Source organism: Streptococcus hillyeri, from assembly GCF_041081565.1.
Taxonomy (GTDB): domain Bacteria; phylum Bacillota; class Bacilli; order Lactobacillales; family Streptococcaceae; genus Streptococcus; species Streptococcus hillyeri.
The window spans coordinates 346029-399672 of the sequence record NZ_CP163513.1; the positions used below are offsets into that span (position 1 = coordinate 346029).

Consider the following 53644-nt stretch of genomic DNA (forward strand, 5'->3'; position numbering starts at 1 on the left):
TGCAGTCTGGTGTTATTCCTTATTTTGAACAGCTGGATTTTGCAGGACATGATGAGTACGCTATTTTAAACAATGGTTGTTCGGTTCATCATACCTCTGACTGGAGTTTACATTCTTATGAGGAGCTGTCACGTGAGGACGTTGCTCTTTTGGCAAAAGCTAGCGTAGATTATCCAGGGGTTCATTTGACCTTTGCAGATAAGACTGATTATACGGTTTTAGATACTGAGGTGCCAGAGATCGTCGCCTACGATGCAGGGCTTGTTTTTACCAAAGCAAAACCAGTCAATGATGTTACAGTCTTTGGTAATGCACCAATTTTTCAAGCAATGTACCTAGCTGATAAGGAAGTGTTAGATGTTTTCCAAGAAGAGCAAGAAGCCCTGTTATCAGAAAAATTTAGTACGGTTCGCAGCCAATCCTACATCTATGAAGCTATGCCAACAGGTGTCACAAAGGCAAGTGCTTTAGCTAAACTCTCAGCAGAGCTAGGCATTTCTCCAGATGAGGTGATGGCAATAGGAGACGCTGAGAACGATTTAGAAATGCTAGAATTTGCAGGTGTCAGCGTTGCTATGGGAAATGCGAGTGAGACGGTTAAGGCAGTCGCAAAGTATGAAACTGCTACTTGTGATGACGCAGGAGTGGCAAGAGCTATTGAAACTTATGCTCTCGTGTAGTTAGGGCTGGTAAAAATAGCAATAATATGCTATAATGAAGATACTTTGATAATTAAAACAAATCTCTTGGAGGAGAACAATGACTTGGAAAATTGTAGCCGATTCAGGCTGTGACTTTAGAGAAATCGAAAATCTAGCGGCAAGTGCTAAATTTGTCTCTGTCCCGCTAACGATTCAAATTGGATCTGAGGTCTATGTAGATGATAGTGGGCTTGACATTGATCGTATGATGACTAATATGTACGCTTCATCTGCGGCAGCAAGTTCTGCCTGTCCAAGCCCAGATGCCTATGCAAGAGCTTTTGAAGGCGCACAAAATATTTTGGTCTTTACCATCACTGGTGGTCTCTCAGGAAGCTATAACAGTGCTCGTGTGGCTAAAGAGATGTTTCTTGAAAATCACCCTAATATCAACATTCATATTGTTGATAGTCTGTCAGCAGGGGGAGAGCTTGATCTTTTAGTGAGCCATGCGAATGAGCTTATTGCCAAAGAGCTGAGTTTCGAAGAAGTTGTTTCGGAAATGACAGCCTATCAAGCCAAAACAAAGCTGATTTTTGCCCTTGCCAAAGTTGATAATTTGGTTAAAAATGGGCGTTTGAGCAAATTACTTGGAAAAGTGGTAGGCTTGCTTAATATTCGTATGGTTGGTGAAGCCAGTGAAGAAGGCAAACTAGAGCTTCTTCAAAAACCTCGCGGACAGAAAAAAGCGGTGGTTGCTTTAGTTGATGAAATGCTAAAAGCAGGTTACCAAGGTGGCAAGGCTATTATTGCGCATCGCAATAATGATAAAATTTGCCAACAAATTCGTGAAGCTATCCATGCCAAGTTTCCAGGTGCAGATATCCAAGCTGTTCCAACATCTGGACTCTGTTCATTCTATGCCGAAGAAGGTGGCATTTTGATGGGATATGAAATTGCTTAATGATTATCGGATAGATAAGAATTTTTAAGATTGTTATAAACTAAGAAGCGTAAGGACAGAGTTTAAAAGCTGGCGTTACGCTTTTTTATTGTGTAGGTAAATGATATAGTCACTGGACTATATACAAAAAAGTACCACACTGTGGCACTTTTTCTTATTGTTGAGGGACAGCTAGTGTCGTTTGTTCAACGTAGGTAGCTTGAATAGTTGCAGATACCGTATCAAGTCGTTTTTGGAGCTCAGCTTTTTTATCAGCAGAAGTCAGTAGGTTAATCGCAGCCTGTGCAACATCGACATTATAAAGGATTTGGTAGCCTTCAGCATTTGCGACGGCTGTTTCAGCTGCTGCTTGGTTGGCCAATTCTGTGCTTACCGCATCAAGACGTTTTTGAAGACCATCTTTCTTAGCTTGATCCGCAACAGTTGCGACTTGATCTTGAAGAGCTACTAAAGCTTCATTGCTTGGCGCTTTTTCTAAATCTGAGAGAGCTGCCTCTAATTCCATTAAATGCTTCTCTTCAGGTGATAGGTCTTTTTCAGCTGTTGCTTCTTGGGCAACTTTTGAAGCAGTATTAGCTGTTTGGGCGCTTGATTGATAAGTACCAAAGTTTTGACCAAATACTAGATAGAGGGCAGCCAATGCTGATAGGACGATGACACTGAGAAAAAGGTAAAAATACTCGCTTTTTGATGATTTCATAGAACTTCCTTTAAAAATTACAAAATAATACAGTATATATTATATAGGAAATGTCATAAATTTCAACAGATTTGACGAAAAAGTTGAGGAAAAAATAGATTTTATAAAAAATGCCAAATTTCAAGTTCAAGTTAGGCAGTCTGTAAAAACTCTATAGGAGATTTATAATTGAATAGTTTCTTTGGATAGTTGTTAATCCAGTTTTCAATAAATGCGACTTGTTGTTGAGTCGCATTTTTGCTTCCCTTAGGCAACCAACGCCGGATGAGTCTATTATGATTCTCATTAGTCCCACGCTCCCAAGAAGAATACGGGTGGGCATAGTAGATATGAGCAGGGTCAAAAACTTCTGCTAAACGACTGAACTCAGCCCCGTTATCAGCTGTGATAGAGTTCATTTGATAATCCTTGAGGATTGCTTTCAGAGCTTGATTGACTGAAGACGCGGACTTATCGGGAATGAGTCGAATGATTTGATAACGACTCTTTCTATCGGTTAGTGTCAACAGACACTCGTTTTTTGCCCGTGTTTGAATAACCGTATCAATTTCAAAATCACCGATATTCTCACGCTTATTAATGCTTTCTGGTCGTTCCTCAATAGACTTTCCAGCTGGCTTAAAATTGGGACTAGCATGCTTTTTCTTAGCTTTCTCTTGTCGAGGATAAAGCATATCAGCCTTGGTCAATCCTAAGTGTCCATGATGAATCCAGTAGTAAATGGTGGAGATGGGAACAGGTATCCCTTTTGACTTTACCATCATCTCGGGAGAATATTTCTGTTCGATGTAGTGAGTTATCTTTTCTTTGAGTCCCTTGGTTAGGGAGAGCTGTTTAACAGAACGTTTACGATTGTTTTGATAGGCTTTTTGAGCGAAATCAGCTGAGTAGATCACTTCAAATTTTCCTTTACGCACTTGTTGTCTAACCTGACCACGTTTGACTTCGTTGTGAATGGTTTGAGGAGCTTTAGCTAATCTCCTAGCGATTTCACGATTTGAGAGCCCTTCTTGAAGCCAACGTTCAATCATTCTACGTTCAGTTAGTGTCAAATGTTTACTTTTTGGTGTATAATAGTTTTGCATCTCAGAATCTTTCTAATTGTTGTTGTGGTGATTACAATTATATCTCTCTGAGATGTTTTTTGATACCCTTAGGTGGCTAACTTCATTTTAGAACTTTCCATTTTATAAAAAATAAGGAGCAGAGAGAGCAGGTTTAGGGAAAATAGGGTTAGTCAAAGAGGTGTAGTGGCGTTCTTATAGTGAGTACATGAGGGGGGAAGTAGGAAAAGACAAGTAGCTGGCTTTCACCTTTATCGAAAATGGTCATTAACTAATCGAAAGATACCTCTGTTGAATTAGCTAATTGAACAATGTTATTTATTAGAAATGTAATGACTCAATTGGATGAGATAATGAAGAAAAACCTAGGGAGACAGAATTGAAATGACTGTTTTTCTAGGTTTTTTGTGTGAATCAATATTAGAGTTGTGCTTTTGTTTTAATAATTATTTCAAGTAACGTATAATAGAGAAAAAGAATACACTGGAGATGATGTGATGACGAAAGAAGGCATGCGCTTAGTAGCAATGATAGAAGAAAAAAATGGTAAATATGATGTTATTAACTTTTTACCTGATGTACAACTTGAGCATATTCATGATAAGAATTTTAAAGTTATTGAAAAAGAAGACTATGTAAAAGTACTGTATTCACAAGGAATTGAGGATGTGACAGTTATTGTTGGTGAAAATGGTGTTGGTAAGACGAGATTGATGAGAAGTCTTTCAAAGCCTCAATTTTATGAGAGTGGCAAAAAAATATATTTGATTTTTAAACAGAATACTAATTGGATACATCTTAGACTGGTACCTGAAGGGGAAAGAATAAGCTCGAAAGGCTATCAGGTATTCAATCTATTTAATTCGGAAGGAGAAGAACTTGAATTTGACTCCCCATTTGCGAATAGTAACCATTCCAAGGTTGATACCATACTTATCTCTAATAGTTTAGAATTAAATTATGATGATAATGGAATATCTGATAAAGTATTCGGCCAAGATAAAAGTACAATTAGTTTGATTAATGAAAGAGGGATAGATTATCAAAGTTTTATAAGACAAGATGCAACAAATCAAATACTTTTTTTAATTCGGACAAATGAAAAAGGAGAAAGCTTTAAAAGTCGGTTGAGCGATATGGTTGATTTTTCAACCAAGAGTATTCGTCTTGGAATTGATAAAGGAAGAGTTGATCGTGATAGAAATTATAGAGAGTCAATAGAAGATAATTTAGCTTATAGGTGGGGTGTTTATAATTACGGATACAATGTATTGGAGTCTGCTGATGAATTCATTGATGAGAGAATTAATGAATCCCTTTTAAAAGAAATTGGAATTGATGATAAAGAGATTGAAAAAATTAAAGAACAATTTTGTAATTATTACAAAATAAATATAGAAGCTATCAAAGATGCAATTGGGGAGCGAGTTAGTAAATATCTTGATGACGAGAATAATAGTTTTTCATATCTTGATTTATTACAATACAAGGATGATTTAGAAGAATTACAATCTACAATAATCAATGCCTATAGACAATGCTTTATCAGCATTTTAGCTTTATCTGATAAACGTAAAAATTCAAATCAGAGAGATGTACAAGAGTTATGTCAAGTATTAAAAGCAAATCCAAAGATTCCTTTTTCTATAAATAAAATAGTAAGTGGGATTGATAATAGTAAAAACAGTAATCTTAGAGGGAATCCTGAAAGTTATGCAGAGATATTATCAAAGTTTTATGCCTATAGTATAATGGAAGATAGTGAGTTGTTTGAAAACTTAAAAAACAATTTAGATTTAGATGATAAGTATATGAAAGATTTTCAAGTTTGGTTAGAAATCTTTGATGATGTTTTTAATTTCAGTGGAGAACAAGAAAATGCACTGTTTAATATAGAAACAGAGAATTTTAAAGAATTTATTTCTAATCTGATTGCAGATGAAAATACTATTCTTTATCATAGAGAGTTATTGATGAATTTTATTAAATTTTTAAATTCACCTATACCGGAGGGAAATTATCATTTTCGATTATTGAAACAACTAAGGGAATATTGGTCTCTAGACTGGAAAGGCTTGAGTTCTGGGGAATACTCTTTATTAAACCAATTTGGAAGATTAAATTCTGTTGAAAAAGAGGGAACTAAAGGTAGTCTTGTAATACTATTCGACGAAGTTGATCTTGGTCTCCATCCCGAATGGCAACGACGTTGGCTTAACATTGCGCTTCCCATTATTAGTGAGATATTTAAGGATAAGCGTGTGCAAATTATTATGACAACACATTCGCCAATTATGCTATCTGATATCTATTCTGAGAATGTCATCATGCTTAAAAAGGACCAGGAAACTGGCGATCGGATTGTTCAATATGGCTATGAGGAGAAAAAATTAACATTTGGTCAAAATATTCATGATTTATTTACTGATTCTTTCTTCTTAGAGAGTACTAAAGGAGAGTATTCCACTAAGGTTATGAATGCTTTAATTCAATCTTTGTATCGGTTATCTAATTGGGACGATAAAGATAACTATATAAGAGAGCGTTTTATTAAATTGTGGAAAAAAGAATTCAAAACAGAATTTGATAAGAACGATAAAGGTCAGAATGCAAGTAAAAAGAGAGAATTTGAGCAAGAATTTCAAAATAAATTAAGAGATGGAGCATTTTTGGAGAAATCAGAACAGAGAGATAAATTTGAAGATGAACGTCAGATAAATATCAAAAATGAACTACGAGACTTCTTAGAGAAAAATTATATATCTACTTCTGAAAGAGATATAGACGATTCCTGTGCAGCAATTTATTATAAAAAGATAATAGATAATATTGGTGAGGAACTTATTAGAAAAAAACTGCTGGCATTATTTGATTCTTTGTCTATATTTAAACCCAAAGAAGAAGTAGGTACCAAACTGATAAAAGAATTTTCTGCTTTATCAGAAGAAGATAAACACCGTGCTCTAAAATTATTAGCGGATGAGAAAATAGGGAATGATAAATGATTTATATAGATACGAGTAGTTATCATCAGGTTAACAACCAAGATAAATCTGTTGAAATGATATACTTTGATGCCATTCAAAAGCTGTACAATAGTGCTACAAAATTTAGATTAGGAAACAAAAGTAAATTATTGAAACAATTTTTTAATGACTGTTGTGATAAGGAACTTCTTGGCGAGCTTGGACTGATACATGAGAAGACTATTTTAAAAAATTTAATCCTGATGTCACCTGAGAAAATTGAAAAATTGGTTGCAGAGATAGATGTTAGCAAATTTCGTGATGATTTTAATAAATTGAGAAAAAAGAAACCTAATAAAGAGGATATAGAATTAGTGCCGGAGAAAGTCAAGGCAGCGTATTTGTTAAAAGAACAATATCAAAAATCTAGTGGAATCATGAGTCAGAAAGTTGATTCGATAAGAGGCGGCGGACAAATGAATATGTTCCTTGTTGAAATCTTAGCTATTACAGTTTGCCCCTACTGTAACCGAAATTTTATCAACAATAGAGGTGATAAATTCTCAGCACAAATGGATCATTTTTATAGTAAAGATGACTACCCATTTTTGGCTGTTAGTCTTTACAACTTGATTCCAACGTGCGGTGCCTGTAATCATATCAAATCAACTCAAAATTTTCATATCCATCCTTTTTTAAAACCCAAGCAAGAAGATAGTTTTACTTTTGGGTATCAGTACACTTCTTTGGGAGATATGGAGATTAAGATAGCAACTAGTGATAGAAGAAAAAATGATTTTGAGGCTATTCGACTAGAGGAAGCTTACCAAATTCATCATATAGATGTTCGTAACATGTTGAAAAGAGAGGAAAGGTATTCGAAGGGTTATCGCAAAGAGTTGCAAGAACTATTCAAAAGTGAGGTGGGAGGCTCAAGTAGTATTTTTAATGAATCCTTTAATCTTGAATTAACTAATGACGAAATCGACCGTATGATTTATGGTGATGCTATCTTTGAAGAGGATATTAAAAACATTCCTCTTGGGAAATTCCGAAAGGATATCTACAAAGAGATAAAATCTCTGCGTGGATATTAGACAACCTCTTCATTTTCTGCTATAATATTTTCCAAGAAAGAATGTTATTCTGACTGTTTCTTTAGCGAGTTCGGGGTGGTGGAAGCCGAATAGGGATGCAGAGTAATTGGCGCTTTCGCTTGACGTGTCAAGTTAACAACGAAATAAATGAAGTAATAAATTAGGGTGGAACCGCGTTTTCAACGCCCCTATGTCAGATGGCATGGGAGTGGGGAGCGTGGTTCTTTTTCATTGCTAGCGCCAGCCATTTTACAAAAATAAAAAGGAGTAATTCATGTCAACTAAAAAATTAACTTTCCAAGAAATTATCTTGACCTTGCAACAATACTGGAATGATCAAGGCTGTATGTTGATGCAGGCTTACGATAATGAAAAAGGTGCGGGAACTATGTCGCCTTACACTTTCCTGCGTGCGATTGGTCCTGAGCCTTGGAATGCGGCTTATGTAGAGCCAAGTCGTCGTCCTGCGGATGGGCGTTATGGGGAAAACCCAAACCGTTTGTACCAACACCACCAATTCCAAGTGGTCATGAAGCCATCACCGTCAAACATTCAAGAACTTTACCTTGAGTCGTTGGAAAAATTGGGGATTAACCCGTTAGAACACGATATTCGTTTCGTTGAAGATAACTGGGAAAACCCATCAACTGGTTCAGCTGGTCTTGGTTGGGAAGTGTGGCTTGATGGAATGGAAATCACTCAGTTCACTTACTTCCAACAAGTCGGTGGCTTGGCAACAAGTCCTGTAACTGCTGAGGTAACTTACGGTCTGGAACGTTTGGCGTCATATATCCAAGAAGTGGATTCGGTTTATGACATCGAGTGGGCACCAGGGGTTAAATACGGTGAAATCTTCTTGCAACCAGAGTTTGAGCATTCAAAATACAGCTTTGAAATTTCAAACCAAGACATGCTTCTTGAAAACTTTGAGAAATTTGAAAAAGAAGCAGCGCGTGCTTTGGAAGAAGGCTTGGTGCACCCAGCCTATGACTATGTGCTTAAATGTTCACATACCTTTAACTTGCTTGATGCGCGTGGTGCCGTTTCTGTAACAGAACGTGCTGGCTACATCGCCCGCATCCGTAACCTTGCTCGTGTTGTCGCTAAAACCTTTGTCGCAGAACGTAAAAAACTCGGCTTCCCACTTTTGGATGAAGAAACACGCGTTAAATTGTTAGCGGAAGACGCAGAGTAGTTCAAATTAGACATTTAAAAAGCGAAAAATAGCGCGACCGTAGGTCGCTCAAAGCTGAACACTAGCCGCAGTGATGAAAAAATTGTCACCAGCTATGGTGACAATTGGGGGAAGGTTGAGAGACTGAGGCTCTCAACTTAGCCATGGAACTCCGTAGGAGGTCGCTGGCGTCCCCATCACATAAGGCTAGTGTTAAAAAGAAAGGGAATTATGGTTAAAAATTTATTAATTGAACTTGGCTTGGAAGAACTTCCAGCCTACGTTGTAACCCCAAGTGAAAAACAACTTGGTGAAAAAATGGCAGCCTTTTTAACGGATAATCGTTTGGCGTTTGAGGGTATTCAAACCTTCTCAACGCCACGCCGTTTGGCAGTTCGAGTAACAGGTTTGGCAGATGCTCAAACAGACTTGACAGAGGACTTTAAAGGTCCTGCTAAGAAAATTGCTTTGGATAGCGATGGTAACTTTACCAAGGCAGCAGAAGGTTTTGTTCGTGGTAAAGGATTGACAACTGCCGATATTCGCTTTGAAGAAATTAAAGGCGAAGAGTACGTTTATGTGACGAAAAATGAAGCTGGTAAACCGGCTAAGGAAGTCCTTGCAGGGGTGCCTGAGGTGCTTGCTAGCTTGACGTTCCCAGTCAGCATGCATTGGGCTAAGAACAGTTTTGAGTACATTCGTCCTGTTCACACCTTGACAGTTCTCTTGGATGATGAGGCGCTGGAGCTTGACTTCTTGGATATCCATTCTGGACGCGTCAGCCGTGGTCACCGTTTCTTGGGGCAAGAAACTGAGATTGCCTCAGCAGATTCTTACGAAGCTGATTTGCGCAGCCAATTTGTCATCGCAGACGCTAAAGAGCGTGAAAACATGATTGTGGAGCAAATTAAGGCGATTGAAACAGAACAAAATGTTCAGGTGGAGATTGACGAAGGCTTGTTGAATGAGGTCTTGAACCTTGTCGAGTACCCAACTGCCTTCATGGGTAGCTTTGATGAAAAATACCTTGATGTTCCAGAGGAAGTTTTGGTCACTTCAATGAAAAACCACCAACGTTATTTTGTGGTGCGTGATCAGGCTGGTAAACTCATGCCAAACTTCATTTCGGTGCGTAATGGTAACGCTGAGCACATTGAAAATGTGGTTAAAGGAAATGAAAAAGTGCTTGTGGCACGTTTGGAAGATGGGGAATTCTTCTGGCGTGAAGACCAAAAATTGCAGATTGCTGACCTTGTGGCAAAATTAGCAAACGTGACCTTCCATGAGAAGATTGGTTCTCTTGCTGAGCACATGAACCGTGCTCAAGTCATTGCCGCGTCACTTGCCAAACAAGCTGGTCTGTCAGCAGAAGAAACAGCTGCGGTTGACCGTGCGAGCCAAATCTACAAGTTTGACCTCTTGACAGGCATGGTTGGTGAGTTTGACGAGCTTCAAGGGATTATGGGTGAGAAATACGCCCTTCTTGCGGGTGAGGACAAGGCTGTTGCGGCAGCGATTCGTGAGCACTACTTGCCAAATTCAGCCGAGGGTGAGCTTCCTGAGACAAAGGTTGGTGCGGTGCTTGCCTTGGCTGATAAGCTAGATACCCTCTTATCATTCTTCTCAGTAGGACTCATTCCGAGTGGATCTAACGACCCTTACGCCCTTCGCCGTGCGACTCAAGGGATTGTCCGTATCTTGGATGCCTTTGGTTGGACTATTCCAATGGATGAGCTGGTTGACAGCCTTTACGCCCTATCATTTGATAGCTTGACCTATGACAACAAGGCTGAGGTTATCAGCTTTATCAAGGCGCGTGTGGACAAGATGATGGGCAAAACGCCAAAAGACATCAAGGAAGCTGTTCTTGCAGGCTCTACCTTCGTTGTACCAGAGATGTTGGCAGCGGCAGAAGCCCTTGTGGCGGCTAGTCAAACGGATGGCTACAAAGCAGCAGTTGAGTCACTCTCTCGTGTCTTTAATTTGGCGGAAAAAGCTGACGCTACGGTAGCCGTTGACAGCAGCCTATTTGAAAATGACTCTGAAAAAGCATTAGCAGAAGCTATCTCTAGCTTGACATTGACAGGTAGTGTTTCTGAAAAATTAGTGAAACTCTTTGCGCTTAGCCCAGTTATTGATGCTTTCTTTGATAATACAATGGTTATGGCAGACGATGAAGCAGTGAAAGCAAACCGTTTGGCACTTCTTGCTAGCCTAGCCTCAAAAGCCAACACTGTAGCTACCTTTAACCAGTTGAATACGAAGTAAGCTTAAATGGAACTTTTCTATGACATAAGAAATATGATGACTTTTTATGTCCTAATACCGTTACAGGTTTTTGGGTTGATTATCGCTCTCTTTTTCATCTTTCGCTGGGTTCGTACAACCTATAAGCGAAAGAAAGGACAAGCTAGACCAGCGGTGAGGCGCAAAACATTAAAGCAGAATTGTACACACGAAACAATCGGCTATTTTTCGAGGGTTTTGCCTTTTAAAAAGTCTCGTGTCAATATTTATTCTTATTCAGTAGATGGTAAGTACTATGAAATTTATGACGTTATTATCTACCGTATGGGGAAGGTCTATAAACTAGGTCCAATCCCTATTGGATACGAAATGAAATCTAAGTTACCAGACCTTGAAAGGGTCCGAATACGTTATAATCCTCTGAATCCTCAAGAGGCTTATTTACCAGATAATGAAGGAAAATGGACACTATCATAAGCTATAAAGAAAGGAGTAGGTATGGAACAAGCAAAAATTGACCGTATCAATGAGCTAGCGCGTAAGAAAAAATCAGTTGGTTTAACCGCTGAGGAAAAAGTTGAGCAAGCTAAATTGCGTGAAGAATACATCGAAGGTTACCGTCGTGCGGTTCGTCACCATATTGCAGGTATTAAAGTCGTCGATGAAGATGGGAATGACGTGACACCAGAAAAATTACGTCAACTCCAACGTGAGAAAGGTCTTCACGGACGCTCACTAGATGACCCAAATTCGTAATGTAATAGTAAAAAATCCCTTGCCTTGGCAGGGATTTTTCATTACTGTGATAAGTAATCAATTCGTTCTTTGTTAGCTCCTAGGGCGCGTTCGTATTTTCCAGTATCGTTGGCTTGGAAATAGTTAGCGCCTAGTAGTTTATCTGGTAAGTATTGCTGTTTCACCCATTTTTCGGGATAGGCATGTGGGTAGAGGTAATCAACGGCATTTCCTAATTCTTTACTGCCAGAATAATGCCCATCACGGAGATGTCTTGGAATTGGTAGACTACCAGATTTTCTTAAATCAGCTAGAGCAGCGTCCATAGCAGCATAGGCTGAGTTGGACTTAGGTGAGAGGGCTAAGTCTATGACAACATTGGCAATCAGGATGCGAGCTTCAGGGAAGCCGATTTTCTGAGCTGCTTCTAAAGCGGTTACGGTGTGGATTTGTGCCTCAGGGTTGGCAAGTCCAATATCTTCATAGGCAATCACAGTTAATCGTCTGGCAAGACTTGGTAAATCCCCAGCTTCAACGAGCCGTGCTGCATAGTGTAGCGCAGCATTGACATCAGAACCACGGATAGATTTTTGAAGAGCAGAGAGGACATCGTAGTGTCCATCTCCGTCTTTGTCCATGGTGATATAACTTCGTTGCAAGCTATTCTCGACCGTTTCGAGAGTAATGTGCCGACAGCCAGTATTATCTTCTTGCGTAGACATCACAGCTAAATCAAGTGAATTATAGGCTGAACGAAGGTCACCATTTGTAGCGGTAGCTATAAAATCTAGGGCGTCTTCATCGAGTTTAACGTCAAAGGAAAAGCCACGGTCTTTGTCTGAAATAGCCTGTTTAATAGCTTCTTTAATATCACCGTTGGATAAAGGTTCTAGCTCAAAAATTTGGACACGTGAACGAATGGCAGGAGTGACGGAGAAAAAGGGATTTTCTGTCGTTGCCCCAATCATAATGATATTGCCATTTTCTAACAGCGGTAATAGGAAATCTTGCTTAGTCTTATCAAGCCTGTGAATCTCATCAAGCAGGAGAACGAGACCGCCAGAGAATTTAGCTTCCTCAGCAATCTCTTGGAGACGCTTTTTACTATCTACCGTAGCGTTAAAGGTGCGGAAAGCCCACTTGGTTGTTCCAGCGATGGCACTAGCAATCGAGGTTTTGCCAATACCAGGAGGTCCGTAGAGGATCATGGAAGATAGCATATTGGCATCAACCATACGGCGAATAATCTTGCCTTCCCCAACGAGGTGTTTCTGGCCGATGACTTCTGAAATATTTCTTGGTCGCATCCGTAATGCTAAATTATCAGGCATAATCCTCCTCCAAATTCATTCTATGGTTAAATCGTGTGTTAAAAGCGTAGTTGCTAGCTAAGGGCTTTTGTTTATGGTCAGAGTAGCTTAATCTAGAAACTCAAAGGTTTAGTTACAGAAAGAGTTCTTCTAATGTCTTAGCAACCCCATCTTCGTTATTAGTCCAAGCGATTTGCTCATCAGCAAAATCAAGAAGGAGCGGATTGGCATTTTTCATCGCATAACCTGTGCTGGCAAAAGCAAGCATTTCAGTATCGTTGTGCTCGTCACCAAAAGCGATGAGTTTACTTTTATCGATATTTAAAGCGTTCAGCAGGTATTTGAGAGCGTAAGCTTTGTTGACCCCTTTAGGAGAACATTCCAAGATATTGAGCGGTCCACCCCACGAATCCACTTCCATTTCTTCTGAAAAATGCTGGCGCAACTCACTTGCGAGTGCGTATTTATCCTCAACTCTAGTCTGGAACAAGATAGCATTAGGATTTTTAGTGATTTTCTCAGTCACTAATTTCATCTTGTCTGTGATTTTAGACACTCCAAACAATTGAGGTTCAATGGTCTCTGGAAAATCGGTTGTGATATAAAATTTCTTACGGTATTCGCTGGCGATGAAATCTGCTTGAATCTGCTCAGCTTTTCCCAAAAGTTCTAAAAGATAACGACGATCAATCGTCACGCTATGCTCGTAAGCCCACTTGCTCTCAGGAATGTGCGTGAGAGAACCGTTGAAATTAATCATCGGTGTGTGAAGTCCCAACTGCTGATAATATGGAAAAGCAGTGCGATAAGGGCGGCCTGTAGAGATAATTACCTGATGGCCTTTCTTCTGAACTTTTTGCAAGGTGTTAACAGTATAATCAGAGATGGTGTGATCGCTTCTCAACAGCGTTCCATCCAAATCAATAGCAATAATTTTTTTAGTCATGGGACTTATTATAGCAAAAAAAGACTAAAAAATCAGAGAAAGTTCATTGCCTTTCCCTGATTTTTTCTTAGTTTTTACGACGAATTTTGTTCCAGATGAGCTGGATGAGTGTCGGAAGTTTAACGACATTTTCGTTGCCGATATGCTGACGAGCGATTTTTAAGATGGCTCCTGAGTCTTTGGAAGCAAACAAGAATTTACCGCTATCGGTATATACTTCAAAGTGACGACTGATTTTTTTGCCAGTCACATTGGCTCCGATTTTTTGCATGTTTTTCCAAGGGATTTGGATGTATTGTTCAACATTGACATCAGGATAAAATTCCAAGGCAGCATCGCCGACTAGAAATTTCCCAACCTTGCTACCAATACCGAAGTAAGACACGCCAGTTGTTTGGAAGTTGATTGTTTTATTTAAAGATTGTGCCATGAAGTCTCCTATTTTTCTGAAATATGACTAGCGATAAGATCAAGTTGACCAGAGAACGTCCATTCTGTGATGGTGTTTGGAAGGATAAAGTGGTCTCCTTTTTTGAGGGAAAAGCTTGCGCCACTACAGTTGATGTCACCTTCTCCCTCTAAAACACTAACAAGAAGGTAAGGAGCTGTCTGCTGCATGTCAGCTTTGCCATTGACCAGCCAATGATAGACGGTGAAAAAGTCATTAGAAACCAGTAAGGTTGATGTCAAATCCCCCGTTTTTAAGGTAGCTGGATGGCTATTTTGAGGTTGACCAATGTAGGTCACATCGACAGATTGTTGCAGGTGAAGTTCTCGCGTCTGCCCCTTATCATCTTTGCGGTCAAAATCGTAAACCCTGTAAGTTGTGTCGCTAGACTGCTGTGTTTCAAGGATCATAATTCCTTTGCCGATAGCGTGAATGGTACCGCTAGGAACGTAGAAAAAGTCACCAGCTTTAACAGGAATACGTGTTAAAAGACTGTCCCAGTCACTCTTTTCAATCATGTCTTGAAGTTCTTCTGATGATTTTGCGTTATGCCCATATATAATTTCAGCCCCTTCATCAGCAGCGATGACATACCAGCATTCTGTTTTTCCGAGTTCTCCCTCATGTTTCAAAGCATAGCTATCATCGGGATGAACTTGGACGCTGAGCCAGTCATTGGCATCAAGAATCTTAGTCAAAAGTGGAAAAACATCGTCACTCGGATTGCCAAAGAGTTGAGGTTGTTCGCGGTAGAGTTTATCCAGCGGTTGTCCAGCAAACTCTCCATTAGCAACGGTAGAAACACCATTTGGATGGGCAGAAATAGCCCAATATTCTCCAGTTGTTTCGGAAGGAATAGTGTAGCCAAAAACATCGCGCAACTTTGTCCCGCCCCAAATTTTAGGGTGCATTTGTGAGGTTAAAAATAGAGGTTCGTTCATTTTGGTCTCCTTTACGAATACTCTTAAAAGCATCCAGTAGATCGATTTGAAGATACTTTTGAGCTAATGGTTACAAGGTTTTCCTAGTGTCCATCACGTGCTTCAGTGCTGAGTGGTGGAGTAGATTAGGATATCACTAAGCTCATTATAACATGTTCGAGGTGTATAAGATAGTGACGGATTAAAGGAAAAGTATACCATTTTTAAGAAAAGACAACGAGGCTAGGATTTTCCTGCCTCGTTGCGTATAGAGAGTTTCTAAATGAAATGGTACGTTCTTACATGATACCTAGTACGCGAGCAACAATACCAAGAGCGAAGAGACCAATAATCATAGTGATTGGGCTAACTTTTTTCTTAAGCAAGTGCATGCAGGCAAATGTTAAGAGAAGTCCCATAAGACCTGGGATAAGTGAATTCAACTGACCTTGAAGACTTTGTGGTTGCATTTGGTCAAGACTCATACCGCTGAGGGCATCTCCAAGAATTCCCTTCAATTGAGCACCGTTAATAGCACCTTCTGGGAAGGCAACGTAAGCACCTTCTGACAATTGTTTAGCAGGAAGGTCAACGGTGAAGTTGATTGATACCCAACGTTGTACCAAAACAGCAAGGATGAACATACCAAGGATTGAAGCTCCTTTAGTGATGTCTTGAAGGATACCACCAGACATGTCTTTAGTGATTTCTTTACCTGATTTGTAACCAAATTCTTGAGTGTACCATAGGAAGGCCATACGGATGATGTTCCAACCAAGGAAGAAGATAAGTGGACCAACAATGTTACCAGTTGATTGTGCAAGAGAGGCACCAAGGGCACCAAGGATTGGACGTACTGTAAACCAGAAAACTGGGTCACCGATACCAGCAAGAGGTCCCATCATACCGATTTTAACCCCTTGGATAGCAGTGTTGTCAATTTCAGCACCGTTAGCTTTTTCTTCTTCAAGGGCAAGAGTTACACCCATGATAGGAGCAGCCACGTAAGGGTGAGTGTTAAAGAATTCCAAGTGACGTGTTAGTGCGGCAGCTTGATCTTCTTTACTTGTGTATAATTTTTTAATTGCTGGAATGAGTGCATATGCCCAACCAAGGTTTTGCATACGTTCGTAGTTCCAAGAACCTTGAAGGAATTGTGAACGCCACCAAACTTTACGACGGTCAGCTTTTGTTAATTGAATTTGTTCAGTCATTATAATGCCCCTTTCTAGTAGTCTTCTAAGATATCGCCGATTGGGTCACCAGAACCGGTAGAACCACCACCGTTTCCACCTTGTTTAGAAAGGTTAAGGTAGATAAGGGCGATCGCAACACCCATTGTACCAAGTGCAATAAGTGTCAATTGTGTTACAGCTGCAAATACAAAACCAAGGGCGAAGAATGGCCATACTTCACGAGTAGCCATCATGTTGATAACCATAGCGTAACCTACGGCAACAACCATACCACCACCAACAGCCATACCGCCTTTAAGCCATTCAGGCATCATGTTGAGGATATCTTGAACGGTTTCAGCAGGCATTGCAAGAAGAAGGGCAGCAGGAACAGCGATACGAAGACCTTGAAGAACAAGTGCAAATAAGTGAGCGCGTTCAACGCCAGCAATGTTACCTTCTTTAGCTGCGTTATCTGCAACGTGAACAAGACCAACAGAGATTGTACGAACAATCATTGTAAGGAAAAGTCCAGCAACAGCAAGTGGGATAGCAGCAGCGGTTGCTACGTTGATACCAACGTTTGTGAAGTCTCCACCTTTGATGAAGATGATTGCAGCAGCAACAGATGCAAGAGCAGCGTCAGGTGCGACAGCAGCACCGATATTAGCCCAACCGAGGGCAAGCATTTGAAGGGCACCACCAAGCATGATACCAGCTTCGAGATTTCCAGTTACAAGACCGATAAGGGTACATGCAACGATTGGTTGGTGGAATTGGAATTGGTCAAGGATACCTTCAAGACCAGCTAAGAAGGCAACAAAGACCACGAGAACAGCGGAAATTAAAGTAATATCCATTTTCGTATAGTCCTTTCTGGAATGTTAAATCACTAATAATTATTGAACGTTTGCTTTGTTGATCAAGTCAAACAAATCTTTTTTAGAATCGTTTGGCACTTTACGAACGTCAAATTGGACACCGAGGTCACGGAGTTTTTCAAAGGTAGCAACATCATCTTTATCCATAGAAAGAACGTTGTTAACCATTGTTTTACCAGTTGAGTGAGCCATTGAACCAACATTAAGCTCTTTAATCTCAACACCACCTTCGATAGCTTCAAGTGCTTCTTGAGGTGTCTCGAAAAGGATAAGAGCCTGTGTGTCACCAAAGCGTGTATCTTTAGAAACTTCAATCAATTTTTTGATTGGTACAACATTAGCTTTGACACCGTTTGGTGCAGCTTGTTTAATCAAGCTCTTACGAAGTTCGTCTTGTGCTACAGTGTCAGACGCAACGATGATACGGTTTGCTTTAGAAGCAGGTGTCCATCCAGTAGCGACTTGACCGTGCAAGAGACGAGTGTCGATACGAGCAAGGTTGATTTTAAGTTTACCGTCACCGATAACAGTTCCTGGTGGGATAGCTCCTTGTGGTGCTGCTTTTTCAACTGGAGCAGCAGCTGTTTCCTCAACAGGATTGAGTTCTTCAGGAAGTGCTTTGATACCATCCTTAGATTCTTTAATGATGTTTGCTGCTACTTGCTCAACACCAGCGTTAGCATCCATCATACGCTCAGTGTAGGCTTGGATCAGCATTGGCAAGTTAAGACCAGTGATGATAGCGAATTTGCGGTCTGGATTTTCTCCAGCAACACGACTCGCTTGGTTGAATGGTGAACCACTCCAAAGGTCTGCAAGTACAAGCACTTCATCTTCAGCGTCGAATTGAGCGATGGCGTTGTTAAATTTAGCGTAGAGGTCATCTGGACCTTCACTTGGCATAAACGTTACAACTTGAACTTTTTCTTGTTCACCAAAGATCATCGAACCTGACTGATGAATCCCTGCGGCAAATTCGCCGTGGCTTGCGATAACGATTCCGATACCCATTCTTGAGTTCCTCCTTAAGTTTATTTTTTGTTCTTTTTGTAAAATTACTGCCAAAACCTCTTGACAAACGCTTACAATTTTGAACAGATTCAAGAACCTCTATTATTTTAAAACGTTTACAGAAAAAAAGCAAGACTTTTTATGAAAATATTTTAAAAAACTCAAAACCAAAACGAATAGGCAACCAAAACGAATAAACACTTTACGCTCAAGTGTTGTTTTAATAGAGTGTTTTCAAAGTTTTGTTTCATTTTAACAATCATATTGGCTGTTTATGTCGAATAATCGGAACTAAAATAATAATCCCTCTATGGGAATGGAGAGTTGATTTTGCTTAGTAAAAAAAGTTGTATAGTTATTGAGTTAAAAAGTTATAAAAAATTGTTTTAAATCCTAAATATAACTTTAAAATATGATATAATAAATTTGAACTTCTCAGGATAGGATTGGCGCATGCATAAGGTTATATTTGGGCATATTATTGCTGTTTTTTTAGTTATTAGTATTTTAGTGTTTCAGCCGAGTGTTGAGGGGCTATTGTTTAATGCAGTAACTTCCTTTATTACTTTAGAATTAGGACTTTTAGGGATTAATTCAAAAAACGGTATGGTACGTTTGTTTACCGCAGGTGCTTGGTTTTATTTTTATCCAGTGACTTTTTATCAGCTGTTTAGCATTGCTTCGGTGTCGTGGAGTGGTGAGCAAATTTGGACAGCGGGAGATTTACCAAGCTTTTTAACCTACCTAGCGAGCCTTCTTTTTGCTCTAGGGGCAGCAACAGTTAGTTTGAAATCTCTGATGAAAGTTCTTAAGTTAGGGGTCTACACTGAGCTTGCTATTATGGTTATTGCTACGGTGTATTCAGGATTTGCCATTCATTTTATGAGAACAGCTAATATCGGATGGATGGACTTTATTGTTAGCCCTCTGAACTTTGTTCAAGTGGCTGTGGCTAATGCAGCGACAATTGATTTGACCTTTTTGTTAGGTTTTGCAGCCATTCAAATGATTTTGGCGCTTTTACTTGGTGATTAATAGTGAAATAGGGAGAGGTTGGAAAGAGTTCCAGCCTTTTCATTTTGTAGTTGATAATAAGTAGTTTGACGAAGTTTTTGATTGTTATAGTGTTTTATCTTTAAAATAGTAAACTCGTTTAAGATAAATTGTCTCAGTCACAATGAATTCCCCTTCAATATATGTTTTTTAATAATATCTTATTGTTGGTATTTTCTGCAATCATTACGAGCGACGAAGTCGCCACAACTAGCACTTTCCGCAGTGGTGATAACACTAAAACTAATTAGTTTTAGTGTGAAGGGGTTGGCAAGACCTAGGCTTGCCAAGAAGGAATGGAACTCTGTAGGAGGTCGCTTCCGCCCCACACCACATTAGGAGAAGTGCTAACAAAAATACTAAATAAAAACTAATTGACTTTAAAATAGTCTTGTGGAAAGTTTTGTTCGGAGCTTTGAAATTTGGGTAGGAAGCGGTACCATTTTTTCTAAAAATTTGGTTTCTGTTCACACTCTTTTTAAATTTTGAAGCTAAAAGAGTTGAATTGTGAACAAAAATTTGTTAAACTATCTTAGTCGTTCGTAATTTACGGATAATTTATTGATATTAAGGAGAAATTTTCCAAATGGAAAAATTTTTTAAATTAAAAGAGAACGGAACAGCCGTTTCTACAGAAATTATGGCAGGTTTGACAACCTTTTTTGCCATGAGTTATATTCTATTTGTTAACCCATCTATCTTAGGTGCAGCAGGAATGCCAACGCAGGCGGTATTCTTGGCAACGATCATTGCTACGGTTATTTCGACGTTAATCATGGGGCTTTTTGCTAATGTGCCTTACGCTTTGGCGCCAGGTATGGGTCTTAACGCTTTCTTCACTTATACCGTAGTCTTTGGTTTAGGTTTTACGTGGCAAGAAGCGTTAGCGATGGTTTTCATCTGTGGTTTGTTTAACATCTTTATCACAGTGACTAAGGTTCGTAAGAGCATTATCAAAGCCATTCCGGTAAGTCTTCAGCACGCTATTGGTGGTGGTATTGGGGTTTTTGTTGCCTATCTTGGTTTTAAAAATGCTAATATCATTGATTTTTCTCTTTCAGGTAGCGATATTGTGACAATCAATGGAGTGGCTCCAGCGGCAGCTGATTTGTCAAATGGGGTTAATTCTATCACTGCCGGCGGTGGTGTGGTTCCTGCCATTTCAACCTTTACAGACCCATCTGTTATTTTGGCGGTTATCGGACTTCTTTTAACTGCTGTGCTTGTGATCAAAAATGTTCGTGGTGCGATCCTTATTGGAATTATTGTGACAACTCTTTTAGGTATTCCAATGGGAGTTGTGGATGTGTCTACTGTTAACTTTTCAAACAACATCGGTTCTGCCTTTGGTGAATTGGGAACAACTTTCCTTGCCGCTTTTGATGGTATGAGTTCTCTCTTTAGTGATAGTTCACGTTTGCCTTTGGTATTAATGACTATTTTTGCCTTCTCGCTTTCTGATACATTTGACACGCTTGGGACATTTATCGGTACTGGTCGTAAAACAGGTATCTTTTCAGCTGAAGACGAAGCTGCGCTTGAAAATTCAGCAGGATTCTCATCTAAAATGGACCGTGCGCTCTTTGCGGATGCTATTGGTACTTCAATCGGCGCTCTCTTTGGTACTTCAAATACCACAACTTATGTTGAATCTGCAGCGGGGATTGCTGAGGGTGGACGTACTGGTCTGACAGCTGTTTCAACAGCAACTTTCTTCTTGCTTTCAATTATTCTATTACCAGTTATTGGAATTGTACCAGCAGCGGCTACTGCACCAGCCCTTATCATCGTTGGGGTTATGATGGTATCATCTTTCCTAGATGTCGATTGGCAAAATTTTGAAGAAGCACTTCCAGCCTTCTTCGCAGCCTTCTTTATGTCACTTGCGTACTCTATCTCATACGGTATCGCGGCAGCCTTTATTTTCTACTGCTTAGTTAAAGTGTCAACTGGTAAAACTAAAGAAATCCACCCAATTCTTTGGGGTGCGACAGCTCTCTTTATCTTGAACTTTGTGTTTTTAGCTATCTTATAAGATAGGATTTCATGGATATACAAACTCGCTTAGGCGGGTTTTCTTTTTAGAAAAATTTGGACGATTGCTTAACTTTTTGGTAAAATAAGTCATATGTTGTACACTCATAATGAAAATGAATTAGTTGCTTTAGGCAATAAGTTAGGAAACTTACTTGAACCTGGGCAGGTTATTGTCTTAACTGGTGATCTTGGTGCAGGTAAGACGACTTTTACAAAAGGAATAGCTAAGGGGCTTGACATTGAACAGATGATTAAGAGCCCTACTTATACAATCGTCCGAGAGTATGAGGGGAGATTGCCTCTTTATCATTTAGATGTCTATCGTATTGGTGATGATCCAGATTCTATTGATTTAGATGATTTTCTCTACGGTGATGGCGTCTGTGTTATTGAGTGGGGAGAACTTTTGAGCGAGTTACCAGCTGATTATTTAGAAGTGAAACTTTCTCATATTAATGAAGGGAGACAGCTAGACATGATAGCTTATGGTACTCAGAGTCAGTTGCTTTTGGAGGCTTTTGGAAATGGCTGAGCAGGAATTGATGATTTGTGAAGCACAGTTGGAAGATGCTGAAAGTTTAGCTGAGACATTGAAGCTGGTTCAAGAAGAGTCTGATTTTTTAACGCGAGACAATGAAAGTCCTATCCTGTCACCAGAACAAGCAAGAGATTTCATTGAAAGTCAATTACAAAAACCAAATGCGATTTGCCTAGTTGCTAAAATTAGTGATCAAGTCGTAGGTGTTCTAAATGTATCAGCGGGTTCTTTTGCTAGAATTGAGCATATTGGTGATGTTTTTATTGCTGTGAGAAAATCCTATCAGGGCTATGGAATTGGTAGTTTTCTGATGGAAGGTTTGATGGATTGGGCTGAACATACGCCAGTTATTCGTCGTCTAGAACTAGATGTACAAGTTCGTAATGAAAAAGCGGTGGCGCTGTATCAAAAATTTGGTTTTGCCATTGAAGCCACTAAACAACGTGGTGCTAAAACTAAGAATGGAGAATTTCTTGATGTTTATGCTATGGCAAAACTGATAGATTAAGGAAAACAATGAAACTTGGAAAAAAAATTATCTTAATGCTGTTGGCAATTATTGCGACAACAGTAGCTGCTGCTGGTATCTATGTCACCTCAGCTTTCAGATATTCAACGGAAGAATTCAAAAAAACCTTCAAAGAGTTGGATACTGGCTCTGTTAGTAACGCCATTGAACATACGGAACCTTTTTCTATTCTATTGATGGGAGTAGATACAGGATCCGGGGATCGTAAGGATCCGTGGGCAGGAAATAGTGACTCAATGATTGTTGTAACTGTCAATCCTGTGACCAAAAGAACGACGATGACCAGTCTTGAGCGGGATATTTTAACAACTCTAACAGGTCCAGAAGAAAATGACATGAATGGTGTTGAGGCTAAGTTAAATGCGGCTTATGCGTCTGGTGAAGCGCAGATGGCGATTATGACGGTTGAAGATTTGCTAGATATTAAGATTGACAAGTATATGCAGATCAACATGCAGGGCTTGGTTGATTTAGTTGATGCCGTAGGTGGAATCAAGGTCACAAATCCATTTGACTTCGATATTTCTATTGAGGAACAAGAACCCCAATACACTGCAACGGTTGCTCCTGGAACTCATAAAGTTAATGGTGATCAGGCACTGGTGTTTTCAAGAATGCGTTATCAGGACCCAGAAGGGGACTATGGGCGTCAGCGTCGTCAACGTGAGGTGATTGGCCTTATTGTCAAAAAACTGCTGGCGTTGGATAGTGTTGGTTCTTATAAAAAAGTTCTAAAGGCTGTAAGTAATAACATGCAGACTAATATCGCAGTAACAGATAAAACGATTCCTAATTTATTAGGCTATCGTGCCTCGCTTGGAACATTGGAAAATTACCAATTGCATGGAGAAAGTGCGACATTAGAAGATGGTGGATCTTATCAAATTGTGACCACCAAACATCTGCTCGAAACTCAAAATCGTATCAAAGCAGAGTTAGGTTTGCCTACTTTAGATGCTTTGGAGAACACAAATGCAGTCCTCTATGAGACGCTCTACGGCTATGAACCAGAGACTTACTATCCAGATGAAAATGCCCCGAAGACAGAATTGACAACAACCTCTAGTACGGAAACTGTCAATACTGAAGTTATCGCAGAATAAGCAGAATAATAAATGTGACCAAGAGCCTACGGGCTCTTTTTGTGTGACAAAATTGTCACTTATCTTGTCATTTTCAATCATCAAAAACTTGCTACAATAGATTTAAGAAAAAATCAGTATGAAAGAGGGTTAATGCTATGGAAATGATTTCTTGTCAACAATTGAAAAAAGTATATGGAGAAGGAGAGAATCAAGTTATTGCGCTTAATAATGTTACTTTGTCGGTTGAAAAGGGCGAATTCATTGCAGTTCTTGGGCCATCTGGCTCAGGTAAATCAACTCTTCTTCATATGTTGGCTGGTGTTGATAAGCCTGATAGTGGGAAAGTGTTTATTGCAGGAACGGATTTATCACAGTTAAATCAAGATAAGTTAGCGATTTTTCGTCGTCGTCATGTAGGTTTGGTCTACCAATTTTTTAACCTTATGCCTGTGTTAACAGCTGAGGAAAATATTACTTTGCCTCATTTATTAGACGGGCGGAAATTAGATAAAGCAAGGTTAGATGAGGTGTTACACTATTTGGGTTTGGAAAATCGTCGTAGCCATCTCCCGAGTGAATTATCTGGTGGGCAACAACAACGTGTTTCTATTGGCCGTGCTTTATACAGCCGTCCTGATATTTTGCTCTGCGATGAACCAACAGGTAATTTAGATCGGAAAGCAACACAGGATATTATGCTCCTATTAAAAGAAGCGAATCGAACTCTAAAACAAACGGTTATGATGATTACCCATGATGAAAGTTTAGCCTTACAGGCAGATCGCTTGATTTATATTGAAGATGGCAAGATTATGAGAGATGAGCGTATCCGCCATCAGATGAGGAATCAGAAGGAGAAATAATATGACGAATCACAAACTCATTCATATGGTAACCAGACGCTATCTTTTGAAAAATCGAAAGCGTTCTCTTGTTTCGCTTATAGGAATAGTTCTGATGACCTTGTTGATGACCTGTGTCTTTGTTGGTAAAGATACCTTAATAACTCATCTCACGCGCTCAGGTGAATCGGAGTATGGGAAGTGGGATTTGGTAGGCTATGACTTATCTGAACAAGGTTATAGGAAACTACTTGAAACAATTTCTTCACAGGAAATTGCTCTATCAACAGATAATTACTATAGTGATTTTACAGAAACTGGTAATCCTAATCGTCCTTTTATTAGTGTGAGACGCTATAGTCAATCCGCTTTTGATTGGCATCGTATCCGATTAGTGACAGGTCATTTACCAGAAAAAGAGGGGGAGGTTGTTCTCAGTCAAGCGGTACTTGATGAGGGTAGTAAAGTAGCTATTGGTGATGAACTATCGGTTAGCACGTATAGGCGCTATCTTGATAATAAAGGGAGTACAGAGCTGGTCTTTCCCTTTATTAATCTCACCTTACCTGCGATGACTAAGACAGAGTTACCACGGCATTTTGCCTATTTTGGAAATGATTCATCTTTTCCAAAGGAATATAGTGAAGTTCATGAAGAAACAGGCTTTGAAAGTCGTTATCGGGTGGTTGGATTTATAGAGCCGCCTTCGGAGGAAATAGGAGCTGCTTATACAGCACTAGCTTTTCTTGGTGAGGGCTCTTTTCCAACTAAGGATGTTGAAGTTAATGTTTCTTTTAATTTAGAAGATACCTCACAGGTGGCAAGCTTGCGAGAACGTTTAGGTGAACTGGGAGTAAAGACTGTCGAAACGAATAATAATGTCCTAGCCTTGAAAGGTGCTTCAACGGATACTACGATTAATGGCATTGTTATATTTGCACAGCTTTTCTTTACATTGCTAATCTCAGGAGTGTCTATCGTACTAATCTATAATCTTTTTAACCTCTCTTACGATGAGCGCTTGCGCTATCTAAGTTTGTTAACTAGTGTTGGAGCAACGCGTAAGCAAAGACGAGCTAGTGTTTATTATGAGGCATTTTTATTGGTGCTACTTGCTTTGCCACTTGGCATTATCCTAGGATTAGGAGTTATCTATTTTGCTTTAAAAGTGATATCACCATCTCTTCTTTCCTTATTTGCGGTTAAAAAAGGTGTTACACTGTTGTTGGTTGTGACATGGCAGTCACTTATATGGATTATCGTTGCGACAGCAATTACGGTATTTGTAGCGGCTTATTTGCCGGCTAGAAAAATGGCAAAGCAGGTACCTTTGGAAGGGTTGCGAAGCACATTTTCTCCTAAAAAGTCACGTAAGAAAAAACAAGTTAGAAGATTATCTGGTGCAGAGACTCTCTTGGCACGAGGTTTTCTACGGTATCAAAATCATCAGGGAAAGAGTATTGTAAGGGCTCTAGCTGCTTTTGTGGCTATCCTTCTTATAACAGGGTATGGTGCGCAAGCCATGTTATCAGCTGTTGATTATAAATTGGTACAATCTAGTACCTTTGATTTTCCTAATAGGGGTGACTGGGACTACCATCTTATGGGGCACGGTGATGGTGTTGCCCTAAGTAACCAGATTGCTAAGGAGTTGGTTCAAACGGAAGGTGTTTCAAACGTTGATGTTGTGAACTATAGTATGTTTTCTGGACAACTACAGGCTGAGGATATGAGTGATGACTATCACCGGGCGGTTTATAACGTCTTAAGAGAATTTTACGATGAGAATTGGACCTATGATGATTATTGGAAACAATATCCAGATAAGGCTAGACAGTATTTTTTGAGTCTTGTTTCTTTTGATGATAAGGTTTTTGAAGAGATGGTTAAAGCGGTTGGTGGAAAGTGGGATAAATCTGAAAACTATCCGATTATCCTTTATCAAAATGGTGAAATCTCAACAACAAACAACAATGTTTGGCAAAAAGAAGCTCGTCATTATCGATTTTTTGAAATAGAGCAGATGGTTAAGAAAACGTTGGGACAAGAGTTGACGGCCAGTTTTCTGATGGATGTGATAGAGGAAAAAGGTATTCGAGGAGAGTTTCAGTTAACGGTTGTTGGACTTGGTAATAAGGACAGCCTATCATCTTGGATTAGTGTTCATGATAGTCAGCCTTGGGTGATTATGCCCCAGTCGGCTTTTGAAAAGTTGTACCAAGCGACGAATAATCATCTATATTATGAGCAATCAATTTCTTTTAATGCTGATAAGACAAACAGAGTAGCTAAGTCCCGAGTGAAACAACTAAAAATGCTAACTGTGGAAGGAATTCAATTTTTAGAAGGCGACCTTGTGGCTGTGAAAAACTATGTGTCTAACCTGACAACTGTTATCCGTATTGTGATGATTAGTTTTGTGCTGCTCACTTCCTTAATCTGCCTTTTAAATGTCTATAATGCTGTAGCGGGTCTTATGGTTACAAGACGTCAAAATTTTGTTATACTGAGGTCACTCGGAATGACAAGTCAGCAGCTCGCTACAATGATTAGACGTGAATTCTATGTGTTGTTTGCTAAAAGTTTACTGGTAGGTCTTCCTTTATCAGGATTAGCCTGCTGGCTGATTAATTGGGGTGTTGTGCAACGCTTTGGATACTTTAAGGTTATTTTACCCGTTTATTTTTGGTTGAGTATTTTGATTTGCTATGCCTTGGTCTTGTTGTTGGTACAATTGCTTATTGTACGTGAAAATAAGCGCTCTTTGATTGATGATATTCGTAGAGAAACGGTTTAGAAAGGAAGTGGCTATGCTTTTAATTGTTGAAGATGATTCTGTGATTTTACAGGGATTATCACTTTCCTTAAAAAGGGAGGGTTGGCAGATTTTGACTGCTCAAAGTCAGGAAGAAGCGCTAGCTCTTTTTAACAGTCATCAAAAGGAGTTAAAGTTGTGTCTTTTAGATATTGGTCTTCCTGATGGCGATGGTATTGACATTTGCCGCCAGATAAGGCAGGTTTCAGATACTCCGGTCATTTTTCTTACAGCACAGGATGATGAAGTGCATACTGTTTTAGCACTCGAAGAGGGAGCGGATGATTACATCACTAAGCCTTTTCGTTTTGGAGAATTGCAAGCCCGTATTCGTGCAGTATTGAGACGGCAACAGAAGCAACAAGGTCAATCTCTGATTCAGATAGGCCAGCTCTCAATTGATTCTAATCTGGGGAAAGTGACTTTGGCTGATCAAGAGATTTTACTGACTAGTCAAGAATACAGATTATTACTGACCTTGGCGCGGAATCTTGGTCGTCTTCTAACGCGTCAGGAGCTACTTGAAGCTCTTTGGGATGATGGCGCTCGTTTTGTGAACGACAACACATTGACCGTGACTATTAAGCGATTGCGACAAAAGTTGTCAGATAGTGACGGCGATTGGATTGAAACTGTGCGTGGTCAAGGTTATCGCTTAAGGAGTGAGCGATGACAGTAGCTCTTTATCTTTTAGTCTTAGCCGTTGTCCTTTTATTAGCTTATCACCTTTATCGCGAGTGGTTATTTTCTAGAGAAATGGCGGAGCTACTATCCTTTATGGTCAAAGTTCAACAAGGTCAAGAATTACCAGAAATTGAAGAACAGGCGGAAGGAAAAATGCAGGTTCTTCGTAGTGAGTTATATAAGCTAGCGAGTCTGTTACATCAAGCCTATCGTTTAGAGAAAAGGCGTAATTTGTATTTATCTGACCTCTTGTCAGATATTTCACATCAGATAAAGACGCCGTTAGCGGCGATTCAATTGATGACGAATTTACTTAAAGATGATCAGTTATCGGCAGATGAACGTCAACAATTTACAGACAATATAGACCAGCAGATCAACCGTATGAGCTGGTTGGTGACCACTTTATTGACAGAGGCGAGGTTGGATGCTGGGGTATTGCAATTGAAAGAGGAAATTGTAGTAGTTCGTCATTTCCTAACGGATATTGTGAGTGGTTTGCAGCCTCTAGCTGATGATAAAGCAATTAGCTTAAGCTTATCCTGTCCAAACGATTTAGTAATGACTTGCGACAGACGATGGACGGCAGAGGCTTTGTCGAATATCATTAAAAATTGTTTAGAACATACTGCTGATGGGAAGGTTACCATTTCAGTTAGCCAAACAAACATCGCGACTGATATTGTGATTTCAGATACCGGTTCTGGCATACGTCAGCAAGATCTTCCTCATATTTTTGAACGGTTTTATCGTGGGCAGAGTTCTGTAAATGATAGTGTAGGAATAGGGCTTTCTTTGGCAGATAACATTATTAAAAAACAAAACGGTCGAATTACTGTGACGAGTCAAGAGGGACAGGGAACAACATTTCATATTCGTTTTTATAGTATCTAACCAAGAGCCTACGGGCTCTTTTTGTGTGATGACATGATAGGCTTAGGTAGCTCTGCTATTTTCCGAAAGCCTTAGCGTGAGCTTTCCAAAAAATCTGGGAATATGCTATAATGTAGAGGTAACTCCGAAACCCATTGATATCAGTGGGTTTTATTGTGTCCGTTTTTACTTTAATACGTTTTTTAATACGTTTATGCGATGTAGTCAAAAAGTTTTTCGATAGCGTCGTCTTTTTGTCTCTTAGATAAGTGAGTGTAAAGATCTAGCGTAATTGAAATTTTGGCATGACCTAGGCGCTCTTGTGCAACCTTAACGGGGACACCAGCATCGTATAGCAGTGAGGCATGAGTGTGCCGAAATCCATGCGGTGTTATACGTTTAAGATTGTTTTTGTTAGCTATGTTATCAATCCATACTCTAATCGTGTCAGGAATGATTGAAAAAAGCCTTCTTGGACCATAAAGCGACTTAGGCAAACTATAAATGTATTCTTTCGCCAGGCGCATTGTTTCGGCATCCATATCTAACTTTCGCTTACTTTTTTTAGTTTTTGGGGATTGAAATACCCAACCCTCTTTAGTCTTAGCAATCGTTTTGTTTACATCAATGGTATTTTCTACAAAATCAAAATCATACTCGTTCAATGCGACTGCCTCACCAGCTCGTAAACCTGCATACCCCAAAATCCTAAACAGGGTTAATTTCCTCAAATCATATTGATCTTCTACAATTTCAAGGAATTCCTCCAACTGTTCTTTTGTATAGTAATTTTCAAATTCTTCGCTTTTTGGTACATGAGTTCCTCGTGGTCGGATAACTTTGTCCATTGGATTGGTATCAATTAAATTCATGTGTACAGCAAATTTTAAGATGCGGTTGGCTATACTAAATACGTTTTTATAATGGCTCATTGTAGATAGTTCGTTTGTCAGTTTTTGACAAGCTAAAACGCTTATTTTTTTTACGTTCATCTTTCCGATGGCTGGGAAAATATGTCTTTTGTAATCACCCTCTGACACCATGTACGTTGATGGCTTGACTGTATGTTGATATTGCTCAAACCATAGTTGCGCCACGTCATCCATGGTTACCGCAACAGACTTCTTCCAGCCACCATTACGTTCATACTCTTCAATAAGTTTGATTTCGGCTCGTTTGGCTTCACGTTCTGTTTTAAAGCCTTGTCTGGTTGTCCTAATTTGTTTACCTGTTTCTGGGTCAACTCCCAGATAAGCGACCAATTTATAGGCTGTTTCACCTGTTTTCTTTTTTGTGTATTTTTTTATCATATTTTTCCTCTCTCTTTGCGCTGGGGAATGCTTTTGAGATAAGGATTGACATCACCTCCTTTAATGGTGTAAAATAGGGTATAGAAAAGAGGCCTTTTTAATGGCTGATTTTTATTAGGGATAGCTTCATACTCAAACTTTGGTCGGGGAGAGTGTGGGGCTTTTTTGTCTTATTCTTGTGCTAATTTATCAACGGCATATTGCGCCTCTTCTTCAGTAAAGTGTTCAAAGTCAATTAGTTGAGTTTTTACAGCTTCTAAGGACATTGCCATATCTTTGAAATAAGTTTTACCCTTTTTATATGCGCTTTCTTTATAGTCTAGCTTTAAATTATCAATAGCATGTTGCGCTTCTTCGGCGGTAAATTTATCAAATTCAGATGTTAATTGGTTGTATATACCTTGCTTAGACATGTTCATAGTTTTATAATAATCTTCACCTTTTTTAACAGCTACTTCGTTGTAATCTATCTCAAGATTATCAATAGCATATTGTGCTTGTTCTGGGGTGAATTTATCAAATTCAGATGTTAACTGATCATATACACCTTGTTTAGACATGTGCATTGTATTGATATAAGATTCTGCTTTCTTGACGACGTTTTTATATTCTTGCGGAATATCTTTTTTAACTTCTTCGCTAACAGTTACACTGTCGTTTGATGTAGATTTTTCTGTGCTTCCACTTGAACACGCTGCAAGTGTTACAGATGCAAGTGCTACAATACTAAGCAAACTAATTTTTTTCATGGTTTTCTCCTAGCAGCTTTTAACGTGGTTCAGTTTTACACGTATTGTTAAATTATTTCAGCTAAATTATAAAACTCTTCTTTGACCATCGTTTCATCTGCGATGGTTTTGAGTTTGTATTTTTCCATAAATGTGATGTAGTTAAAGCACTCGCTTCCGTACTCATCTAGCTCTGCTTTGAGTAGGTGGTGGATCATGTTGCGGTTTGCTTGTAACTCGTGTTTTTCTCTGAAGATTTGATAGAGATGTGGTAGGTGTCCTTCATGTCCTAGCTCGTGCAGGATGACTTTTACTCTGTCTTGCTCCGCTATTTTGCTACTGACGAACATTGTCCGTAATTCAGAAATGTAGAAGGCTTCATCCTCATCTTCAAATTCGTGTTCTTCAAAGATATGTATGTTAATCTCGAACTTTTGAGAAAGTTCTTTTATTGTCATTGACAATCATTCCTTTACTTTATTATAAGCTACGCAAATAGCCTTCAATAATGCCTTGGATAGCTTTCTTATCTTTGTCAGTTAATGGCTTACCGTTGAATCGCATGGCAGTACCAGCTAATTGCTCAACATCCACTTCTTTACCTTCAAAGTAGAATTTTTCTTCTCCATCAGCAATTCTAGGATTATCCGTCCTACCAAGAAGATAATCTAAAGAAACATTAAAGTAGTCGGCGATTTCTTGCATTCTTTCGGTACTAGCTTTCTGCTTTTTTAAAGAATACAAGGTATTGCGACTATACCCTAGCTTTTCTTCTAGTGCATTTAATGACAATCCTTGATTTTTTGCAAGTTCTTTTATTCGTTCGAATGTAAGAAACATTGATTTATCAACCTTTCTAAGCACACGAAAAAATATTTTAAATTATTTGGTTAAAATGATTGACAAAGTTAAATAAATGATTTAAAATTATATCCGTAAGCTAAAGAGTTAGCGAACAAGACAACTAAAAAATAAAGCCTAATGAAACTGATTGGCGTCCGTTTTTCTAGGTAAAACCTTACTTTTAGTGGGTCTTTTCTCTATGTTTCGATTTTAAATCATTTATTTAAAAATGTCAAGAGAGTTCGCTAACTTTTTAGTTAATATTTTAAAAAGGAGGAAGAAATGAGTCAACAGCACCAAAAATGGATTCAGCTCGTAAAGGATAAGCTGGGCGAAGAACAGATGACACAAACGCATCTAGCTCGTGCTTGTGGCGTTGCCAAGGCAACGATTTCAGAGTTACTGAAGTATGGAAAAGGCAGCGATAAGCTCAAAAATAAAATCTGCGATGTTCTGCATATTGATGAGAGCTGGACGAGTTTGGAGGACTAATAATGACAGCTAAACTAATAGCCAACTGGCAAAAGAAAAATCACCAGCTGAGTCAACTGATGATTGATAGTCTTGAGGGGCTGGATGTGTGGGAGACTTTGTTGGTGTTGGGAAAATTGAGGAGTGAGGGAGCATGACTATTCCAAGAGATATGACAGCACTTGAAGTTAGCGTGCTGAATGCTATCAAAAATAATGCAAGCTATGATTTGCCGATTCAGGCAATTGAGATTCGTCAGATGCTCAATATTCCTAAGCGAACCTTAGAAGAGATTGTAGAGAGTCTCAGAGTAAATTTTGGTCATCCGATAGTCGCAAAGAAAACCAAATGGGTACTATCTTCCGAAATCTGAACAGGAGCGACAGGATGGATTGGCGCCGTACAGACGACAAATCCAAACTGAACAAAAGAATCTAGCTGCTGTAATGGCAATCAATCTGGAAGAATACTGGGCAACATAAAAAAGCCTGACGGCAATCAGGCTCAAAACAAATAAAATTTACTTTAAGTATAACACAGAAAGGACGAGCATGGAAGTAGCAGAATTAGGCTCTTTGGAGTTACTTGGGCTTTTTATCAAGTCAGTGGTTAAAGAGACCGCAGAAGAGCTCAAGGCTGAGCTGGAAAAGCCAGACCCTGAACATGTCTGGTACAACCAGTCAGACTTGCAAAAAGAACTTAACATTAGCCGTGACACCATTAAAAAAATGGAACGATATGGACTTACTTTCCACAAGGAAGGAAAAGACAACATGTACAATCTAGCTGAGGTAAACGAAGTTAGAAAACTAATGAACATCAAATAAAAGCGCTGGGGAGTGCTAGGAGAAAACAATGAACAATTTACAAATTATTATTACAGGAACGATTGTATCAGTAACGCTGATTGAGTCGCTACTGATGAATGTCAGATTGACAAAGGCTTTGAGAGAGAAAAATAGTCAATCAACCATACCGCAAATCCCAGCGAGGAGAAAGGGACTTCTTGACCTAAAAACTGGTAGGGAAGTTGGTATTGACCCCGTGACTGGTAAAGAAAGATTTATTGACTGAGGGAGAACATGGAACACAACACAGAATTAAATCACATGATTAACTCGCTCTTTCGCATCGAAAAGTGGCACCTTTACCATTTTAGAGAGCATAATCCTGAGAAATTTGAGCAGTTGGTTAGATACCATCTGCGCAAAAATCATTTTGAGGAAAGTACTGAAAATATTGAGTATGTGCGGAAGAAATTAGGGACAAAAAGTAATTATGGAATAAAAAGGAGAGATAATGAAAAGTAATGAAAATAGGCGATTTTACTGGTTACAGCTCTCTAAAGATTTTTTTCTCTCAAAGGAAATGAAACTACTCAGAAAAATCGCTGGTGGTGACACTCATACCATCATTTATTTAAAAATGATGGTTTGGTCTCTCGAAAACAACGGAATCATTTACTTTGATGGTGTTGCAGATAATCTGGCTGAGGAGCTATCGCTTGAAATTGATGAAAATGTTGAAGATATCAAAATTACATTGATATTTTTGGAAAGCAAAGGACTGATCACCAAAGGCTCTGACGACTCTAGAGAGTATCAATTGGAACAGGTTCCAGAACTAACAGGTAGCGAGACAGCAAGCACGAGACGCTCGCGGAAACACCGTGAAAACCAAAAAATGTTGCAACGCAACACTAATGCAACAAAGTGCAACGTAGAGATAGAGAAAGAGTTAGATATAGAGTTAGATATAGAGTCAGAGGTAGAGGAGTCATCAACTGCTAGTGTCAATCCACTAAAAATTATATCTGACTATTATCAACAAGAAATCGGTGTTTTATCGCCGAATCAATTTGAGCAACTTTCCGATTATCTCACCCATACAAAAATGGAAGTTGAAGTTGTGAAATCCGCAATCACTAAGGCAGCTGATAACGGAAAACGGTCTTTTGGTTATATCAATAGCATTTTGCGTAACTGGCGTCAAAACGGAATCACCACTATGGTACAGGTCAAGGAAGAGGAGAGGATGTTTATTGAGCGTAAAGCTAAAAAAGCAAATCAATCCTTGACGAAATCACCGCAAAGCACGCCAGAATGGTCAGATCCAGATTACAAAAACGAGACGACAGAGGAAGAGAAACAAAGACTCGAGAAAATGAAGCAAGACATGTTGTCTCGTTTGGGAGGTGATGACTGATGTTTGTGCTTAGGCATGGTTCAAGAGAGCAACTAGCTTTTGTCAGAGCTATAAAAATCGATGTTACAGGTTTAGATGTCTCGTTTTCTAACGAAGTCAACAAAGCGATGCAGTTCGTTTCTCGTGCGGCTGCGATACAGGTCGCTAAGGCGCTGAGACACTCGTACGGGAATTATTATCCGGTGGAGGTGTGACGATGTCAAATATAAGAATTTTAGATGCTTGTTGTGGCAGTCGGATGTTTTGGTTTGATAAAAACGAAAGTCACACAACTTTTATGGATATCAGGCAAGAAATATTTGAAATACATGGCAAGAAAGTCAATGTTAATCCTGATGTTATCGGCGATTTTCGTGATATGCCTTTTGAAGATAACGCATTTAATCTGGTGGTTTTTGACCCGCCTCATCTAAAATGGGCTGGACCTAATTCAATCATGAAAGCTCAGTATGGTCAGCTTGATATACTGACTTGGAGATTAGACCTTCAAAAAGGTTTCGAGGAGTGTTTTAGAGTATTAAAGACAGGTGGAACACTTATCTTCAAGTGGTCTGATGCACAAATCAACGTTAAGGAAATTTTAGAGCTAGTTCCGCAACAGCCCCTATTTGGGCAACAACGTGGGACGACACACTGGATGACGTTTATGAAGTTTTAGGAGGTATTGATGTACAAACTTGATTTGATCGCGAACGGTGGTTATACGATACCACTTGGAACGTTTACGGACAAGGAACAAATTAAGCAAGTTATTACTGACCACATAAATAGCTACTCAGCGGTTAACAATCCGAAAATTGTAATTTCTGGGACTGAAGATTGCCGAAGAGTTGATTATGGTAGTTGTGACTCTTATTATCTGATAACGAGAAAAAAGGAGAACTATAATGGCTAAGAACTTTTTATTAGATTTAGCTTTTGAAAATTTAAGCAAATCATTAGGAAATAGTGATTGGGATGAATCTGACGAAGTGATTTTATTTAGTCTAGCAAATAAAGAGCAAATACAAGCTGATGAAGATTATAGAGAAACTGAAGATTGTAACTATTTTGGCAAACGCGTTTGTCTCTTTGCTAATCAGATTAAAAAGAACAATTACATTACCTTGCATAAAATAACCTTAGAAAAAATTATCGAGGCAATGGGAATTTTAAAGATGGAGGACAACGATGGCTTGGACAGTAACAGCGTACAGTCAAATTGACGGTAGCGTCAGAGAGACGCACTATTTTGATTATGAGGTGGAAGCTAAAGTTGCCAAGGTTAAGCTAGATGACAAGTATCGTGATGATCTTTGCGACGTAAAGATTGAGGAGGTGTAGGGTGGAAAGGAAGTTAAAGAAATATTCCCGTTTAAAAAGTTGGGAAATATACTTAGACATGCTGATTTTTATTTCTATCTTGACTATTCCTCTGATTGTATTATGGAAAATGAATCAGATAGAGGCTAAGATTACTCAACCTATTGTCTACCAAGTCGACAACGCAGGTGCTGCAATGTTTGGCAAAATTACTGATAAAGAAATTATAGATGGCAGATACACGGTCACGACTGGGGCTTATGGCAAGTTTTTGGTAACCAAAGAACAATACGAGGCTATCAAGGTTGGTGACCCGATACCTGATTATCTCAAAAAGAGAGGGATGGAGAGTAATCAAGTACCAGGAGGAGAACAATGAAGTTTAAAACTTACCAAGAAGCATTAGCTTCTGCTGGTTGTCCTATGCTACCAAAAAATCTCAGGGAATTTGGGCAGGTCAAAGAGAATACGTTTTTGACGAGGAAGAGAAACAGCTGCATATAAGTCTGTTAAGAGATAACAACGGATGGTCAGTTGGAACTGTCAAGCGTTACTATGGCAGGACAGGAAACGGACCGGCAGGGTTTGATTTAGAAGGAGAATAAAATGAATAAACAAGAAGCGATTAAGAAAGTAAATTCTTTACAATTTACAGAAACTTTTTTATCAGAGATTGTTTGGGTTAAACGTGATGATGTTATTAATATCATCAACCAAATCGACGAACCGCAGAAAGTCGTGATTCCAAAAATTGTGGCGGAGTGGATTGAAACCGCAAGAAGAAACGAAGACCTAGGCTTTATGGGATTGTTTGATTTTAGCGAAAGCACTTACGATGAATTGAGTTACAAGGTTTTAAACTGGGCGGAAGAAGATAAAAACAGCGAAAAATTAGCCCGCGCTTGGCTTGGCGGGTATGAGATCGAGGAAGAGAAGTTGTACACGGTTGAGATACCTAACAATGACGGAACATTAGTACTTACGTCAATTAACGGAAGGCTAAAACTTGACCACGGATATAAATGTTTTCCCGCTAAACTGACAGAAGAAAAAATAAGAGAAAAGTTCAACTGGGCTTGGCAGTGGGCTAAGCCTGTGGAGGAGGAATGATGATAAAAATAACGTTATGGACTGATACGCACAGAGATGAGGTTGTAGTTAATACTGACAGCGAAGCAGTCGAAATACGAAATAAAATTAGGTCACAGATGAATAATGGACATACAGTCCTCTTTGGAGACAATTTGGTAAATCCAGAGTACATCCGTTTGGTTGAATTCAAGAGAATTCAGGAGGTAAGCAATGATTCCAAGATTTAGGGCATGGGATAAAGCAAATCAAAAAATGGTAGAAGGTAACAGAATTTTGATTTGGGGTGACAGTTTTTTAATTCTTGACGAGGGATATGATTGGAATATCAATGATTTGAGTGGGAGTGAGATTGATGAAAAATATGTCATGCAATCTATAGAACGTAAAGATATAAACGATATAGACATATTCTGTGATGATATAGTCAAGGACTTTCGGGGTGATTTTTTCCAAGTGAAATATTGGTCAGAATATTCCTCATACTTCTTATCTTTTATTGAAGAACCAAGCAAGCCTATGGGACTTTACCCAGATATAGCATTGGAAGTCATCGGCAACATCTACGAAAATCCGGAGCTTTTGGAGGGGTGAAATGACTAAACTAAGAGCATTCCATAACGGAGAAATCACTGATGTTTATAAAATCAATTACTCAACAAATGAAATTGTTTATGCTAACGAGTTAGGTATATACTACCCTATTGAGAGGGAAAAGCTTATGTATTTTAGCGATGTAAAAGACAAGCGAGGCCAAGAAATCTTTGAAGGCGATATTGTCAAGATGTATTCTGGCGAACTTTTACCTGTCGTACTTAACACGGCATGTTTGAGCCTGTCTGTTTTTACCTCAGCAAAGTTTTTGAAAAAGTTGGGAATATCTTTGAAAATCCGGAGCTGTTAGAGCACCCAGATTTTAGAGGTCATAAATGCGAAGAAGAATAGCACAATATATTTTAAGGCAGTATCAAGGTACTAAAACCATCAAGTTACTTAACATGGCAGCAATCCCTTTTGAATGGATTAGCTTTGTCTTATTAACAATCTTAGGATGGATTGAGAGATGTTTTAAGTATGGCTTGATTTATTTGCTATTACCAATAGCAATTTTAGAAAAGAGATTGAAAGGAGAAAATAATGATCAATAACGTTTTGCCAGATGAACCGGATTTACCGTTTTAGGAGGTAGATATGACAAAGAGAGTACAGGTCACACTGACCGAATCGCAGTATGAGTATCTAGTTGCGATAAGCGAATATACAGGAAGTTATAACCTGTCAAGCACTCTGCGACTTGCGTTAGATGCCGCGATAGATAAATATGAGGATAATGATACCTTTAATCGTTATCTAGAGGATGTCAGGAGAAGGAAGAAGAAATGAAAATTAGCGAAATACCAAATGATACGTTTGTTATCAAAAATGGTGATACATTGCCCATCGAAGATTTACGTGCTGAATGGGGAAGTATGACTGCCGAAGAAAAACAAGATTGGTTTACAACAACTTGCGAACGAATAAAAATTGAAGCTTGTGATGTTATCAATGACATCATTGAGCAGATGAGCGAAAATGGATATGAGGAAATGGATGTATATCTGACTGATGCATTGCCATCAGATGCTACTGAAAAATTACAAGCTGTGCTAGATGAGTTGTTTGATAATAGCGCAGCAGATACCTATTATCCAGCCGAAAGAATCGAGGTGGAGTAAATGAATGAAGAAGTAATTGAAGAGCTAAAAAAGCTCATGGGAAGTTTCTACGATTCCTACATCAACAGAAACCTTGAGGTGATTATAATCCCAAAAACGAATACATACTTCAGCTTGGAGGGAGTACAGTCACGAAGAGACCTCATTGCCAAGATCTTGATGTGGTGCAGTCGTGATATTTCCAAGGGTATGCCATACAAAAGCCAAAAGCGTAATCTATCATTCCTAATCAGGAATCAAGAAAAATTGAATAAATATCTTGGGACTAAGCTTTCTCACGGGATATATGATTTGATTTATCAAAAGTTAGGTAACGGTATCAATCCTGAACTCACTTATCAGTATATTGATAGCGGATTTGATTGGGAGGTTTTATATAATGGCTAAACCAACCCAAATCATCATTCAGGAGGCAATGGCTGAGCGTATCAGATTTTTAGAAGATGAGCTATATAACAGAGCTTACAAAGATATTGAACGGTTAGAAGTTGAAAATGAACGCTTGAAAGGCAGGTGTCTTGATTTTTGGTTGGAAATTGCTAATTATGTCAATAATGACATGTGTCGCACTGCTATTGCTCGTGCAAAATCAGAAAATCGCAGACCACATAGAAAATGGAGGGCAAAACAATGAACGGTTATGAATTTATGGCACAGAATCCAGTATTGACAATCATTCTATTCTTGATTGTAGCGGTAACAATTACAGAAGTATCAAAACACATGTTCGGATACCTTAATGGAGACAGATATGAACAAGCGAATCAGAAAGAAGAAAGCTAAGCAGGCTGAATTAAAGAAGCAACAGGAGCTGGAACAGTTGATATTAGAACCAGAGGAAGTTCGTCTGGCGTTAATATCAATAGGGAATGCTCTCAGTTATATGTTTGCAAACTTATCAGTAGCTTTTGCTAATGTAGCTGAATCGGTGGCGGAGTGGGCGAGACAAATAGAAGGAGGTGACTGACTATCTTTTTTCCGGAAATTGACATAGAAAAGACGAAAGCGAATGCCGATAGAAAATTAAGGGAACATAAGCGTTGGCGCTTGATTGCTAGTGAAGTCGGAGAACAGAAAGTCACTGCTAGCTATTCATTTGAACCACGACAGCCTAATGGTAATCCAAGTAAGCCAGTGGAGCGTTTAGCAATAACTAAAGTAGACGCTATTGCTGAATTAGATGCTATTGAGTTTGCGGTAGGTAATCTTTTTAATCCCTATCACAGACGGATTCTGTATGACAGATATATTAAAACTAAGGAAAAATCTAATCAAGAAATATCTGAAGAACTAGGATATGAGAAGACTCAGTATCACGACATGTTAAGCGCAGCTTTACTAGCATTTGCGAGCTTGTATAGAGATAGTAGCTTGGTTGTGGAAAAATCGGAAAAATAGCGGAAATTTACCGAACTAAGAGCGAACTCTTTAAACGTTTTAATATGATATTATGGTAGTATCGAAGCGACTAGATATTAAGACAAATCATATTGCCATGCCTGAATAGGGTGTGGCATTTTATATAGATTGGAGGTAGTCAAATGAAATCAGTTGAACCGATTAGAGACACTGACGACATTGAAAGAATGAAAGACTACCTGAAATCAAAAAATGAACGCGATTTTGTTCTAGTAGTTGTTGGGCTTTACTCTGGAATGAGAATCAGCGATATTCTTGTTCTAAAAGTAAGAGATGTCTTATCTGATCGCATACGAATTACTGAAAGAAAAACAGGAAAGACAAAAGTATTTGCCGTCAATCCAGTCATGCGTAAAGTTCTTGACCAGTACATAAAGAACAAAGAATTAAAAGAATATGATTATCTATTTCCAAGTCGTAAAAGAGATAAAGAAAATGGCTTAAAGATTGTTCCGATTGGTCGTGTGGCAGCTTATCAGATTATTAAAGATGCTGCTAACCATGTTGGTCTGACAAACATTGGAACTCACAGCCTTAGAAAGACGTTTGGTTATCACCATTATAAAAGATACGGAAATGTTGCGATACTAATGGAAATATTTAACCATTCGTCGCCAGATATAACACTGGTCTATATCGGATACAAACAAGATGAAATTGATAAATATATGACTGATTTTACGTATTAATGAGCCCCGTATTTAACATAATGAGAAAAAGTAAATTCGTTGTTTATAAAATATAGTTTAGCTCTTGGCACGTAAGCGATTGAGTATATTTAATTCAATTTAACAGTATATAAGATATGTTAAATTCAGAGGAGTATTTTAAAGGGGTTGAGGCTTAAGAAATGAGTGAGTTAAGAGCGGATAGAAGTGGCCCACATCGAGTGGCGTTCGATAAGAACAAAAAGATAATTCTAAAGACTCGTAACACTTGTGGCATCTGTGGTCTACCAGTTGATAAGAGTCTCAAGTATCCACATCCTTTGAGTCCAGTCATTGACCACGTCATTCCGGTAAACAAGAATGGTCATCCATCGGCGATTGAGAACTTGCAGCTAGCTCATTGGCAATGCAATAGACAGAAGTCTGATAAATTATTTGCTGATGAGAGAGCAGGCACCACGAAAATTGTTGGAAATAGAAATCTTCCACAAATAATTGATTGGTCTCGATACAAGAGTTGATGATAGTAATTCTCGGAAAGTCATCACAAATAAATAGGGGGGATAGGGACCTCCCACCAGTTGTGGCCGAGCTTCACGCCGTCACTGTACAAATTTTCTCGCGCTAAAAATTAAAGTTGGTATCAAAAGGAGGTCGATTATGACACTAAAAGGTTTATCTTATATGCGTAGGAAATTGGCTTCTGTTAAACAACGAGTCGATATGAGATATAAGCAGTATTCAATGACAAATTATGATTCACCGGTAGGGATTACAATACCTGTACAAATAAGAAGCCAATACCGTTCCGTTTTGGGATGGTGTGCTAAAGGTGTCGATAGTCTAGCGGATCGCTTGGTGTTCCGTGAATTTGCAAATGATATTTTTGATGTTAATAAGATTTTTAAAGATAATAATCCTGATGTCTTTTTTGATTCGGTTGTGTTGTCGGCATTGATTGGGTCTTGTTGTTTTGTTTATATTACTAGAGGTGTTGACAGTGACAGTCCGAGATTGCAAGTTATCGAAGCTAGTCAGGCAACTGGCATTATCAATCCCATCACTGGTTTATTGACGGAAGGGTATGCGGTGCTGGCAAGTGACGAATATAACCGTCCAACGTTAGAAGCGTATTTTACACCTACCAAGACTTACTTTATTCCAAAAGATGGTAAACCTTATTCGGTAGATAATCCGACGGGTCATCCTTTGCTAGTGCCAGTCATTCATCGTCCTGACGCAGTTCGTCCTTTTGGTCGTAGTAGGATTACTCGTGCTGGGATGTATTATCAAAAATATGCTAAGCGCACTTTGGAGCGTGCAGATATTACAGCGGAGTTCTATTCATGGCCACAGAAATACATTTTAGGTATGGATCCTGATGTTGAAGCTATGGATAATTGGAAGGCGACTGTTTCTAGTTTATTGCGGATTGATAAAGATGATGCTGGTGATAAGCCTGTTGTTGGCCAATTTACGACGGCTAGCATGTCGCCTTTTACGGAGCAATTACGAACGGCTGCAGCTGGATTTGCTGGTGAGATGGGATTGACCTTGGATGATTTGGGATTTGTATCAGACAATCCGTCATCGGTAGAGGCTATCAAGGCAAGTCACGAAAATTTGCGTCTTGCGGGTCGTAAGGCACAGCGGTCTCTTGGTAGTGGATTGTTGAATGTGGCATATTTGGCAGCTTGTTTGCGTGATGAGTTTGCTTACCTACGTAGTCAATTTGTACACACTGAACCTAAGTGGGAACCTTTATTCGAGGCAGATGCTAGTGGCTTAACTTTAATTGGTGATGGTATCATCAAGTTAAATCAAGCGATACCTGGTCTCATTGATAGTGATGTCGTACGAGACTTAACTGGTATCAAGGGAAATCCCAATGCTAAACCTGCGGAGGTAACTAATGATGGATAAGGATATTGTTCCCGAGTTACTAGAGGTCATACAAAGAGAGTTTGAACAATCTTATGGTGCTAGCGAGGTCATAAAAAAGTCTTTTGAGGCTATGAAAGCGAAAAAGGCAACCTATGCAACAGTCAATGAGCTTGCGATTGAAGTTGGAGAGATTTTATCAAAGGCTCTGACAAGTTCTGTAAGATCGTCTAAGTTGCCAGATGGGAAAATGTACTACAATATCGCTCAACGCTTGCTGACGGAGACGCTAGGGCGAAATTATGACATTATTTCTGGTTACGCAGGAGATGTTCAGAAGTTACTGAACGATGAGGCGAAGATTGGTCTTGCTGTGCAGGTACCAGCAATTAACCAAGATAGGATTGACGGTCTTATCAATCGTCTGTCGTTTGAAAAACACTTTGACGATGTTGCTTGGCTTTTTGGTGAGCCAATTGTTAACTTTACTCAGTCAATTGTGGATGATAGTATTCGGAAAAATGCAGAGTTTCAGTATGAGGCTGGATTAAGTCCTGAGATTGTCAGAACAGAAGGCGGAAAGTGTTGTGATTGGTGTCGTGAGGTAGTCGGACGTTATAAATATCCTAAAGTTCCCAAAGATGTGTATCGCAGACATCAACGTTGTCAATGCATTGTGGAATATGACCCAAAATCTGGAAAAGTTCGTGATATCTGGAGTAAAATATGGCGTAAGAAAGAGCGTGAGAAATTATCGGCTCAAAGAGTTGAAAATGCTGTCTTTTCCGAAGGGGTTATGAATATACGTAAAGATATTGCTAAACTTGATATGACAAGAGCTAGTCCTAATGATATAATTGATTTAGGAAAACGCATCAACTATCATTTTAAGGTGTCCGAGAATTTGGGAGATAAGGAAAAATTAAAAGAGATTTTTTCTAACTTCCGTGATATTGGCGGAGTAGTTTCTAAAGAAACTTGGGCCAAAGGTACATCAAAAGTAGTCAAGGCTCAATTGGAGGATGCTTTTAGTTATTATCCTAAGGATTGGGCTGATGTACCTAAGCGACTAGGAAAACAACTGAAAGCTAAGAAAACTAAACGGGGATATTTTAGCGGACATCATGCCGATCCTGAGTTGGTTATTGCTACTAATGGAACAAGAACTTCAACTCCATTTCATGAAATTGGTCACATGGTGGAGTTTGCTAATCCAGATTTAGTAAGGCTTGAAAAAGCGTGGGTTGACCAAAGAACCATAGGAGAACAGGAAATTGAATTAAAGACAATTTTTCCTTTAAGTGGTTATCGATCTAGTGAAGTAACTAAAAAAGATGATTTTATATCACCATACATTGGGAAATATTATAAAGATGCTGCTGAAGTTTTTACAATGGGGTTACAAGGTATATTTACTCCAGAAGAACTTTTTACTAAATCATTTGACCGTAAAACTTGGAAATATGAGAAAAAGACAATCAATGATGACCCAGAATTTCTGAACTTTATTATTGGTTTGTATGTGAAAGTGTGATAAATATGAATAAAAAACATCAAGAATTACGCAAAAAATTTGACGAACAATATAGAGCCTATTTAGAAAAATTTGGGCAAGATTCTTTAGATAGAGTTTCGTTATGGGATCCGCTTGGCTATTCAGATGAATGGGCAGAAGTTCTCCCAGAAGCCACTGAAGATTTGAGGCGGGCTATTGAAACAGGTATCCCGATTGAACCAGATCCTGAAGATGCTATTTACTGAGCACCTAGAGAAATCTAAGTGCTTTTTTTGTACTTAAAAACAGGAGGAGATGTAATTTTTAAATGAAAATCATTGAATATCTTAGAAATAAGCTGGCACCACCCAATCCTTCGATTGTTTTATATAAAAAATTATCAGAAGCAACCTTTGAAGGTTTCAAGGAAGGAATCAAAAATAATGAATTTCGACGGAATTAGAATATACAACAATACAGAAACTTGTTTAGCTAAGATTGGCACTTCGTGGGAGAAGGTTGAATTTTACGGCATTTTCCAGAAGGCTGGGACTGACATGGGCTTTGGGAATCCCTTTGCTTATCCTGTTGCAGTTGTGAAGTTTAATGGGAAGCTTTATGAAATTATCACAGACAATGTAGATTTTGAAGGAGAAAATCATGAACAAACGCATTAAAAAGAAGTGGTCTCGTGTTGAGAGACTTGAAAGTGTAGTAGCGCAATTAATGGCTAGCAATACTTTACTCACAGAAGCTGTAAGCAGGCAGAATAGTCTTATCGAAGAATTAAAAAACATCAACGAACGCAACGCACAAGCAACTAACGCACGCTTTGATGTTTTAGAAGCTGACAATAAATCAATGCGAGTTGGTTTAGATGAGGCGATTGTTGAATTTAGGAAAAACAAGAAAAAAGGCCTATTTGGCCGTAAATAAGGAGGAAAATATGTTAGATAAAGCAAAATTATTAGCATCGCAAGAATTCACACGTCTTTCGGGTCGAGAAATCAACCCAGAAGATTGCTATGTAGTGTGGTTTAGTAAGACATTGCAAAACTGGAAAGCATTAGTCAGCACCAATCAGATTAAGTCTGATGATAAGTGTGGAGACTATGCAGAAGTTACTCACAACGGCGATAAAGCAGAAACCTACGTTGATATTTATGCCAAAGTATCAAATCGAGCTATCAAAGATTAGGAGTGGTCACTCATCTTGAGCGGTAGGAAAGACTACTTAAAACTACTTAAAATTGCTTAAAACCGTATGAAATCCCATACGGTTTTTATTTTGTCCTGTCGCATGACGTAAAACTAGGCATAACGATTGAAAGGGGAGCTTATGGCTAGGAAAAAGAAGCTTGGCAATCAGAATCCTACTCAATCGGTAGTTTTAAAGTACGTTAAGCGAAATTCAAAGGCTAAGGAAGCGATTGAGATTTATGAGCGGACTGGTCTGTCGTGTTATTCGTGGCAGGTCAATTTATTGCAGCCTATTATGGCTGTGGATAAGAATGGTCTGTGGGTTCATCAAAAGTTTGGCTACTCTATTCCTCGTCGTAATGGTAAGTCTGAAATTCTTTATATGTTGGAATTGTGGGGGCTTCACAATGGCTTAAACATCCTACATACTGCCCATCGTATCAGTACCTCTCACTCATCTTTTGAGAAGGTGAAACGGTATCTTGAAAAGATGGGCTATGTTGATGGTGAGGACTTCAATTCTATTCGTGCTAAAGGGCAAGAAAGGATTGAACTTTATAAGACAGGTGGGGTCGTTCAATTCCGTACAAGAACATCTAATGGTGGTCTTGGTGAGGGTTTTGACTTACTGATTATTGACGAGGCTCAGGAATACACGACAGAGCAGGAATCTGCTTTGAAATATACGGTAACTGACAGTGATAATCCGATGACAGTGATGTGCGGAACACCGCCTACTCCTGTTTCAAGCGGTACTGTTTTTACGAATTATCGTAGCACTTGTCTTTTCGGTAAAGGGAAGTATAGTGGCTGGGCTGAGTGGTCTGTGGATACAGAAAAAGAAATTGACGATGTGGAAGCTTGGTACAATTCCAACCCCTCCATGGGTTATCACCTAAATGAGCGTAAAATTGAGGCAGAGTTGGGAGATGACAAGCTAGATCACAACGTTCAGCGTCTTGGCTTTTGGCCACAATATAACCAAAAATCAGCCATTTCTGAGACTGAATGGAATGCTCTTAAAATTGATGAACTTCCTAAGTTTAAAGGTCAGCTATTTGCTGGTATCAAGTATGGTCAAGACGGTACAAATGTGTCGATGAGTATTGCTGTTAAGACAAAGGCTGACACAGTATTTATAGAGACAATTGATTGTCAATCTGTCCGTAATGGGAACCAGTGGCTAGTTGCCTTTTTAAAATCTGCTGACGTGGCACAAATTATCATAGATGGTGCGAGTGGTCAGAAAATTCTTGCTGAAGAATTACATGACTTTAAAATCAAGAATGTGGTATTGCCTACGGTCAAAGAAATCATCGTAGCTAATGCCTTGTGGGAACAAGGTATTTACCAACAAACAATCTGTCATAGTGGCCAGCCATCACTTACCAGAGTAGCAACCAATTGCGATAAGCGTAATATTGGTTCAAATGGTGGTTTTGGTTATCGTTCACATTTTGATGATATGGATATTAGCTTAATGGATAGTGCTTTGCTGGCACATTGGGCTTGTGTAACGACTAAGCCTAAGAAAAAGCAAAAAGTTAGTTATTAAACGGCATCTCAGTAGAGGTGCTATTTTTTATAAAATTACCGAACTGCCGGGAAAGCAGGAGAAAGGAGACAGAAATGTCAGAGTTTAAAATAATCGAAACACAGGAAGAGCTTGACACAGTGGTCAAGGCTCGTCTTGCTAGGGAGCGTGAAAAATACGCTGACTATGACCAACTAAAAGCTCGTGTAACGGAATTAGAGACTGAAAATGGCGCATTAAAGAGCGCTGCGGAAGCCTCAAAGACTGCTTTGTCTGAACGTGATAGCAAGATTGCTGATTTTGAGAAACAAGTTGCTGGTTATGAGACAGCAACGTTGCGAACTCGTATCGCTTTAGCTAATGGTTTGCCGTATGATTTGGCTGATCGTTTAGTTGGTGACGATGAGGCTTCTCTTACGGCAGATGCGGAGCGTTTGGTTGGGCTACTTAAACCTGTAGAGCCTGAGTCTCCATTGAAAGATATCGAACCAAGCTCGACAATGGATGAATACCATGCCGCCCTATCAAGCATGGTTAATTAAAAAGGAGAAAACTAAAATGACAGTATTATCACAAGGAAAATTATTTGATCCAATCTTATTAAATAAAGTGATTAGCAATGTTAAAGGACATTCATCACTTGCTAAGTTAAGCACTCAAAAACCAATTCCATTTTCCGGTTCAAAAGAATTTATTTTTTCAATGGATAATGAGATTGACATTGTTGCCGAGAACGGCAAGAAAGGGCACGGAGGAATCTCTCTTGAACCTATCGCTATTATCCCACTGAAAATTGAATATGGTGCGCGAGTATCAGATGAATTTATGATGGCATCTCAAGAACGTAAAATTGAAATCATGGGTGATTTCGTGGATGGCTTTGCTAAAAAAACTGCTAAAGGGCTAGACCTTATGGCCTTTCACGGAATTAATCCTAGAACTGGCGAGCCTTCCAACATTATCGGAGATAACTGCTTTGATAAAAAGGTTACACAGACAGTGCAGTTTGATGAGCAAGATCCAGATGGAACAATGGGTGTTGTTATTAATATGATTGATGGTGCCGATCGTGATGTATCCGGTGCTGCACTTGATCCAATGTTTACTACAGCTATGTCTAAGCTCAAAAATGCCGAAGGCAGATCTTTGTATCCTCAATTGGCTTGGGGCGGAAAAGTTGACGAAATTAATGGTCTACCTGTAGATAAAAACAAGACAGTATCAGCCACAATGAAGAACGATAAAAACGCAGCTATTGTTGGTGACTTTGAAGGAATGTTTAAGTGGGGTTATGCTAAAGAAGCCTTCATGAAAATCATTGAATACGGAGATCCAGATAACTCTGGCACTGACTTGGCAGGAAGCAATCAAATCTATCTTCGTGTGGAAGCCTTCATTGGTTGGGCTATTTTTGATGCAAGTTCATTTGTGCGTGTGGTAAAGGCAGGTTAATATGGCAGAATATATTAATAAAAAAACAAAAGCTGTTATTGAGTCTGATTTGGTTATTTCTGGTGGTGACTGGGAGCTGGTTGAACCTAAGAAAGAGGATAAGACACCAACTATAGAAGAATTGAAGTCACTTTTGACTGAATTAGGTGTTGAGTTTAATCCTAAGGCCAAGAAACCTGAGCTTTTAGAACTTTATGAAACTCATAAACAAGAGTAACGACTTAGCGGTTCTTCGGGACCGCTTGTTTTTTAGGAAAGGCTGGATATGAAAACTTTTGCTACGATTGATGACTTGATAGTACTCTGGAGACCTCTAAAGCCAAATGAAAGTCAGCGAGCTTTAAAGTTACTTGAGGTTGTCTCAGACACGCTGAGAGTTGAGGCAGAACGTGTTGGTAAAAATCTAGACCTGATGGTCGAGGGGAGTAGTCCTTATGCTAGTGTGGTAAAATCCGTAACGGTTGATATTGTTGCAAGAACTCTTATGACATCAACTGACCATGAACCGATGACGCAGGTGACAGAATCGGCGCTAGGGTACTCGTTTAGTGGGTCTTACCTGGTTCCCGGAGGTGGTCTTTTTATCAAGGATAATGAGTTGAAGCGTCTTGGATTGACTAAGAAACAACGGATTGGAGTGATTGATATCTATGGGGAGACTTAAGGGAATCCCAGTCACACTGATTGGTGAAACTGTCAACGGGAAAGACCCTTTTGGTGCATCTATAACGACAGATGTTGATATTATCGTGGATAATGTGCTGGTAGCTCCTGCGTCTACTGAAGATATTACCAATCAACTATCATTGACTGGAAAAAAGGTCAGCTACACCTTAGCAATCCCTAAAGGTGATGTTAATGACTGGGTCAACAAAGAAGTACGTTTTTTTGGCCAACGTTGGCGAACGGTAGGGATACCGCTGGAAGGTATAGAGGAGCTTATACCTTTAGACTGGAATAAAAAAGTGATGGTGGAGCGCTATGAGTAAGGTTAAATTTAAGCTGAATAGCGCTGGCGTCAGAGAACTGATGAAGTCGGAACAAATGCAGTCTATTCTACGTGCAGAGGCTAGCAAAGTAGCTAATCGTGCTGGTGAAGGATATGAACAGGATATCTACGTCGGTAAAACTCGTGCCAATGCGATGGTCAGAGCTACTACGTATCAAGCAAAGAAAGATAACTTGAGAAACAATACACTCTTAAAGGCACTAAGTAAATGATTGAATTGATTATCAAAAAATATTTGGATGAGCACCTAGAAGTGCCGTCTTTTTTTGAACATGGTGCGGGTCTCCCTAATCGTTTTATTATAATTGATAAAACGGGCGGAAGCTCCGAAACAGGACTTAAACGAGCCACTATAGCGCTACAAAGCTATGCTGAATCAATGTATGAGGCAGCAAGATTGAACGAACGTGTCAAAACAGTTGTTGCTAATATGGTTGAACAAGACAATATTGTTAGTGTCCAATTAAATAGTGACTATAACTTTACAGACACAGAAACTAAACAATACCGTTATCAAGCGGTTTATGACATTTATTATTATTAGGAGGAATTTATGGCGAACTCAGAATATGTTTCATCGGCAAAACCTAATGTAGGTGGTGCGATTAGTTCGGCTATTGCTGGGACAGCACTACCCGAGGATGCAACAACTAAGCTTGATAAAGCTTTTAAAAATCTAGGGTATATCTCAGAGGATGGGGTAACAAACGAAGATAAGCGAGAATCGGAAGATTTGCTGGCTTGGGGAGGGGATGTTGTAGATTCTCCTCAGACAAGTAAATCTGACACTTTTAAATATAAAATGATTGAAGCGTTAAATATCGATGTTTTGAAAGAAGTTTATGGTCCAGAAAATGTTACAGGAGATCTTACTACTGGTATCAAAATTGAATCGAATAGCAAGGAATTGCCAGTACATCCGATTGTCATCGAAACTCTTTTAAAAAATGCTTTGAAACGCATTGTCATCCCCCGTGGAAAAGTAAAAGAGGTTGGAGAAATTACGTATGTTGATGGTGAAGTATTAGGATATGAGGTGACTATCCAAGCCTATCCTGATACGAAGCAGAATACACACTACGAATATATCAAAAAAGCAACACAAGGAGTCGCATAATGGCAATTAAAGGAAAAACATCTACTGGATTTGAATTTGAAATTGAAGATACTGTCAAAGATGATTATGAGCTTGTAGAAGCCTTGGCAGAGCTGGAGGTTAACGGATTGATGTTGCCTAAAGTGTTAAAAAAAATTTTAGGTGACAAAGTCGAAGACTTTAAAGAGCATATTAGAGCTGAGGATGGTCATGTATCTACTCAAAAGATAATGACTGAGCTCCGGGAGATTTTTTCTAGCCAAGGAGATTTAAAAAAATAGTTAGCCTCGCTGGAATGATTGTTGTTGACGAGGATGCCTTGATTTGTGACTTGGCAGAAACTTATCATATTTACGATTATAGACAGTTACCTCTATCAAAGGTAGCTGTTTTTGCTTTTGGTCTGAAAAATGACTCTAGGATAAAACTTGCCTTGTCAGGTCAAGGGGTACCTTTTGAGAATCTATTGCTAGCAGGTATTTATGATGTCTCTAATTTACTTCTTTGGTCAAAAACCAAAGATGGTCAAAAGGGGGTAAATCGTCCGCAATCACTGATTAGCCAATTACTACCAAGGGTAGAAAAGAAAAAAGAACTTTCTTTTGCATCCGGCGAGGAATTCGAAAAGGCTAGATTGGACTTACTAAAACAAATAGAGAAAGGAGGTTTTGATGGCGACTGATCTAGGAAAAGCTTATGTGCAGATTATGCCGTCAGCACAAGGTATTAGCGGTTCGATATCAAAATTATTGGGTAGCGAAGTTGAGAGTGCAGGTAGGTCAGCTGGGTCAAGTCTTGGCGCCTCACTCGTCTCTGCTTTAAGTGGTGCACTTGCAGTAGCAGGGATTGGAAAAATTATCGGTTCAGCTCTAGGAGCTGGCGCTGACCTTCAACAATCTTTTGGTGGTCTGGATACTATCTATGACGGCGCTCAAGAATCTGCTAAGAGGTTTGCCAAGGAAGCGTATAAGGCTGGGATATCCGCAAACACCTACGCTGAGCAAGCTGTATCTATGGGGGCTAGCCTGAAACAAGCTCTTGGTGGTGATTCGACCAAGGCTATCAACATGGCAAACGTGGCTATCATGGATATGACGGACAATGCGGCTAAAATGGGTACAGATATCGGTGTCATCCAACAGACCTATCAAAGTTTAGCCCGTGGAAACTATGCCATGCTAGATAACCTTAAGCTTGGTTTTGGTGGCACAAAGGCTGAAATGGAACGTTTGCTGACGACTGCTGAAGGTTTGCCGTCTGCGATGGGGCGTAAATTTGACATCAGCAACTATGCGGATGTGGTAGAGGCTATCCACCTTGTCCAAGAAAGCATGGGATTGACAGGTGTAGCAGCTGCAGAGGCTGAGAATACCTACACGGGTTCGCTTGCTGCAATGAAGGCAAGTTGGGCTAATACGCTTGCAGGCTTATCTCTGGGCGAGAATATCACGCCACAATTACAAGCCTTGGCAACGACGACCTCTAATTTCTTATTTGGAAATTTCTTTCCCATGGTTGGTAATATCTTCAAGGGTTTGCCGACAATGCTTGGGACTATTCTTGGAGACGGTTTAGGTAGAGTCTTTGGCGGAGAAGTATCTGGGAAGGTCATGGGTGAGTTAAATAAGCTAAATGAAATCATCTTGACATTTTACGACATGACTTTTGGCTCCTTGAGCGCGAAAGACAATATCGATATGCTCGAAAAGGTTGGCTTTAGTAAAGAAACAGCTTCAAAGATTGTGTCTTTATCCGGTCAAATTGGGTCGGTCATTACGTCGTTCTATGACATGATTTTTGGGTCGTTGAGTGCGAAAGATAATATTGATTTTATGGCTCAAATTGGGGTCGATGAAGGTACTGCAACAACAATTGTCAATTTTGCAAATACAATTCGAACTGGCTTTGAGGGTGTTTGGTCTACTGTACAGACATTATTTGGACAAGTTCCTGGTTTCTTCTCTTCAATTATTGGAGCGATTAGCCCTGTCATAGAGACCATTGTTGGTGGATTAGCTAGGCTTGATTTCAGTGGATTTCAATCTTTAATTTCTGCAATTTTGCCTGCGCTACAATCTGGTTTTGAGATTTTTATGTCTATAGCTGGACCTGCAATTGACAATCTTGTTAATTCGTTTGTTAATTTGTGGAACGCTTGTCAGCCGTTAATTTCAATTTTGAGTGAGGCGTTAATGCCTGTTTTTGAGATTTTAGCTTCATTTTTAGGTGGGATAGTCAAAGGGGCACTTGATGGTATTTCTTTTGCGTTTGATGCCCTGAAAGTTGCTGTTGAATTTCTGACTCCTGTCATTGATTTTTTAGTACAAGCATTGAATTTTGTATCTCCTGTATTGCAAGTGATTGCTCAGTGGGTAGGTCAGGCTATCGGTATGTTTGGCAATTTAGGCACTGCTGGACAAGGTTTGAGTGCTTTTATCAAATCAGCATGGACTAATATTCAATCGGCAATTCAAACTGCTGGTAACATTATTGGAACTGTCATTGATTGGATTAAATTAGCATTTTCTGGTGCTGGTAATGCTGCGGGTGTGTTGAAAAATGTTTTTTCACTTGCATGGATGGGAATTCAAGATGCCATTAATGTGGCTAAAGGTATTATAAATGGTGCGATATCTGGGATAAAATCTGCTTTTAGTAGCTTTAGTAGCCTTGTGTCTAGCGTTGGTGGTTCTGTTAAAAGTGTGATTTCTAATATCACCGGTGTTATTAAAGGACTTGCTAATATTGATATTTCTGGTGCTGGTGCTGCGATTATGAATGGCTTTCTTGGAGGATTAAAATCTGCTTGGGGTGCTGTTACTGATTTTGTAGGTGGAATTGCTGGCTGGATTGCTCAAAACAAAGGTCCTATTTCCTACGATAAGGTACTTTTAAAGCCTGCTGGTCGTGCTATCATGGGTGGTTTTAACCTTGCATTAGTGGAAGGATTTAAAGAAGTTAAGTCCACAGTGGGAGGAATGGCTGGTGAGCTCGCTACGGTATTTGATGGGCAGTCTTTTACTTCTGATTTTGCTGCTAACCAATCTGTTGATGTCTCGAAAACCATAAGTTTTGCTAGTGGTTCTTTAGGACAATTAGACGGACAATCAAAAACATCATTGATTGATCGCTTAGCAAATTTGGAAAGGTTAATGACTATGCTAGTTGATAAAGAATTAGCAGTATACTTAGACGGCGAAAAAATGGCTCAGGATTCCTACATGCGTCAAGCTGATATTATGGCAAGGGAGGGAATTTAATTGCATTATATGATTATCAATGGTTTTAATACTTCTCATTTTGCTGGAAGCCATGTTATTGATTTTGGCGAAGCTAAAGCTGCGGAAACACGAACTGCTGAGTCTGTCACTGTTTATGGTGCAAACGGTATTTTAAAAGTGCCAGACGGTGCTTATAACGGATATTCTAGGAAATTTGTATTTGTAGTAAAACATCTCAGCGAAGCTATGGCGCTGATTGAAAAATTTAATG

At 39.2% G+C, this 53644-nt stretch carries 74 protein-coding genes (2 of these 74 only partly in view); 61 read left to right on the forward strand and 13 right to left on the reverse strand.

The annotated features are described in order from the left end of the window. Nucleotides 1-680: the 3' portion of a Cof-type HAD-IIB family hydrolase gene (locus AB6M99_RS01695; protein ID WP_121835106.1), read on the forward strand. Its footprint begins 133 nt before the window's first position; the window shows 680 of its 813 coding nt (coding positions 134-813); its start codon lies beyond the left edge, outside the window; it ends in the stop codon at nt 678-680. A 79-nt stretch (nt 681-759) separates the two neighbouring features. Next, nucleotides 760-1605 (forward strand): DegV family protein, encoded by an 846-nt coding sequence (locus AB6M99_RS01700; protein ID WP_121835107.1) that lies wholly within the window; start codon nt 760-762, stop codon nt 1603-1605. 154 nt (nt 1606-1759) lie between these two features. Here the strand turns inward: AB6M99_RS01700 and AB6M99_RS01705 are convergent, their stop codons facing one another. Beyond that, nucleotides 1760-2305 (reverse strand): peptidase, encoded by a 546-nt coding sequence (locus AB6M99_RS01705; RefSeq protein WP_369350994.1) that lies wholly within the window; start codon nt 2303-2305, stop codon nt 1760-1762. Between the two features lie 131 nt (nt 2306-2436). Further along, entirely contained in the window at nt 2437-3390 is a 954-nt protein-coding gene (locus tag AB6M99_RS01710; RefSeq protein WP_369350995.1) for an IS30 family transposase, read from the reverse strand. A gap of 476 nt (nt 3391-3866) precedes the next feature. Between AB6M99_RS01710 and AB6M99_RS01715 the strand changes: the two genes are divergently transcribed. From AB6M99_RS01715 to AB6M99_RS01740, 6 genes are all read left to right on the forward strand, one after another. Continuing rightward, a complete protein-coding gene (locus AB6M99_RS01715; protein ID WP_369351247.1) occupies nt 3867-6374 on the forward strand; it encodes a hypothetical protein in 2508 nt (835 codons plus the stop codon). Beyond that, nucleotides 6371-7432 (forward strand): hypothetical protein, encoded by a 1062-nt coding sequence (locus AB6M99_RS01720; protein WP_369350996.1) that lies wholly within the window; start codon nt 6371-6373, stop codon nt 7430-7432. Before AB6M99_RS01715 ends, AB6M99_RS01720 begins: the two co-directional genes overlap by 4 nt. A 274-nt stretch (nt 7433-7706) precedes the next feature. Beyond that, nucleotides 7707-8627 carry a glycine--tRNA ligase subunit alpha gene (gene glyQ / locus AB6M99_RS01725; protein ID WP_369350997.1) on the forward strand — a complete coding sequence of 307 codons (921 nt, stop codon included), beginning with the start codon at nt 7707-7709 and terminating at the stop codon, nt 8625-8627. Between the two features lie 210 nt (nt 8628-8837). Next, on the forward strand, nt 8838-10874 hold the full coding sequence (glyS, locus tag AB6M99_RS01730) for a glycine--tRNA ligase subunit beta (protein WP_121835112.1): 2037 nt from the start codon (nt 8838-8840) through the stop codon (nt 10872-10874). Nucleotides 10875-10907: 33 nt separating this feature from the next. Further along, entirely contained in the window at nt 10908-11330 is a 423-nt protein-coding gene (locus AB6M99_RS01735; protein ID WP_142925589.1) for a hypothetical protein, read from the forward strand. Nucleotides 11331-11351: 21 nt separating this feature from the next. Beyond that, a complete protein-coding gene (locus tag AB6M99_RS01740) occupies nt 11352-11609 on the forward strand; it encodes a DUF896 family protein (protein ID WP_121835115.1) in 258 nt (85 codons plus the stop codon). Nucleotides 11610-11650: 41 nt separating this feature from the next. Here the strand turns inward: AB6M99_RS01740 and AB6M99_RS01745 are convergent, their stop codons facing one another. From AB6M99_RS01745 to AB6M99_RS01775, 7 genes are all read right to left on the reverse strand, one after another. Next, nucleotides 11651-12919 (reverse strand): replication-associated recombination protein A, encoded by a 1269-nt coding sequence (locus AB6M99_RS01745; RefSeq protein ID WP_121835117.1) that lies wholly within the window; start codon nt 12917-12919, stop codon nt 11651-11653. Nucleotides 12920-13031: 112 nt separating this feature from the next. Next, nucleotides 13032-13844, reverse strand: coding sequence for a Cof-type HAD-IIB family hydrolase (locus tag AB6M99_RS01750; protein ID WP_121835119.1), 813 nt, complete (start codon nt 13842-13844; stop codon nt 13032-13034). Nucleotides 13845-13911: 67 nt separating this feature from the next. Continuing rightward, nucleotides 13912-14274 (reverse strand): DUF956 family protein, encoded by a 363-nt coding sequence (locus tag AB6M99_RS01755; protein WP_121835121.1) that lies wholly within the window; start codon nt 14272-14274, stop codon nt 13912-13914. Nucleotides 14275-14282: 8 nt separating this feature from the next. Then, complete coding sequence (gene manA / locus AB6M99_RS01760) at nt 14283-15233, reverse strand: mannose-6-phosphate isomerase, class I (RefSeq protein WP_121835123.1); 951 nt, start codon at nt 15231-15233, stop codon at nt 14283-14285. 278 nt (nt 15234-15511) lie between these two features. Beyond that, a complete protein-coding gene (locus AB6M99_RS01765) occupies nt 15512-16426 on the reverse strand; it encodes a PTS system mannose/fructose/sorbose family transporter subunit IID (protein WP_121835125.1) in 915 nt (304 codons plus the stop codon). A gap of 14 nt (nt 16427-16440) precedes the next feature. Then, complete coding sequence (locus AB6M99_RS01770; protein WP_121835127.1) at nt 16441-17247, reverse strand: PTS mannose/fructose/sorbose transporter subunit IIC; 807 nt, start codon at nt 17245-17247, stop codon at nt 16441-16443. A gap of 39 nt (nt 17248-17286) precedes the next feature. Further along, nucleotides 17287-18279, reverse strand: a complete 993-nt coding sequence (locus tag AB6M99_RS01775; RefSeq protein ID WP_121835129.1) for a PTS sugar transporter subunit IIB — start codon at nt 18277-18279, stop codon at nt 17287-17289. Between the two features lie 453 nt (nt 18280-18732). On the opposite strand from AB6M99_RS01775, the gene AB6M99_RS01780 reads away from it, so the two are divergent. The 9 genes from AB6M99_RS01780 (at nt 18733) to AB6M99_RS01820 (ending at nt 28756) form a co-directional block, all read left to right on the forward strand. After that, a complete protein-coding gene (locus tag AB6M99_RS01780) occupies nt 18733-19314 on the forward strand; it encodes a DUF1361 domain-containing protein (RefSeq protein WP_121835420.1) in 582 nt (193 codons plus the stop codon). Nucleotides 19315-19918: 604 nt separating this feature from the next. After that, the gene (locus tag AB6M99_RS01785) at nt 19919-21367 is read left to right on the forward strand and encodes an NCS2 family permease (protein WP_369350998.1); all 1449 of its coding nucleotides are present in this window, start codon (nt 19919-19921) and stop codon (nt 21365-21367) included. A 93-nt stretch (nt 21368-21460) separates the two neighbouring features. Continuing rightward, nucleotides 21461-21901 carry a tRNA (adenosine(37)-N6)-threonylcarbamoyltransferase complex ATPase subunit type 1 TsaE gene (tsaE, locus tag AB6M99_RS01790; RefSeq protein WP_121835425.1) on the forward strand — a complete coding sequence of 147 codons (441 nt, stop codon included), beginning with the start codon at nt 21461-21463 and terminating at the stop codon, nt 21899-21901. Continuing rightward, on the forward strand, nt 21894-22415 hold the full coding sequence (locus tag AB6M99_RS01795) for an N-acetyltransferase family protein (protein WP_369350999.1): 522 nt from the start codon (nt 21894-21896) through the stop codon (nt 22413-22415). The genes tsaE and AB6M99_RS01795 overlap by 8 nt, the downstream gene beginning before the upstream one ends. An 8-nt stretch (nt 22416-22423) precedes the next feature. Continuing rightward, nucleotides 22424-23539, forward strand: coding sequence for an LCP family protein (locus AB6M99_RS01800; RefSeq protein WP_369351000.1), 1116 nt, complete (start codon nt 22424-22426; stop codon nt 23537-23539). Between the two features lie 137 nt (nt 23540-23676). Further along, nucleotides 23677-24384, forward strand: a complete 708-nt coding sequence (locus AB6M99_RS01805) for an ABC transporter ATP-binding protein (RefSeq protein WP_121835431.1) — start codon at nt 23677-23679, stop codon at nt 24382-24384. 1 nt (nt 24385) lies between these two features. Continuing rightward, entirely contained in the window at nt 24386-27160 is a 2775-nt protein-coding gene (locus tag AB6M99_RS01810) for an FtsX-like permease family protein (protein ID WP_121835433.1), read from the forward strand. Nucleotides 27161-27173: 13 nt separating this feature from the next. Further along, nucleotides 27174-27851, forward strand: a complete 678-nt coding sequence (locus tag AB6M99_RS01815; RefSeq protein ID WP_121835435.1) for a response regulator transcription factor — start codon at nt 27174-27176, stop codon at nt 27849-27851. Next, entirely contained in the window at nt 27848-28756 is a 909-nt protein-coding gene (locus AB6M99_RS01820; RefSeq protein WP_369351002.1) for a sensor histidine kinase, read from the forward strand. The genes AB6M99_RS01815 and AB6M99_RS01820 overlap by 4 nt, the downstream gene beginning before the upstream one ends. Nucleotides 28757-28947: 191 nt before the next feature. On the opposite strand, the gene AB6M99_RS01825 is transcribed toward AB6M99_RS01820, so the two are convergent. From AB6M99_RS01825 to AB6M99_RS01840, 4 genes are all read right to left on the reverse strand, one after another. Beyond that, complete coding sequence (locus tag AB6M99_RS01825) at nt 28948-30045, reverse strand: site-specific integrase (RefSeq protein WP_369351003.1); 1098 nt, start codon at nt 30043-30045, stop codon at nt 28948-28950. Between the two features lie 170 nt (nt 30046-30215). After that, nucleotides 30216-30794, reverse strand: coding sequence for an Ltp family lipoprotein (locus tag AB6M99_RS01830; RefSeq protein WP_369351004.1), 579 nt, complete (start codon nt 30792-30794; stop codon nt 30216-30218). A 47-nt stretch (nt 30795-30841) separates the two neighbouring features. Further along, complete coding sequence (locus tag AB6M99_RS01835; protein ID WP_369351005.1) at nt 30842-31231, reverse strand: ImmA/IrrE family metallo-endopeptidase; 390 nt, start codon at nt 31229-31231, stop codon at nt 30842-30844. 22 nt (nt 31232-31253) lie between these two features. After that, the gene (locus tag AB6M99_RS01840) at nt 31254-31613 is read right to left on the reverse strand and encodes a helix-turn-helix domain-containing protein (RefSeq protein ID WP_369351006.1); all 360 of its coding nucleotides are present in this window, start codon (nt 31611-31613) and stop codon (nt 31254-31256) included. A 285-nt stretch (nt 31614-31898) separates the two neighbouring features. On the opposite strand from AB6M99_RS01840, the gene AB6M99_RS01845 reads away from it, so the two are divergent. The 44 genes from AB6M99_RS01845 to AB6M99_RS02060 all read left to right on the forward strand — a co-directional run. Then, entirely contained in the window at nt 31899-32108 is a 210-nt protein-coding gene (locus AB6M99_RS01845) for a helix-turn-helix domain-containing protein (protein ID WP_369351007.1), read from the forward strand. Between the two features lie 2 nt (nt 32109-32110). Beyond that, complete coding sequence (locus AB6M99_RS01850; RefSeq protein WP_369351008.1) at nt 32111-32245, forward strand: hypothetical protein; 135 nt, start codon at nt 32111-32113, stop codon at nt 32243-32245. After that, nucleotides 32242-32460 (forward strand): hypothetical protein, encoded by a 219-nt coding sequence (locus tag AB6M99_RS01855; RefSeq protein WP_369351009.1) that lies wholly within the window; start codon nt 32242-32244, stop codon nt 32458-32460. The genes AB6M99_RS01850 and AB6M99_RS01855 overlap by 4 nt, the downstream gene beginning before the upstream one ends. A gap of 178 nt (nt 32461-32638) precedes the next feature. Then, complete coding sequence (locus tag AB6M99_RS01860; protein WP_369351010.1) at nt 32639-32914, forward strand: hypothetical protein; 276 nt, start codon at nt 32639-32641, stop codon at nt 32912-32914. A gap of 28 nt (nt 32915-32942) precedes the next feature. Then, nucleotides 32943-33161 (forward strand): hypothetical protein, encoded by a 219-nt coding sequence (locus AB6M99_RS01865; RefSeq protein ID WP_369351011.1) that lies wholly within the window; start codon nt 32943-32945, stop codon nt 33159-33161. A 225-nt stretch (nt 33162-33386) separates the two neighbouring features. After that, the gene (locus AB6M99_RS01870; RefSeq protein ID WP_369351013.1) at nt 33387-34292 is read left to right on the forward strand and encodes a DnaD domain protein; all 906 of its coding nucleotides are present in this window, start codon (nt 33387-33389) and stop codon (nt 34290-34292) included. 196 nt (nt 34293-34488) lie between these two features. After that, nucleotides 34489-34950, forward strand: coding sequence for a class I SAM-dependent methyltransferase (locus AB6M99_RS01875; protein WP_369351014.1), 462 nt, complete (start codon nt 34489-34491; stop codon nt 34948-34950). 9 nt (nt 34951-34959) lie between these two features. Next, the gene (locus tag AB6M99_RS01880) at nt 34960-35187 is read left to right on the forward strand and encodes a hypothetical protein (RefSeq protein WP_369351015.1); all 228 of its coding nucleotides are present in this window, start codon (nt 34960-34962) and stop codon (nt 35185-35187) included. Beyond that, nucleotides 35180-35497, forward strand: coding sequence for a hypothetical protein (locus tag AB6M99_RS01885; protein ID WP_369351016.1), 318 nt, complete (start codon nt 35180-35182; stop codon nt 35495-35497). The genes AB6M99_RS01880 and AB6M99_RS01885 overlap by 8 nt, the downstream gene beginning before the upstream one ends. Then, on the forward strand, nt 35463-35615 hold the full coding sequence (locus AB6M99_RS01890; RefSeq protein ID WP_369351017.1) for a hypothetical protein: 153 nt from the start codon (nt 35463-35465) through the stop codon (nt 35613-35615). The genes AB6M99_RS01885 and AB6M99_RS01890 overlap by 35 nt, the downstream gene beginning before the upstream one ends. Nucleotide 35616: 1 nt before the next feature. Continuing rightward, nucleotides 35617-35973, forward strand: coding sequence for a DUF1372 family protein (locus AB6M99_RS01895; protein ID WP_369351248.1), 357 nt, complete (start codon nt 35617-35619; stop codon nt 35971-35973). 227 nt (nt 35974-36200) lie between these two features. Then, nucleotides 36201-36704 carry a DUF1642 domain-containing protein gene (locus AB6M99_RS01900; protein WP_369351018.1) on the forward strand — a complete coding sequence of 168 codons (504 nt, stop codon included), beginning with the start codon at nt 36201-36203 and terminating at the stop codon, nt 36702-36704. 192 nt (nt 36705-36896) lie between these two features. Next, a complete protein-coding gene (locus AB6M99_RS01905) occupies nt 36897-37277 on the forward strand; it encodes a YopX family protein (protein WP_369351020.1) in 381 nt (126 codons plus the stop codon). A gap of 1 nt (nt 37278) precedes the next feature. Further along, nucleotides 37279-37587: a YopX family protein gene (locus AB6M99_RS01910; RefSeq protein WP_369351021.1), complete on the forward strand. Its 309-nt coding sequence runs from the start codon at nt 37279-37281 to the stop codon at nt 37585-37587. A 25-nt stretch (nt 37588-37612) separates the two neighbouring features. After that, the gene (locus tag AB6M99_RS01915) at nt 37613-37831 is read left to right on the forward strand and encodes a hypothetical protein (protein WP_369351022.1); all 219 of its coding nucleotides are present in this window, start codon (nt 37613-37615) and stop codon (nt 37829-37831) included. A 43-nt stretch (nt 37832-37874) separates the two neighbouring features. Next, the gene (locus AB6M99_RS01920; RefSeq protein WP_369351023.1) at nt 37875-38066 is read left to right on the forward strand and encodes a hypothetical protein; all 192 of its coding nucleotides are present in this window, start codon (nt 37875-37877) and stop codon (nt 38064-38066) included. After that, entirely contained in the window at nt 38063-38398 is a 336-nt protein-coding gene (locus tag AB6M99_RS01925; RefSeq protein WP_369351024.1) for a hypothetical protein, read from the forward strand. The genes AB6M99_RS01920 and AB6M99_RS01925 overlap by 4 nt, the downstream gene beginning before the upstream one ends. Next, a complete protein-coding gene (locus tag AB6M99_RS01930; RefSeq protein WP_369351026.1) occupies nt 38399-38785 on the forward strand; it encodes a hypothetical protein in 387 nt (128 codons plus the stop codon). Then, nucleotides 38778-39032, forward strand: a complete 255-nt coding sequence (locus AB6M99_RS01935) for a hypothetical protein (RefSeq protein ID WP_369351027.1) — start codon at nt 38778-38780, stop codon at nt 39030-39032. The genes AB6M99_RS01930 and AB6M99_RS01935 overlap by 8 nt, the downstream gene beginning before the upstream one ends. Then, entirely contained in the window at nt 39029-39181 is a 153-nt protein-coding gene (locus tag AB6M99_RS01940) for a hypothetical protein (protein ID WP_183121682.1), read from the forward strand. Before AB6M99_RS01935 ends, AB6M99_RS01940 begins: the two co-directional genes overlap by 4 nt. Then, complete coding sequence (locus AB6M99_RS01945) at nt 39150-39365, forward strand: hypothetical protein (RefSeq protein WP_369351028.1); 216 nt, start codon at nt 39150-39152, stop codon at nt 39363-39365. Before AB6M99_RS01940 ends, AB6M99_RS01945 begins: the two co-directional genes overlap by 32 nt. Nucleotides 39366-39367: 2 nt before the next feature. Beyond that, nucleotides 39368-39796 carry an ArpU family phage packaging/lysis transcriptional regulator gene (locus AB6M99_RS01950; protein ID WP_369351187.1) on the forward strand — a complete coding sequence of 143 codons (429 nt, stop codon included), beginning with the start codon at nt 39368-39370 and terminating at the stop codon, nt 39794-39796. 143 nt (nt 39797-39939) lie between these two features. Further along, a complete protein-coding gene (locus AB6M99_RS01955; RefSeq protein ID WP_161979831.1) occupies nt 39940-40506 on the forward strand; it encodes a site-specific integrase in 567 nt (188 codons plus the stop codon). Nucleotides 40507-40667: 161 nt separating this feature from the next. Beyond that, nucleotides 40668-41006 carry an HNH endonuclease gene (locus tag AB6M99_RS01960; RefSeq protein WP_162012512.1) on the forward strand — a complete coding sequence of 113 codons (339 nt, stop codon included), beginning with the start codon at nt 40668-40670 and terminating at the stop codon, nt 41004-41006. 139 nt (nt 41007-41145) lie between these two features. Next, nucleotides 41146-42408, forward strand: a complete 1263-nt coding sequence (locus AB6M99_RS01965) for a hypothetical protein (protein ID WP_369351029.1) — start codon at nt 41146-41148, stop codon at nt 42406-42408. After that, nucleotides 42401-43900 (forward strand): hypothetical protein, encoded by a 1500-nt coding sequence (locus AB6M99_RS01970; RefSeq protein ID WP_369351188.1) that lies wholly within the window; start codon nt 42401-42403, stop codon nt 43898-43900. Before AB6M99_RS01965 ends, AB6M99_RS01970 begins: the two co-directional genes overlap by 8 nt. A 5-nt stretch (nt 43901-43905) precedes the next feature. Then, nucleotides 43906-44127, forward strand: a complete 222-nt coding sequence (locus tag AB6M99_RS01975; protein ID WP_369351030.1) for a hypothetical protein — start codon at nt 43906-43908, stop codon at nt 44125-44127. A 62-nt stretch (nt 44128-44189) separates the two neighbouring features. After that, the gene (locus AB6M99_RS01980; protein ID WP_369350562.1) at nt 44190-44324 is read left to right on the forward strand and encodes a hypothetical protein; all 135 of its coding nucleotides are present in this window, start codon (nt 44190-44192) and stop codon (nt 44322-44324) included. Next, nucleotides 44305-44538 carry a hypothetical protein gene (locus tag AB6M99_RS01985; RefSeq protein WP_369350561.1) on the forward strand — a complete coding sequence of 78 codons (234 nt, stop codon included), beginning with the start codon at nt 44305-44307 and terminating at the stop codon, nt 44536-44538. Before AB6M99_RS01980 ends, AB6M99_RS01985 begins: the two co-directional genes overlap by 20 nt. Beyond that, nucleotides 44522-44797: a hypothetical protein gene (locus AB6M99_RS01990; RefSeq protein WP_369351031.1), complete on the forward strand. Its 276-nt coding sequence runs from the start codon at nt 44522-44524 to the stop codon at nt 44795-44797. Before AB6M99_RS01985 ends, AB6M99_RS01990 begins: the two co-directional genes overlap by 17 nt. Nucleotides 44798-44807: 10 nt before the next feature. After that, entirely contained in the window at nt 44808-45059 is a 252-nt protein-coding gene (locus tag AB6M99_RS01995; protein WP_369350404.1) for a DUF6275 family protein, read from the forward strand. Between the two features lie 141 nt (nt 45060-45200). Beyond that, entirely contained in the window at nt 45201-46616 is a 1416-nt protein-coding gene (locus AB6M99_RS02000; RefSeq protein WP_369351032.1) for a terminase, read from the forward strand. 74 nt (nt 46617-46690) lie between these two features. Further along, nucleotides 46691-47137, forward strand: coding sequence for a DUF4355 domain-containing protein (locus AB6M99_RS02005; RefSeq protein ID WP_369351033.1), 447 nt, complete (start codon nt 46691-46693; stop codon nt 47135-47137). 16 nt (nt 47138-47153) lie between these two features. Continuing rightward, a complete protein-coding gene (locus tag AB6M99_RS02010) occupies nt 47154-48047 on the forward strand; it encodes a phage major capsid protein (protein WP_369351034.1) in 894 nt (297 codons plus the stop codon). Nucleotide 48048: 1 nt separating this feature from the next. After that, complete coding sequence (locus AB6M99_RS02015) at nt 48049-48264, forward strand: hypothetical protein (protein ID WP_369351035.1); 216 nt, start codon at nt 48049-48051, stop codon at nt 48262-48264. Between the two features lie 48 nt (nt 48265-48312). Beyond that, nucleotides 48313-48711, forward strand: a complete 399-nt coding sequence (locus tag AB6M99_RS02020) for a phage Gp19/Gp15/Gp42 family protein (protein WP_369351036.1) — start codon at nt 48313-48315, stop codon at nt 48709-48711. Further along, nucleotides 48698-49036: a hypothetical protein gene (locus AB6M99_RS02025; RefSeq protein WP_369351037.1), complete on the forward strand. Its 339-nt coding sequence runs from the start codon at nt 48698-48700 to the stop codon at nt 49034-49036. The genes AB6M99_RS02020 and AB6M99_RS02025 overlap by 14 nt, the downstream gene beginning before the upstream one ends. Next, the gene (locus AB6M99_RS02030; RefSeq protein WP_162012500.1) at nt 49029-49268 is read left to right on the forward strand and encodes a hypothetical protein; all 240 of its coding nucleotides are present in this window, start codon (nt 49029-49031) and stop codon (nt 49266-49268) included. Before AB6M99_RS02025 ends, AB6M99_RS02030 begins: the two co-directional genes overlap by 8 nt. Further along, nucleotides 49265-49600: a hypothetical protein gene (locus AB6M99_RS02035; protein WP_369351038.1), complete on the forward strand. Its 336-nt coding sequence runs from the start codon at nt 49265-49267 to the stop codon at nt 49598-49600. Before AB6M99_RS02030 ends, AB6M99_RS02035 begins: the two co-directional genes overlap by 4 nt. A gap of 9 nt (nt 49601-49609) precedes the next feature. Further along, entirely contained in the window at nt 49610-50173 is a 564-nt protein-coding gene (locus AB6M99_RS02040; RefSeq protein ID WP_369351039.1) for a phage tail protein, read from the forward strand. Continuing rightward, nucleotides 50173-50433, forward strand: coding sequence for a hypothetical protein (locus tag AB6M99_RS02045; RefSeq protein WP_369351040.1), 261 nt, complete (start codon nt 50173-50175; stop codon nt 50431-50433). Before AB6M99_RS02040 ends, AB6M99_RS02045 begins: the two co-directional genes overlap by 1 nt. A 14-nt stretch (nt 50434-50447) precedes the next feature. Further along, nucleotides 50448-50834, forward strand: coding sequence for a DUF5361 domain-containing protein (locus AB6M99_RS02050; protein ID WP_369351041.1), 387 nt, complete (start codon nt 50448-50450; stop codon nt 50832-50834). Continuing rightward, entirely contained in the window at nt 50824-53412 is a 2589-nt protein-coding gene (locus tag AB6M99_RS02055; protein WP_369351042.1) for a phage tail protein, read from the forward strand. Before AB6M99_RS02050 ends, AB6M99_RS02055 begins: the two co-directional genes overlap by 11 nt. Before the next feature lie 9 nt (nt 53413-53421). Then, a protein-coding gene (locus tag AB6M99_RS02060) for a phage tail protein (RefSeq protein ID WP_369351189.1) crosses the window boundary here: on the forward strand, nt 53422-53644 show its start. Its footprint extends 464 nt past the window's final position; only the first 223 of its 687 coding nucleotides appear in the window; the start codon lies at nt 53422-53424; its stop codon lies off the right edge, out of view.

Excerpts from the sequence above, each read along its gene's own strand:
- AB6M99_RS01700 (WP_121835107.1), top strand. The coding sequence starts at position 760 with ATGACTTGGAAAATTGTAGCCGATTCAGGCTGTGACTTTAGAGAAATC.
- AB6M99_RS01705 (WP_369350994.1), bottom strand. The coding sequence starts at position 2,305 with ATGAAATCATCAAAAAGCGAGTATTTTTACCTTTTTCTCAGTGTCATC.
- AB6M99_RS01710 (WP_369350995.1), bottom strand. The coding sequence starts at position 3,390 with ATGCAAAACTATTATACACCAAAAAGTAAACATTTGACACTAACTGAA.
- AB6M99_RS01715 (WP_369351247.1), top strand. The coding sequence starts at position 3,867 with ATGACGAAAGAAGGCATGCGCTTAGTAGCAATGATAGAAGAAAAAAAT.
- AB6M99_RS01720 (WP_369350996.1), top strand. The coding sequence starts at position 6,371 with ATGATTTATATAGATACGAGTAGTTATCATCAGGTTAACAACCAAGAT.
- glyQ (WP_369350997.1), top strand. The coding sequence starts at position 7,707 with ATGTCAACTAAAAAATTAACTTTCCAAGAAATTATCTTGACCTTGCAA.
- glyS (WP_121835112.1), top strand. The coding sequence starts at position 8,838 with ATGGTTAAAAATTTATTAATTGAACTTGGCTTGGAAGAACTTCCAGCC.
- AB6M99_RS01735 (WP_142925589.1), top strand. The coding sequence starts at position 10,908 with ATGATGACTTTTTATGTCCTAATACCGTTACAGGTTTTTGGGTTGATT.
- AB6M99_RS01740 (WP_121835115.1), top strand. The coding sequence starts at position 11,352 with ATGGAACAAGCAAAAATTGACCGTATCAATGAGCTAGCGCGTAAGAAA.
- AB6M99_RS01745 (WP_121835117.1), bottom strand. The coding sequence starts at position 12,919 with ATGCCTGATAATTTAGCATTACGGATGCGACCAAGAAATATTTCAGAA.
- AB6M99_RS01750 (WP_121835119.1), bottom strand. The coding sequence starts at position 13,844 with ATGACTAAAAAAATTATTGCTATTGATTTGGATGGAACGCTGTTGAGA.
- AB6M99_RS01755 (WP_121835121.1), bottom strand. The coding sequence starts at position 14,274 with ATGGCACAATCTTTAAATAAAACAATCAACTTCCAAACAACTGGCGTG.
- manA (WP_121835123.1), bottom strand. The coding sequence starts at position 15,233 with ATGAACGAACCTCTATTTTTAACCTCACAAATGCACCCTAAAATTTGG.
- AB6M99_RS01765 (WP_121835125.1), bottom strand. The coding sequence starts at position 16,426 with ATGACTGAACAAATTCAATTAACAAAAGCTGACCGTCGTAAAGTTTGG.
- AB6M99_RS01770 (WP_121835127.1), bottom strand. The coding sequence starts at position 17,247 with ATGGATATTACTTTAATTTCCGCTGTTCTCGTGGTCTTTGTTGCCTTC.
- AB6M99_RS01775 (WP_121835129.1), bottom strand. The coding sequence starts at position 18,279 with ATGGGTATCGGAATCGTTATCGCAAGCCACGGCGAATTTGCCGCAGGG.
- AB6M99_RS01780 (WP_121835420.1), top strand. The coding sequence starts at position 18,733 with ATGCATAAGGTTATATTTGGGCATATTATTGCTGTTTTTTTAGTTATT.
- AB6M99_RS01785 (WP_369350998.1), top strand. The coding sequence starts at position 19,919 with ATGGAAAAATTTTTTAAATTAAAAGAGAACGGAACAGCCGTTTCTACA.
- tsaE (WP_121835425.1), top strand. The coding sequence starts at position 21,461 with ATGTTGTACACTCATAATGAAAATGAATTAGTTGCTTTAGGCAATAAG.
- AB6M99_RS01795 (WP_369350999.1), top strand. The coding sequence starts at position 21,894 with ATGGCTGAGCAGGAATTGATGATTTGTGAAGCACAGTTGGAAGATGCT.
- AB6M99_RS01800 (WP_369351000.1), top strand. The coding sequence starts at position 22,424 with ATGAAACTTGGAAAAAAAATTATCTTAATGCTGTTGGCAATTATTGCG.
- AB6M99_RS01805 (WP_121835431.1), top strand. The coding sequence starts at position 23,677 with ATGGAAATGATTTCTTGTCAACAATTGAAAAAAGTATATGGAGAAGGA.
- AB6M99_RS01810 (WP_121835433.1), top strand. The coding sequence starts at position 24,386 with ATGACGAATCACAAACTCATTCATATGGTAACCAGACGCTATCTTTTG.
- AB6M99_RS01815 (WP_121835435.1), top strand. The coding sequence starts at position 27,174 with ATGCTTTTAATTGTTGAAGATGATTCTGTGATTTTACAGGGATTATCA.
- AB6M99_RS01820 (WP_369351002.1), top strand. The coding sequence starts at position 27,848 with ATGACAGTAGCTCTTTATCTTTTAGTCTTAGCCGTTGTCCTTTTATTA.
- AB6M99_RS01825 (WP_369351003.1), bottom strand. The coding sequence starts at position 30,045 with ATGATAAAAAAATACACAAAAAAGAAAACAGGTGAAACAGCCTATAAA.
- AB6M99_RS01830 (WP_369351004.1), bottom strand. The coding sequence starts at position 30,794 with ATGAAAAAAATTAGTTTGCTTAGTATTGTAGCACTTGCATCTGTAACA.
- AB6M99_RS01835 (WP_369351005.1), bottom strand. The coding sequence starts at position 31,231 with ATGACAATAAAAGAACTTTCTCAAAAGTTCGAGATTAACATACATATC.
- AB6M99_RS01840 (WP_369351006.1), bottom strand. The coding sequence starts at position 31,613 with ATGTTTCTTACATTCGAACGAATAAAAGAACTTGCAAAAAATCAAGGA.
- AB6M99_RS01845 (WP_369351007.1), top strand. The coding sequence starts at position 31,899 with ATGAGTCAACAGCACCAAAAATGGATTCAGCTCGTAAAGGATAAGCTG.
- AB6M99_RS01850 (WP_369351008.1), top strand. The coding sequence starts at position 32,111 with ATGACAGCTAAACTAATAGCCAACTGGCAAAAGAAAAATCACCAGCTG.
- AB6M99_RS01855 (WP_369351009.1), top strand. The coding sequence starts at position 32,242 with ATGACTATTCCAAGAGATATGACAGCACTTGAAGTTAGCGTGCTGAAT.
- AB6M99_RS01860 (WP_369351010.1), top strand. The coding sequence starts at position 32,639 with ATGGAAGTAGCAGAATTAGGCTCTTTGGAGTTACTTGGGCTTTTTATC.
- AB6M99_RS01865 (WP_369351011.1), top strand. The coding sequence starts at position 32,943 with ATGAACAATTTACAAATTATTATTACAGGAACGATTGTATCAGTAACG.
- AB6M99_RS01870 (WP_369351013.1), top strand. The coding sequence starts at position 33,387 with ATGAAAAGTAATGAAAATAGGCGATTTTACTGGTTACAGCTCTCTAAA.
- AB6M99_RS01875 (WP_369351014.1), top strand. The coding sequence starts at position 34,489 with ATGTCAAATATAAGAATTTTAGATGCTTGTTGTGGCAGTCGGATGTTT.
- AB6M99_RS01880 (WP_369351015.1), top strand. The coding sequence starts at position 34,960 with ATGTACAAACTTGATTTGATCGCGAACGGTGGTTATACGATACCACTT.
- AB6M99_RS01885 (WP_369351016.1), top strand. The coding sequence starts at position 35,180 with ATGGCTAAGAACTTTTTATTAGATTTAGCTTTTGAAAATTTAAGCAAA.
- AB6M99_RS01890 (WP_369351017.1), top strand. The coding sequence starts at position 35,463 with ATGGCTTGGACAGTAACAGCGTACAGTCAAATTGACGGTAGCGTCAGA.
- AB6M99_RS01900 (WP_369351018.1), top strand. The coding sequence starts at position 36,201 with ATGAATAAACAAGAAGCGATTAAGAAAGTAAATTCTTTACAATTTACA.
- AB6M99_RS01905 (WP_369351020.1), top strand. The coding sequence starts at position 36,897 with ATGATTCCAAGATTTAGGGCATGGGATAAAGCAAATCAAAAAATGGTA.
- AB6M99_RS01910 (WP_369351021.1), top strand. The coding sequence starts at position 37,279 with ATGACTAAACTAAGAGCATTCCATAACGGAGAAATCACTGATGTTTAT.
- AB6M99_RS01915 (WP_369351022.1), top strand. The coding sequence starts at position 37,613 with ATGCGAAGAAGAATAGCACAATATATTTTAAGGCAGTATCAAGGTACT.
- AB6M99_RS01920 (WP_369351023.1), top strand. The coding sequence starts at position 37,875 with ATGACAAAGAGAGTACAGGTCACACTGACCGAATCGCAGTATGAGTAT.
- AB6M99_RS01925 (WP_369351024.1), top strand. The coding sequence starts at position 38,063 with ATGAAAATTAGCGAAATACCAAATGATACGTTTGTTATCAAAAATGGT.
- AB6M99_RS01930 (WP_369351026.1), top strand. The coding sequence starts at position 38,399 with ATGAATGAAGAAGTAATTGAAGAGCTAAAAAAGCTCATGGGAAGTTTC.
- AB6M99_RS01935 (WP_369351027.1), top strand. The coding sequence starts at position 38,778 with ATGGCTAAACCAACCCAAATCATCATTCAGGAGGCAATGGCTGAGCGT.
- AB6M99_RS01940 (WP_183121682.1), top strand. The coding sequence starts at position 39,029 with ATGAACGGTTATGAATTTATGGCACAGAATCCAGTATTGACAATCATT.
- AB6M99_RS01945 (WP_369351028.1), top strand. The coding sequence starts at position 39,150 with ATGAACAAGCGAATCAGAAAGAAGAAAGCTAAGCAGGCTGAATTAAAG.
- AB6M99_RS01955 (WP_161979831.1), top strand. The coding sequence starts at position 39,940 with ATGAAATCAGTTGAACCGATTAGAGACACTGACGACATTGAAAGAATG.
- AB6M99_RS01960 (WP_162012512.1), top strand. The coding sequence starts at position 40,668 with ATGAGTGAGTTAAGAGCGGATAGAAGTGGCCCACATCGAGTGGCGTTC.
- AB6M99_RS01965 (WP_369351029.1), top strand. The coding sequence starts at position 41,146 with ATGACACTAAAAGGTTTATCTTATATGCGTAGGAAATTGGCTTCTGTT.
- AB6M99_RS01970 (WP_369351188.1), top strand. The coding sequence starts at position 42,401 with ATGGATAAGGATATTGTTCCCGAGTTACTAGAGGTCATACAAAGAGAG.
- AB6M99_RS01975 (WP_369351030.1), top strand. The coding sequence starts at position 43,906 with ATGAATAAAAAACATCAAGAATTACGCAAAAAATTTGACGAACAATAT.
- AB6M99_RS01980 (WP_369350562.1), top strand. The coding sequence starts at position 44,190 with ATGAAAATCATTGAATATCTTAGAAATAAGCTGGCACCACCCAATCCT.
- AB6M99_RS01985 (WP_369350561.1), top strand. The coding sequence starts at position 44,305 with ATGAATTTCGACGGAATTAGAATATACAACAATACAGAAACTTGTTTA.
- AB6M99_RS01990 (WP_369351031.1), top strand. The coding sequence starts at position 44,522 with ATGAACAAACGCATTAAAAAGAAGTGGTCTCGTGTTGAGAGACTTGAA.
- AB6M99_RS01995 (WP_369350404.1), top strand. The coding sequence starts at position 44,808 with ATGTTAGATAAAGCAAAATTATTAGCATCGCAAGAATTCACACGTCTT.
- AB6M99_RS02000 (WP_369351032.1), top strand. The coding sequence starts at position 45,201 with ATGGCTAGGAAAAAGAAGCTTGGCAATCAGAATCCTACTCAATCGGTA.
- AB6M99_RS02005 (WP_369351033.1), top strand. The coding sequence starts at position 46,691 with ATGTCAGAGTTTAAAATAATCGAAACACAGGAAGAGCTTGACACAGTG.
- AB6M99_RS02010 (WP_369351034.1), top strand. The coding sequence starts at position 47,154 with ATGACAGTATTATCACAAGGAAAATTATTTGATCCAATCTTATTAAAT.
- AB6M99_RS02015 (WP_369351035.1), top strand. The coding sequence starts at position 48,049 with ATGGCAGAATATATTAATAAAAAAACAAAAGCTGTTATTGAGTCTGAT.
- AB6M99_RS02020 (WP_369351036.1), top strand. The coding sequence starts at position 48,313 with ATGAAAACTTTTGCTACGATTGATGACTTGATAGTACTCTGGAGACCT.
- AB6M99_RS02025 (WP_369351037.1), top strand. The coding sequence starts at position 48,698 with ATGGGGAGACTTAAGGGAATCCCAGTCACACTGATTGGTGAAACTGTC.
- AB6M99_RS02030 (WP_162012500.1), top strand. The coding sequence starts at position 49,029 with ATGAGTAAGGTTAAATTTAAGCTGAATAGCGCTGGCGTCAGAGAACTG.
- AB6M99_RS02035 (WP_369351038.1), top strand. The coding sequence starts at position 49,265 with ATGATTGAATTGATTATCAAAAAATATTTGGATGAGCACCTAGAAGTG.
- AB6M99_RS02040 (WP_369351039.1), top strand. The coding sequence starts at position 49,610 with ATGGCGAACTCAGAATATGTTTCATCGGCAAAACCTAATGTAGGTGGT.
- AB6M99_RS02045 (WP_369351040.1), top strand. The coding sequence starts at position 50,173 with ATGGCAATTAAAGGAAAAACATCTACTGGATTTGAATTTGAAATTGAA.
- AB6M99_RS02050 (WP_369351041.1), top strand. The coding sequence starts at position 50,448 with ATGATTGTTGTTGACGAGGATGCCTTGATTTGTGACTTGGCAGAAACT.
- AB6M99_RS02055 (WP_369351042.1), top strand. The coding sequence starts at position 50,824 with ATGGCGACTGATCTAGGAAAAGCTTATGTGCAGATTATGCCGTCAGCA.